At 62.1% G+C, this 57,213-nt stretch carries 54 protein-coding genes (1 of these 54 running past the window's edge); 25 read left to right on the top strand and 29 right to left on the bottom strand.

What is annotated here, in order from left to right; translation table 11 throughout:
- Positions 1–59: 59 nt before the first annotated feature.
- From AMK05_RS32035 to AMK05_RS32045, 3 genes are read right to left on the bottom strand one after another with little or no spacing between them, the layout of a single operon-like run.
- Positions 60–323, bottom strand: a complete 264-nt coding sequence (locus AMK05_RS32035) for a DUF6522 family protein (RefSeq protein ID WP_064844608.1) — start codon at positions 321–323, stop codon at positions 60–62.
- A 40-nt stretch (positions 324–363) separates the two neighbouring features.
- Positions 364–1,494, bottom strand: coding sequence for an HPP family protein (locus AMK05_RS32040; RefSeq protein WP_064844610.1), 1,131 nt, complete (start codon positions 1,492–1,494; stop codon positions 364–366).
- Positions 1,495–1,552: 58 nt separating this feature from the next.
- Positions 1,553–2,458 (bottom strand): LysR substrate-binding domain-containing protein, encoded by a 906-nt coding sequence (locus tag AMK05_RS32045; RefSeq protein ID WP_064844612.1) that lies wholly within the window; start codon positions 2,456–2,458, stop codon positions 1,553–1,555.
- Between the two features lie 256 nt (positions 2,459–2,714).
- Between AMK05_RS32045 and AMK05_RS32050 the strand changes: the two genes are divergently transcribed.
- A complete protein-coding gene (locus tag AMK05_RS32050; RefSeq protein ID WP_064844615.1) occupies positions 2,715–3,026 on the top strand; it encodes a hypothetical protein in 312 nt (103 codons plus the stop codon).
- A 37-nt stretch (positions 3,027–3,063) separates the two neighbouring features.
- Here AMK05_RS32050 and AMK05_RS35910 read toward each other — a convergent pair whose 3' ends face one another.
- The gene (locus AMK05_RS35910; protein ID WP_237352280.1) at positions 3,064–3,483 is read right to left on the bottom strand and encodes a hypothetical protein; all 420 of its coding nucleotides are present in this window, start codon (positions 3,481–3,483) and stop codon (positions 3,064–3,066) included.
- Positions 3,484–3,634: 151 nt separating this feature from the next.
- On the opposite strand from AMK05_RS35910, the gene AMK05_RS32060 reads away from it, so the two are divergent.
- Positions 3,635–3,835, top strand: a complete 201-nt coding sequence (locus AMK05_RS32060) for a hypothetical protein (RefSeq protein WP_064845019.1) — start codon at positions 3,635–3,637, stop codon at positions 3,833–3,835.
- A 207-nt stretch (positions 3,836–4,042) separates the two neighbouring features.
- Positions 4,043–5,086, top strand: coding sequence for a tartrate dehydrogenase (locus tag AMK05_RS32065; RefSeq protein ID WP_064844620.1), 1,044 nt, complete (start codon positions 4,043–4,045; stop codon positions 5,084–5,086).
- 60 nt (positions 5,087–5,146) lie between these two features.
- Here the strand turns inward: AMK05_RS32065 and otnC are convergent, their stop codons facing one another.
- Positions 5,147–5,815: a 3-oxo-tetronate 4-phosphate decarboxylase gene (gene otnC, locus AMK05_RS32070; RefSeq protein ID WP_064844623.1), complete on the bottom strand. Its 669-nt coding sequence runs from the start codon at positions 5,813–5,815 to the stop codon at positions 5,147–5,149.
- Between the two features lie 16 nt (positions 5,816–5,831).
- Positions 5,832–6,830: a LacI family DNA-binding transcriptional regulator gene (locus AMK05_RS32075; protein ID WP_064845021.1), complete on the bottom strand. Its 999-nt coding sequence runs from the start codon at positions 6,828–6,830 to the stop codon at positions 5,832–5,834.
- 3 nt (positions 6,831–6,833) lie between these two features.
- Between AMK05_RS32075 and AMK05_RS35450 the strand changes: the two genes are divergently transcribed.
- From AMK05_RS35450 to AMK05_RS32135, 13 genes are all read left to right on the top strand, one after another.
- Positions 6,834–6,989 (top strand): hypothetical protein, encoded by a 156-nt coding sequence (locus AMK05_RS35450; RefSeq protein ID WP_172599296.1) that lies wholly within the window; start codon positions 6,834–6,836, stop codon positions 6,987–6,989.
- Between the two features lie 82 nt (positions 6,990–7,071).
- Positions 7,072–8,388, top strand: a complete 1,317-nt coding sequence (locus AMK05_RS32080; protein WP_064844625.1) for an MFS transporter — start codon at positions 7,072–7,074, stop codon at positions 8,386–8,388.
- Between the two features lie 170 nt (positions 8,389–8,558).
- A complete protein-coding gene (gene ltnD, locus AMK05_RS32085; RefSeq protein WP_064844627.1) occupies positions 8,559–9,497 on the top strand; it encodes an L-threonate dehydrogenase in 939 nt (312 codons plus the stop codon).
- A gap of 2 nt (positions 9,498–9,499) precedes the next feature.
- The gene (otnI, locus tag AMK05_RS32090; protein ID WP_064844629.1) at positions 9,500–10,276 is read left to right on the top strand and encodes a 2-oxo-tetronate isomerase; all 777 of its coding nucleotides are present in this window, start codon (positions 9,500–9,502) and stop codon (positions 10,274–10,276) included.
- A gap of 3 nt (positions 10,277–10,279) precedes the next feature.
- Entirely contained in the window at positions 10,280–11,560 is a 1,281-nt protein-coding gene (gene otnK / locus AMK05_RS32095) for a 3-oxo-tetronate kinase (protein WP_064844632.1), read from the top strand.
- A gap of 461 nt (positions 11,561–12,021) precedes the next feature.
- Positions 12,022–12,735: an HAD-IA family hydrolase gene (locus tag AMK05_RS32100; RefSeq protein ID WP_064844634.1), complete on the top strand. Its 714-nt coding sequence runs from the start codon at positions 12,022–12,024 to the stop codon at positions 12,733–12,735.
- A 34-nt stretch (positions 12,736–12,769) separates the two neighbouring features.
- Positions 12,770–14,380: an ABC transporter substrate-binding protein gene (locus AMK05_RS32105; RefSeq protein ID WP_064844637.1), complete on the top strand. Its 1,611-nt coding sequence runs from the start codon at positions 12,770–12,772 to the stop codon at positions 14,378–14,380.
- A gap of 88 nt (positions 14,381–14,468) precedes the next feature.
- Positions 14,469–15,419, top strand: a complete 951-nt coding sequence (locus tag AMK05_RS32110) for an ABC transporter permease (protein WP_064844640.1) — start codon at positions 14,469–14,471, stop codon at positions 15,417–15,419.
- Positions 15,416–16,282: an ABC transporter permease gene (locus AMK05_RS32115; RefSeq protein WP_064844643.1), complete on the top strand. Its 867-nt coding sequence runs from the start codon at positions 15,416–15,418 to the stop codon at positions 16,280–16,282. The genes AMK05_RS32110 and AMK05_RS32115 overlap by 4 nt, the downstream gene beginning before the upstream one ends.
- The gene (locus AMK05_RS32120) at positions 16,279–17,934 is read left to right on the top strand and encodes an ABC transporter ATP-binding protein (protein ID WP_064844648.1); all 1,656 of its coding nucleotides are present in this window, start codon (positions 16,279–16,281) and stop codon (positions 17,932–17,934) included. Before AMK05_RS32115 ends, AMK05_RS32120 begins: the two co-directional genes overlap by 4 nt.
- A gap of 125 nt (positions 17,935–18,059) precedes the next feature.
- Complete coding sequence (locus tag AMK05_RS32125; RefSeq protein ID WP_064844649.1) at positions 18,060–19,385, top strand: NAD(P)/FAD-dependent oxidoreductase; 1,326 nt, start codon at positions 18,060–18,062, stop codon at positions 19,383–19,385.
- A 244-nt stretch (positions 19,386–19,629) separates the two neighbouring features.
- The gene (locus AMK05_RS32130; protein WP_064845023.1) at positions 19,630–20,955 is read left to right on the top strand and encodes an NAD(P)/FAD-dependent oxidoreductase; all 1,326 of its coding nucleotides are present in this window, start codon (positions 19,630–19,632) and stop codon (positions 20,953–20,955) included.
- Positions 20,956–21,130: 175 nt separating this feature from the next.
- Entirely contained in the window at positions 21,131–21,829 is a 699-nt protein-coding gene (locus AMK05_RS32135) for an aspartate/glutamate racemase family protein (protein ID WP_064844650.1), read from the top strand.
- A gap of 93 nt (positions 21,830–21,922) precedes the next feature.
- On the opposite strand, the gene AMK05_RS32140 is transcribed toward AMK05_RS32135, so the two are convergent.
- The 3 genes from AMK05_RS32140 to AMK05_RS32150 form a co-directional block, all read right to left on the bottom strand.
- Complete coding sequence (locus tag AMK05_RS32140; RefSeq protein WP_064844652.1) at positions 21,923–24,460, bottom strand: methyl-accepting chemotaxis protein; 2,538 nt, start codon at positions 24,458–24,460, stop codon at positions 21,923–21,925.
- Positions 24,461–24,681: 221 nt separating this feature from the next.
- Positions 24,682–28,389 (bottom strand): trifunctional transcriptional regulator/proline dehydrogenase/L-glutamate gamma-semialdehyde dehydrogenase, encoded by a 3,708-nt coding sequence (gene putA / locus AMK05_RS32145; RefSeq protein ID WP_064844653.1) that lies wholly within the window; start codon positions 28,387–28,389, stop codon positions 24,682–24,684.
- A gap of 28 nt (positions 28,390–28,417) precedes the next feature.
- Positions 28,418–28,624 (bottom strand): hypothetical protein, encoded by a 207-nt coding sequence (locus AMK05_RS32150; protein WP_064844657.1) that lies wholly within the window; start codon positions 28,622–28,624, stop codon positions 28,418–28,420.
- Positions 28,625–28,798: 174 nt separating this feature from the next.
- Between AMK05_RS32150 and AMK05_RS32155 the strand changes: the two genes are divergently transcribed.
- The gene (locus tag AMK05_RS32155) at positions 28,799–29,293 is read left to right on the top strand and encodes an Lrp/AsnC family transcriptional regulator (RefSeq protein WP_064844659.1); all 495 of its coding nucleotides are present in this window, start codon (positions 28,799–28,801) and stop codon (positions 29,291–29,293) included.
- 12 nt (positions 29,294–29,305) lie between these two features.
- On the opposite strand, the gene AMK05_RS32160 is transcribed toward AMK05_RS32155, so the two are convergent.
- Positions 29,306–29,686, bottom strand: coding sequence for a winged helix-turn-helix transcriptional regulator (locus tag AMK05_RS32160; protein ID WP_064844661.1), 381 nt, complete (start codon positions 29,684–29,686; stop codon positions 29,306–29,308).
- Between the two features lie 154 nt (positions 29,687–29,840).
- Between AMK05_RS32160 and AMK05_RS32165 the strand changes: the two genes are divergently transcribed.
- From AMK05_RS32165 to AMK05_RS32175, 3 genes are all read left to right on the top strand, one after another.
- On the top strand, positions 29,841–30,233 hold the full coding sequence (locus AMK05_RS32165; protein ID WP_064845025.1) for a DoxX family protein: 393 nt from the start codon (positions 29,841–29,843) through the stop codon (positions 30,231–30,233).
- A gap of 36 nt (positions 30,234–30,269) precedes the next feature.
- Positions 30,270–31,016: an SDR family NAD(P)-dependent oxidoreductase gene (locus AMK05_RS32170; protein WP_064844663.1), complete on the top strand. Its 747-nt coding sequence runs from the start codon at positions 30,270–30,272 to the stop codon at positions 31,014–31,016.
- A 160-nt stretch (positions 31,017–31,176) separates the two neighbouring features.
- A complete protein-coding gene (locus AMK05_RS32175) occupies positions 31,177–32,829 on the top strand; it encodes an acyltransferase (RefSeq protein WP_064845027.1) in 1,653 nt (550 codons plus the stop codon).
- 15 nt (positions 32,830–32,844) lie between these two features.
- Here the strand turns inward: AMK05_RS32175 and AMK05_RS32180 are convergent, their stop codons facing one another.
- Complete coding sequence (locus AMK05_RS32180) at positions 32,845–33,732, bottom strand: LysR substrate-binding domain-containing protein (RefSeq protein WP_064844665.1); 888 nt, start codon at positions 33,730–33,732, stop codon at positions 32,845–32,847.
- A 110-nt stretch (positions 33,733–33,842) separates the two neighbouring features.
- Between AMK05_RS32180 and AMK05_RS32185 the strand changes: the two genes are divergently transcribed.
- Genes AMK05_RS32185 through AMK05_RS32195 form a run of 3 tightly spaced genes read left to right on the top strand, consistent with a single transcriptional unit; the run spans position 33,843 to position 37,497 of the window.
- The gene (locus AMK05_RS32185; RefSeq protein ID WP_064844667.1) at positions 33,843–35,096 is read left to right on the top strand and encodes an aromatic ring-hydroxylating oxygenase subunit alpha; all 1,254 of its coding nucleotides are present in this window, start codon (positions 33,843–33,845) and stop codon (positions 35,094–35,096) included.
- Complete coding sequence (locus AMK05_RS32190; protein ID WP_064844669.1) at positions 35,086–36,177, top strand: FAD-binding oxidoreductase; 1,092 nt, start codon at positions 35,086–35,088, stop codon at positions 36,175–36,177. Before AMK05_RS32185 ends, AMK05_RS32190 begins: the two co-directional genes overlap by 11 nt.
- A 39-nt stretch (positions 36,178–36,216) precedes the next feature.
- Positions 36,217–37,497, top strand: a complete 1,281-nt coding sequence (locus AMK05_RS32195) for a M24 family metallopeptidase (RefSeq protein WP_064844670.1) — start codon at positions 36,217–36,219, stop codon at positions 37,495–37,497.
- Positions 37,498–37,633: 136 nt separating this feature from the next.
- Here the strand turns inward: AMK05_RS32195 and AMK05_RS32200 are convergent, their stop codons facing one another.
- The 18 genes from AMK05_RS32200 to AMK05_RS32285 form a co-directional block, all read right to left on the bottom strand.
- Positions 37,634–38,647: a GlxA family transcriptional regulator gene (locus AMK05_RS32200; RefSeq protein ID WP_064844672.1), complete on the bottom strand. Its 1,014-nt coding sequence runs from the start codon at positions 38,645–38,647 to the stop codon at positions 37,634–37,636.
- Between the two features lie 40 nt (positions 38,648–38,687).
- A complete protein-coding gene (locus AMK05_RS32205; RefSeq protein WP_064845029.1) occupies positions 38,688–39,686 on the bottom strand; it encodes a 4-hydroxyproline epimerase in 999 nt (332 codons plus the stop codon).
- Between the two features lie 14 nt (positions 39,687–39,700).
- Positions 39,701–40,552 (bottom strand): ABC transporter permease, encoded by an 852-nt coding sequence (locus AMK05_RS32210; protein ID WP_064844674.1) that lies wholly within the window; start codon positions 40,550–40,552, stop codon positions 39,701–39,703.
- Positions 40,549–41,397 carry an ABC transporter permease gene (locus AMK05_RS32215; protein WP_064844676.1) on the bottom strand — a complete coding sequence of 283 codons (849 nt, stop codon included), beginning with the start codon at positions 41,395–41,397 and terminating at the stop codon, positions 40,549–40,551. Before AMK05_RS32215 ends, AMK05_RS32210 begins: the two co-directional genes overlap by 4 nt.
- 21 nt (positions 41,398–41,418) lie before the next feature.
- Positions 41,419–42,510: a quaternary amine ABC transporter ATP-binding protein gene (locus AMK05_RS32220; RefSeq protein WP_064844677.1), complete on the bottom strand. Its 1,092-nt coding sequence runs from the start codon at positions 42,508–42,510 to the stop codon at positions 41,419–41,421.
- Positions 42,511–42,594: 84 nt separating this feature from the next.
- Positions 42,595–43,446: a glycine betaine ABC transporter substrate-binding protein gene (locus AMK05_RS32225; RefSeq protein WP_064844684.1), complete on the bottom strand. Its 852-nt coding sequence runs from the start codon at positions 43,444–43,446 to the stop codon at positions 42,595–42,597.
- 77 nt (positions 43,447–43,523) lie between these two features.
- On the bottom strand, positions 43,524–44,870 hold the full coding sequence (locus AMK05_RS32230; RefSeq protein WP_064844686.1) for an NAD(P)/FAD-dependent oxidoreductase: 1,347 nt from the start codon (positions 44,868–44,870) through the stop codon (positions 43,524–43,526).
- Positions 44,867–46,384, bottom strand: coding sequence for an aldehyde dehydrogenase (locus tag AMK05_RS32235; RefSeq protein ID WP_064844688.1), 1,518 nt, complete (start codon positions 46,382–46,384; stop codon positions 44,867–44,869). The genes AMK05_RS32230 and AMK05_RS32235 overlap by 4 nt, the downstream gene beginning before the upstream one ends.
- Positions 46,377–47,288, bottom strand: coding sequence for a dihydrodipicolinate synthase family protein (locus tag AMK05_RS32240; RefSeq protein ID WP_064844689.1), 912 nt, complete (start codon positions 47,286–47,288; stop codon positions 46,377–46,379). Before AMK05_RS32240 ends, AMK05_RS32235 begins: the two co-directional genes overlap by 8 nt.
- On the bottom strand, positions 47,285–48,001 hold the full coding sequence (locus tag AMK05_RS32245) for a GntR family transcriptional regulator (protein ID WP_064844690.1): 717 nt from the start codon (positions 47,999–48,001) through the stop codon (positions 47,285–47,287). Before AMK05_RS32245 ends, AMK05_RS32240 begins: the two co-directional genes overlap by 4 nt.
- A gap of 411 nt (positions 48,002–48,412) precedes the next feature.
- The gene (gfa, locus tag AMK05_RS32250; protein ID WP_064844691.1) at positions 48,413–48,982 is read right to left on the bottom strand and encodes an S-(hydroxymethyl)glutathione synthase; all 570 of its coding nucleotides are present in this window, start codon (positions 48,980–48,982) and stop codon (positions 48,413–48,415) included.
- A gap of 55 nt (positions 48,983–49,037) precedes the next feature.
- Positions 49,038–49,874, bottom strand: coding sequence for an S-formylglutathione hydrolase (gene fghA / locus AMK05_RS32255; RefSeq protein WP_064844693.1), 837 nt, complete (start codon positions 49,872–49,874; stop codon positions 49,038–49,040).
- A 3-nt stretch (positions 49,875–49,877) separates the two neighbouring features.
- Positions 49,878–51,005: an S-(hydroxymethyl)glutathione dehydrogenase/class III alcohol dehydrogenase gene (locus tag AMK05_RS32260; protein WP_064844694.1), complete on the bottom strand. Its 1,128-nt coding sequence runs from the start codon at positions 51,003–51,005 to the stop codon at positions 49,878–49,880.
- 88 nt (positions 51,006–51,093) lie between these two features.
- The gene (locus AMK05_RS32265; protein WP_064844695.1) at positions 51,094–51,792 is read right to left on the bottom strand and encodes a dimethylsulfonioproprionate lyase family protein; all 699 of its coding nucleotides are present in this window, start codon (positions 51,790–51,792) and stop codon (positions 51,094–51,096) included.
- A 15-nt stretch (positions 51,793–51,807) separates the two neighbouring features.
- Positions 51,808–52,737, bottom strand: coding sequence for an electron transfer flavoprotein subunit alpha/FixB family protein (locus tag AMK05_RS32270; protein ID WP_064844696.1), 930 nt, complete (start codon positions 52,735–52,737; stop codon positions 51,808–51,810).
- A 23-nt stretch (positions 52,738–52,760) separates the two neighbouring features.
- The gene (locus AMK05_RS32275) at positions 52,761–53,510 is read right to left on the bottom strand and encodes an electron transfer flavoprotein subunit beta/FixA family protein (protein ID WP_064844697.1); all 750 of its coding nucleotides are present in this window, start codon (positions 53,508–53,510) and stop codon (positions 52,761–52,763) included.
- A gap of 34 nt (positions 53,511–53,544) precedes the next feature.
- The gene (locus AMK05_RS32280; RefSeq protein WP_064845031.1) at positions 53,545–54,150 is read right to left on the bottom strand and encodes a dimethylsulfoniopropionate lyase; all 606 of its coding nucleotides are present in this window, start codon (positions 54,148–54,150) and stop codon (positions 53,545–53,547) included.
- Positions 54,151–54,194: 44 nt separating this feature from the next.
- Positions 54,195–56,231, bottom strand: a complete 2,037-nt coding sequence (locus AMK05_RS32285; RefSeq protein WP_064844698.1) for an NADH:flavin oxidoreductase — start codon at positions 56,229–56,231, stop codon at positions 54,195–54,197.
- Between the two features lie 146 nt (positions 56,232–56,377).
- Between AMK05_RS32285 and AMK05_RS32290 the strand changes: the two genes are divergently transcribed.
- Together AMK05_RS32290 and AMK05_RS32295 are read left to right on the top strand one after the other, a co-directional pair.
- Positions 56,378–57,007 carry a TetR/AcrR family transcriptional regulator gene (locus tag AMK05_RS32290; RefSeq protein WP_064844700.1) on the top strand — a complete coding sequence of 210 codons (630 nt, stop codon included), beginning with the start codon at positions 56,378–56,380 and terminating at the stop codon, positions 57,005–57,007.
- 11 nt (positions 57,008–57,018) lie between these two features.
- Positions 57,019–57,213 carry the start of a pyrroline-5-carboxylate reductase family protein gene (locus AMK05_RS32295; RefSeq protein WP_064844702.1) on the top strand. Its footprint extends 600 nt past the window's final position, so the window shows 195 of its 795 coding nt (coding positions 1–195); it begins with the start codon at positions 57,019–57,021; its stop codon lies beyond the right edge, outside the window.

Genomic DNA, 57,213 nt, shown 5'->3' on the forward strand with positions numbered 1-57,213 from the left:
AACGGAAAACTCCAGCATGCAATCGGCGGCGAAGCATCAATGATGTCGGCCATGCATCATCAGGCCGACTTCCCCCGAAGCACGGTCATTTGCTCGTGCTGAACCTCATTCGCATCATTCAGCACCGCGCGCCAAAGCCTGTTGCCGAGCCGAAGCGACACCCGCTTGGTGCCCTCGTGTTCAGCGGTGCCGATTTCCACGGTGCTGACGAGGGAGCCATGTCGCACATGACGACGGAGATCGGTCAGCGACAGGCCGAACCGTTCCGCAAGTTCGGATGAATCCAGGATAAAATCCCCATTCGGATCGCACTCGATCAACACTGGCTCATTTCCTCGCTGCTTGACAATCCACGACTACCGCTCAGGCCACGGCCGAGATCGGGGCGCTGTCGTTCGGCAGCAGCCGCGCCACCGCGCTTAAGAGATCGGTCTGCGATATCAGCCCGAGAATGCGGTAGTCGTCATCGACAATGATGACGGCATGCGTACGACCATCGGTCAGAACGGGCAATAGCGATAGGGCCGCATCAGAAGATCTCGCTACCGCCGGTTTTGAGATCGCGTGCGCGATGGTCTCCGCGCCTTCGGACAATTCCCGCAAGCCGACGGTGCCGATGAGACGCCCCTCCGGATCCTTCACCGGCAGCGTTCGGATATTGTGCTTCAGGAGAAGATGCCGCGCCGCAGCCGGTTCCGCAGCTTCGCCGATGGCGATCACGTCACGCGACATGATATCGGCACAGCTGATCTTGTCGTTTGAGCGGATGGCGGCTTGCAGCTCGACCTGCTGCAGCAGTCGGGCGAGATCGCCCCGGTCGATATCGAAGGTTTCATCGAGCGCTGCCAGGGCCGCATCGACATCCTCTTCGCGAAAACCCACCCGCACGGCCGACGGCATGTCGATCGTCTGATGGGTATTCTCAGCCGGCCTTGGAACCACGTGCGGATAATTCCGCTTGGAAAGCTTGTGGAACAGCAGACCAAGGCCGACGAGGATGCAGGAGTTCAAAGCGACGGGCACGAAGGGAAAAAGAAACCCCCAGCCGGCAACGACCGGACCGCCGAGCACGGCGGTGAGCGCTGCAGCTCCGCCAGGCGGATGAAGGCACCGCGTAAAGGACATCGCGCCGATGGCAAGCGAGACGCCGACGCCGGTCGCGATGATCGGGTCGCGGATGAAATAGGCGGCAATGATACCCATCAGAGCGGAAATCGTATTGCCGCCGATGATTGACCAAGGCTGCGCAAGCGGGCTCGCCGGCACCGCAAAAAGCAGCACCGCAGACGCGCCCATCGGCGCGACGATCAGGGGAAGATGCGGCCCCTGCCCGAACAGATAGCCGCTGAGGACGCCGGTGAGGCCAATGGCCAGCAAAGCGCCGAGACATGCGATCAGCCGCTCTCGTAAGGTCGCGCCGGCCAGGATCGGTGAAAACAGCCGAAAGCGGCGGAAGCGGCTCGGTCCCAACTTCGGGGAAACGGGAGATTGCATGACAAGACCAATTTGAAGCGAGGATTATCCGGCGGGATGAGGGAAGACGAGGGGCGGGCTAGTTCATTGCCAGTCTGGCATCCCTGCCTTTTGTCGCGCTGAGGACTTCGTGGAATGCGTTGAAAGCGCTGGGGCGATCGTTCTTGCGGTAGACCAGCAGCGTCTCCACGAGCCCCAGCTGATGGGTCTGGACGGATGTCGGCCAGTGCATGAGGTCGAGAACGGATCTCGGCATGACGCCGGCAGTATTGCCGGTCGCCACGCTCGCCAGGATCGCATGGTAGGAGCCATGCTCGCTCGTCCGCAGGGCGGTCGATTTGCGCGCCCAGTTTTCGGCGATCCGGCGATAGGTGCAGCCAGGCTCCAAAGCGGCAATCGACCCGACACGCAGGTCGGCAGCGGATTTGACCGCGGGATGCCCGGATGGCAGCACGATCAACAGGTCTTCGACAAAGACCGGCTCCATCTCCAGCGCCTTGAGCTCGGCCTCGAAACCCGCGTCTTCCCCGCGCATCGTCTTCGGCGGGCGGGCAATCAGCGCGCAGTCCAGTGCATCGGCCACAACGGCGCGGGCGAGGTCGCGGGATGCGCCCATCGTCAGATGAAGCGACACATCAGGCCACATCCGGTTGAATTGCGTCAGCGCCGCCGGCAGCCGGCTCGCCGCCGTGCTTTCCATTGTGCCGACGCGCAATGTTCCCGACGGGGCGAGAGGCCGCACGGCCTGGCGCGCTTCGAGCGCAAGCGCCATCAGCCGGTTGGCGTAGGCCAGGAACGTCTCCCCCTCCCGCGTCAACGTCATCTTCTTGCCGTCACGGCTGAACAGGAAAACACCGAGATCGTCCTCCAACTGCCGGATGCGCGTCGTCACATTCGACGGCACCCGACCGACCGCCTTGGCAGCCTTGGTAACGCTGCGATCGCCGGCGACAGCGAGGAATATTTCGAGCGACGAAAGGTCCAATGAAAGATCTCGTTTCCGGAATTATGGAGAAAGATAATTCTCCATACAAAAATCATCGCCACCACTCAAGTCGTATTGCGATATAATTTGCCGGCGTTAGCGAAGAGGAAACAGTTGCCGAAAAAAGCAACGCGGCGCCGAGGAAATAGCCACGGGCGGCCGATATTGCCGCCACTCAGGGGGAAATTACACCGTTTGCAGCTGGCACGGCGTTTGCAACGGCAATTCCATCCGTAGATCAATCGGCGACGACCCCATGGCGCATCTTGTCTTGACCTGTCTTCTTCTCAGCATCGCTTCCGGCCTGAGCATGCGACGCTTTCTCCTGCCCTATCTCCCGGGCGGCGATCTCGCCGAGAAGTCCGCGCCCGTGACGATCGTCGCAAGCGCCATTTTTCTGGGGGCGCTGGCCTTTACCGTCTCCGATCAGAACCTCTGGGCGACATCCGCTATCCTGGCGCTCGGCCTGCTGCTGGCGGTCATGTTCGACGATGCCCGACCCAAACTGACGATCGCCCTCTCCGCCATCAGCCTGGCGGTCTATCTCGGCTTTCGTTCGATCAACTGAGCCATTCGGCTTTTCCAGGCGACGATCGAACACTCGCCTATTTGGCGATATCGAAGCCTCTGTCGAGATGTTGCATCCAAAGACGAAAATCATTCGTGAGCAGCGCCACATCATACCGCCACTCCGCCCGCAAAAGCTCCCAGCGGCCTGCGTCTCCACTATCAAGCAAGGCATGAACCCTCTGCCTGAGATTTTCAAACGCCTCATCGGCGGGATAAGGCACGGGGCGGTGCAATGCGGGATGCAATCGGCGTTCCATCAAGCTACTCCTCAACGATCGACGCCCTTTTGAATATATCGTATTACGATATAATTTCAAGAGACGCTGTGAGAGCCCTTTTGGGAGCCGGCGAGGTGCTTCCTGATCTGATGGGACAGCCGTGAACGCGCCGCGATACAGCCCAGGAATTTTCACGCGGCGCGGGAAAACAATCTCTGCTGAAGAATGATTTTTCATTGTTATTCTTCATTGAGGAATAAATCCACTGAGGGAATCAGGGGGCCATCAAACGAGAAGAAGCGTTCCGTGAGCGGCGACAGCAGCAACTTTCACCGCCTGCTTTTCGATCTCATAAACGCCTCCAAGCATGCGGAGTTAAACGATGACCATGGAGAGCAAACAGGCCGGCAAGATCTGGTCTGAATGGTATGCCTGGCATCCGGTCTTGCCGATCGACGACACCGTGTTCTGGCTTGAGACCGTCTACCGGCGGCAATCCCCGGACGGTCTTTGGCAATACCGATCGTTCCGCCCCGAATCCGAGCGCCGGCAGGCCCTGGCCTCCACGCCCGTCTGTCCCGGCGCTTGAATCCGGCAGCCGAGGATCCCGCCCAATCGATCTCCGTCGATCCAGATCGTTCGAGAGAATGCACTGGCGATGCCGGCGCAAACCCAACAATCGACCAAATCCCGGCCGCTTTCGGCAAATAAAGTCGGAGCCGTCCTCTACAGTCATTCCCGCACGGCGCAACCCGCAGAGCCAGAATGTGCTGATCAGCCGGTGAGAGGACCTGCCATGAAGACCTACAAGATCGCCCTTCTGCCAGGAGACGGCATCGGTCGCGATGTAACGGAGGCAGCCAAGGCCGTGCTCGAAAAGGCAGCGGCGCGAAACGGATTTTCGCTTGCGACGACAAGCTATCCCTGGTCCTGCGACTACTATCTGGAGAACGGCAGCATGATGCCCAGTGATGGCATCGAAACGCTGCGCTCCTTCGATGCCATTCTTCTCGGCGCTGTCGGGTGGCCTCGCAAAGTGCCCGATTCCGTGTCGCTGCACGGGCTTCTGCTGCCGATCCGCAAGGCTTTCGTGCAATATGCCAATATCCGCCCGCACCGGCTGCTGCCGGGTGTGCAGGGCCCGTTGCGGTCGGAGAACTTCGACATCCTTTGTATCCGTGAGAATACCGAAGGCGAATATTCGGGCGCCGGCGGCCGCGTCCACCAGGGGACCGACAGCGAGGTGGCCGTGGAAACCTCGATCTTCACCCGCAAGGGCGTCGAGCGCATCCTGCGTTTCGGCTTCGAACAAGCGCGGGCGCGGCGCGGCAAGCTTGCCTCGGTGACAAAGTCCAACGCGCAGAAATATTCGATGGTTTTCTGGGACGAGATCACCGAGAGGCTGTCCGCCGACTATCCCGATGTCGAGGTGACCAGCTATCATATCGACGCCATGGCCGCCCGCATGGTCATGGCGCCGGAGAGCCTCGATGTGGTCGTCGCTTCCAACCTGTTCGGCGACATCCTGACGGACCTTGGCGCCGCCATTCAGGGCGGGCTCGGCTTTGCAGCCTCCGCCAACATCAATCCCGATCGCTCGGCGCCGTCGATGTTCGAGCCCGTCCACGGTTCCGCGCCGGATATCGCCCATCTCGGCATCGCCAATCCGATCGCCGCCATCTGGTCGGGCGCAATGATGCTGGAGCACCTGGGAGAAACGGCTACCGCCGGAAAAGTGATGGCCGCGATCGAGGCGACGACGGCAGGCGGCATCGGCGCGAGTCCCGGCAGGGACAAGACGGACGCGATCACGGCATCGGTGTTGTCGGCGCTCGATTAGGACATGACGCCGACAAAGTGTGCGGGTTTGGCCGCCCGACCTGAATCCTGTTTTGGCCGTTCAATGGTCGTCGTGGTCGTGATGCGATGGAAGGTCGAGGCCGAACGTGTCGGCCAGATCGGCCACCTGTCCTGGGCTGAGGTAACGGGGATTGAGGTTGCGCAGCAGCAGATAGAGCTTTGCCGTTTCCTCCAGTTCCTCGGTCGCAAAGACCGCCGCTTCCAGGCTGTCGCCGGCGACGACGGGTCCGTGATTGGCCAGAAGCACCGACGAATACTTGCCCGCCAGCCCGCGGATGGCATCGGCCACATCAGGATCGCCGGGACGATAATAGGGCACCAGAGCGGTTTCGCCGGCGCGCATCAGATAATAGGGCGTCATCGGCGGCAGGACGGCGCGCGGATCGATCTCCGGCAGCATCGTCAGCGCCACCGCGTGGGTGGAGTGAAGATGGACGATGGCGCGGGCGCTGCCGCGCGTGTCGTAAAGGGCGGTGTGCAGCGGAATTTCCTTGGTCGGCTTGTCGCCGGAGAGCAGCCGGCCGTCCGCATCGAGCCTGGAGATCCGGGCCGGATCGAGAAAACCCAGCGAGGCGTTGGTCGGCGTCACCAGCCAGCCGCCGTCTTCGAGCCGCAACGATATATTGCCCGACGAACCGGGTGTGAGCCCGCGCTCGAACAGCGAGCGGCCGTATCGACAGATTTCTTCACGCTGGCGCGCGTCGGACATGACATTTCCTCCAAGATTACGCGGTTGCGCCGTCGATCAGTTCGAAACCGAGATCGACGGCCTGGGGCGGCGCGTTGGCGACGACCAGCTGCGCGGCGATCTGTCCGGTCGCCACACGCGGCGTGCGGATGGTCGACAAGGGCTGCGGCATTGCCCGGCCGATATCGAGGCCGTTATAGCCAAAAATGGCGAGCTTCGAGGGGATAGCGATGCCCTCGGCCAGACAGTGGAAGTAACCGCCCAGCGCCATATCGTCGTTGGAAAAGTAAACCGCATCGAGATCCGCCGTCCGGGCAAGCAGACGCTCCAGCCCCAGCCTGCCGTTTTCCACGGATGAAGCGCCGGCGAGAATTTCGCGATCGACGAGAGGCGCGCCGCCGGCCTCCAGCGTTTCGCAGAAACTGGAAAACCGTTTGCCGGCGCGGGTATCACGGTTGAGATCGTGACCGACATAGCCGATCCGGCGATAGCCCCGCTTCAGCAGGAATGCAGCGCTCTCCCGCCCGGCCGCGCGGTTCGAGAAACCGACCGCGATGTCGAGCGCATCTCCGTCGAGATCGAGCAGTTCCACGACTCGGCATCCGCTGGCACGCAGCATTTTCATTGTCCCCTCGGTGTGCTCGTATCCCGCCAGCATGACCGCCGCCGGCCGCCAGGCGAGCATCGCAGCAGCGAGCGCCTCCTCCTTGCCCGGATCATAGTCGGTGACCGAGAACACCGCCTGGTACCGGTTTTCCTCCAGGACGGCGCTGGCGCCGCGCAGCACATCGGGGAAGACGATATTGGACAGCGAGGGAATGACGAAGGCAACAAGACGCGAACCGGTGGAGGCCAGCGTTCCGGCGATCCGGTTCGGCACATAGCCCAACCGCTCGACGGCAGCCATCACCCGCTCCCGCGTCTTGCCGGAAAACGAGCCGTGATTGCGCAGCACGCGTGACACCGTGCTCTCGCCGACACCGGCCGCGTCCGCGACCTCGGCAAGCGTTACCGTCACCTGCTGTTTGAATTCCATCTTATGTTTGAACCCGAGCTCTTTTTTGGAATGGCTGCCGGCATATCCGCCAGCAACCGCCGCGCTGCCACCATTTTTCACCGCTCTCGCGAAGAAGCAAGGATTTTTTGGCAGCGCTACCAATTTGCCATTGGCAGCGCTGCCAAAATAGATTATTGACAATGGCAGCGCTGCCAAAAATGGACTGGCGTGCTGCGGGAGGATCGACTGGAGACCGCGGCAACAATTGGAGGAGAAAATCATGACTCTACAGACGCAGGCGCCACCCATTGGCGCACATCCCGCCCGGACGGCGGAAGACCGCGCCTATGCCAAGGTGTTCTGGCGCATCGTGCCATTCCTGATGCTGTGTTACGTGGTCGCCTATCTCGATCGCGTCAATGTCGGCTTCGCCAAGCTGCAGATGTCGAGCGAACTCGGTCTGTCCGAAGCCGCCTATGGCATCGGCGCAGGAATTTTCTTCATCGGCTATTTTCTGTTCGAGGTGCCGAGCAACGTCATCATGAACAAGGTTGGCGCGCGGATGTGGATCGCCCGCATTATGGTCACCTGGGGCATCATTTCCGCCGCCTTTATGTTCACCTCGTCGGAAACCGTCTTCTATCTGCTGCGTTTCCTGCTGGGCGTTGCCGAAGCCGGTTTTTTTCCCGGCATCATTCTCTATCTGACGGCGTGGTATCCGGCCGATCGCCGCGCCAGGATCATCACCACCTTCATGTCCGCGATCCCGATATCGGCGATTTTCGGCAACCCGCTTTCGGGCCTCCTGATGGACAGTTTCCACGGTACGCACGGCCTTTCCGGCTGGCAGTGGATGTTCCTGATCGAAGCCATTCCGGCCATTCTTTTCGGGATCGCCACCTTCTTCTATCTTGATGATACGATCCGAGACGCGAAATGGCTGAACGATGAGGAAAAGCGCGTGCTGACCGCCAATATCGAGGCGGAGAACCGGGTCAAGACGACAAGCCCGCACAGCATTGCGGCGACGCTGACCGACCGCCGCGTCTGGCTGATGTGCCTGATCTATTTCTGCTTCGTGCTCGGGCAATACGGCCTGAATTTCTGGATGCCTTCAATCGTGAAAGCCTCAGGCGTCAGCGGAAACTTCAATATCGGCCTGATTTCCGCTATTCCCTATATCTGCACATTCGTCGTCATGCTGGCGCTCGGGCGCTCTGCCGACAGGCTGCGCGAACGCCGCTGGCACCTCGTCATCCCGGCCGTCATCGCTGCGGGTGGTTTTGTCGCGGCGACGATGGCGACCAGCACGGCGGTCTCGATCGCCTGCCTCTCGCTGGCGGCCGCAGGCGCCATCAGTTGCGCGCCGCTCTTCTGGTCGCTTCCGACAGCCTTTCTTGCCGGCACGGGTGCGGCGGCCGGCATTGCCTGGATCAATTCGGTCGGCAATCTTGCCGGGTTCCTCGGGCCGTTTCTGGTAGGCTATCTGAAGGACTTCACCGGCACCAACAGCGCCGGCATGTATCTGCTGGCGGCTGCCTTGATCATTGGTTCGCTGGCCGTGCTGACGGTTCCTGCGAAAACCGTCAATCGCTGAACTCGCGCATAACCCCGAAAATCGGAATCGATTTTCGGAAAGGATTATGCGCAAATTCAAAATGTTAGAGCGTCCTCAGCGCGTCTTGTAGACGCACGGCGCTCTAAAGTCCCTCCGGGATTGCACCCGGAGGGCACAGAGTTTTTCTCACAAGACTGGAGAACCTCCTCATGTCGCCATTTGCTGAAAACTCGGGGCCTGCCGTCGTTGCTGCCGTCATCGGTCTTGGTTCCATGGGGCTCGGAATGGCCCGGTCGATGAAGCACGCCGGGCTCGATGTCGTTGGATATGACATCACGCCGGCAGCCGTGGACCGGTTCATCGCCGATGGCGGACGTGGGGCGGCGACCCCGGCCGGCGCGGCGAAGGAGGCCGACATCGTCGTCTCCGTCGTCGTCAACGGCGCGCAGACCGAGGCCGTGTTGTTCGGGCCTGACGGCGTCGCGCAGGCGATGAAACCCGGAGCGGTGTTCATCTCGTCGGCAACCATGGATCCCGCCGTCGCCCGCGATCTGGCACAAAGGGTGGAGGCTCTCGGCCTGCACTATCTCGACGCGCCGATTTCGGGCGGCGCGGCCAAGGCGGCGCGCGGCGAACTGACGATCATGGCGTCCGGCTCCAGACAGGCTTTCGCCACCGCCCGGCCGGGTCTCAACGCCATGGCCGGCAAGGTCTACGAACTCGGCGACGCCGCCGGAGCAGGCGCGGCCTTCAAGATGATCAACCAGCTTCTCGCCGGCGTGCACATCGCAGCCGCCTGCGAAGCCATAACCTTTGCCGCCAAGCAAGGCCTCGACCTCGACAAGGTCTATGAGGTGATCACGGCCTCGGCCGGCAATTCGTGGATGTTCGAAAACCGCGTGCCGCATGTGCTGGCCGGAGACTATACGCCGCTCAGCAGCATCGAGATTTTCGTCAAGGATCTCGGCATCGTCCAGGACATGGCCCGCTCCGAGCGTTATCCGGTGCCGCTCGCGGCAGCGGCGCTGCAAATGTATCTGGCCGCCGCCGGCGCCGGCATGGGCCGTGATGACGATTCCTCGCTCGCACGGCTCTATGCCCAGCTTTCCGGCGCCGAATTGCCCGGTTCCAACAAAGGGGAACGCTAGCCATGCCGGTTTTCGCCGCCAATCTGACGATGATGTTCAACGAATGGACATTCCTCGACCGCTTCGACGCCGCAGCCGATGCCGGCTTTGCCGCCGTCGAATATCTTTTTCCCTATGAAGCCGCGCCGGAGGCAATCGCCGAACGGCTTGCCCGCAACAATCTGCAGCAGGCCTTGTTCAACCTGCCGCCGGGCGACTGGGCGGCAGGCGAGCGCGGCATCGCAGCCCTTCCCGGACGGTTCGATGCGCTAAAGGCGGATGTCGAGCGGGCACTCGACTATGCGGCGGCGACCGGCGTCAGGCGGCTCCACCTGATGGCGGGCATCGCCGACCCTCATGACGAAACCGCCGCCGCCTCTTATCGGCGCTCCGTTACCTATGCTGCCGGGCGGCTTGCGGACAAAGGCATCGATCTCGTGCTCGAGCCGATCAACGGCCGGAACATGCCGGGATATTTCCTCAACGACTTCGGCGCCGCCGAAAAGCTGATTGCCGAATGCGGCCTGCCCAACCTGAAACTCCAGTTCGACATCTATCATCGCCAGATCATCCATGGCGACGTCACGATGGCGTTGCGGCGCCTGCTGCCGATCACCGGCCACATCCAGATCGCCAGCGTGCCGTCCCGCAACGAGCCGGACGGGGAAGAACTGAACTATCCCTATCTGTTCGGCGAAATCGACCGCCTGGGTTACGACGGGTTCATCGGCTGCGAATACGTCCCGCGCGGCCACACACTGGACGGCCTCGGCTGGTTCAGACCTTTTGCACGGAGCTAGACAATGGCTATTTTGCTCGGATCAATCGCTGACGACTATACAGGCGCGTCGGACCTCGCCAACACGCTGACGAAGAACGGTCTGCGCACGGTGCAGACGGTCGGCATCCCCGATCCGTCGCTGGCGCTGCCCGACGTCGACGCCGTCGTCGTTTCCCTGAAGATCCGTTCCGTTCCGGCGACAGACGCCGTAACGGCTGCAACCAGCGCCGAACGATGGCTGCGTCGGCGGGGCGCGAGCCACGTGCTCTACAAGATCTGTTCGACCTTCGATTCCACGGATGCCGGCAATATCGGACCGGTCACCGAAGCATTGAGCCACGCTGCGGGCAGCGGCATTGTGCTGGTGACACCGGCCTTCCCCGAAACGGGTCGCACCGTCTATCTCGGCCATCTCTTCGTCGGCGGACAGCCGTTGAACGAAAGCCCGCTCAAGGACCACCCGCTCAATCCGATGCACGATGCCAATCTCGTGCGGGTTCTCGCCCGGCAATCGCATGGCGCCGTCGGGCTGATCGATCTCACGGCCATCGCGGCCGGCCCCGGCGCCGTCAAAACGAGGCTCGAGGCGCTGCGCGCGGCAGGCGTCAGCGCTGCCGTCGCCGATGCGATTTTCGAGCGGGATTTGGAAACGCTCGGCGAGATCGCATTGGAAACACCGGTCTCCACCGGCGCGTCCGGGCTCGGCCTCGGCCTTGCCCGCGCGCTCGTCCGCTCCGGTCGGATATCGCCCGACGGTACAGCGCCGGCCGATGCCATTCGGCCGGTCGGTGGGCTCTCCGCGATCGTTGCCGGCAGCTGCTCCAAGGCAACGCTGCACCAGCTCGACGTCGTCGAACGGTCGATGCCCGTGCTGCGGCTCGATCCGGAACGGCTGCTTGCCGGTCCGGATGAGATCGCCGCCGCGATTTCCTGGGCCGGAGACCGCATCGCCGCCGGCCCCGTCGTGGTCGCCGCAAGTGCTGTCCCCGAAACCGTGACCCGGCTGCAATCCCTTTATGGACGGGAGGCCTCCGGCCACGCGATCGAGACCGCAACGTCGATCATCGCAGCCGAACTGGTGGCAAGAGGCGTGCGGCGCCTCGTGGTCGCAGGCGGCGAAACGTCGGGAGCGGCAGTCGACAGGCTCGCCATTCCGGCCTTTTTGATCGGACCGGAGATTGCGGCCGGCGTGCCGGTGCTGCGCACGGTCGGCAATGCCCAGGGCGACATGCTTCTGGCGTTGAAATCAGGCAACTTCGGAGGCGAAGATTTCTTTGCGGCAGCGCTGGCGATGATGCACTGACCTATCTCCAGCTTGGCGGAAGTGCCGGCGGAAACGGACCCCGCCGCCACCGCCGATCTCAGCACGGCGCTTGAATGCGCGGCCTTTGACCTCGTCATCCCCCGCATTCAGCCATGGCGTCTTTGTCATGGGCTGCCGTGTACTGCGCCGAAACGATAGGCAAGATCGTCGAGCGCGCTCCAAGTTACGTGAACAAAACACGAACGGTGCGGGCGGGCGCGTGGGCGAAGCAGGCCTCAGAATATCGCGAAACGGTCAGATTCGGTATTTTGTGCCGCCATATGGCGCCTTTCAGGAGAATCCGGCGCGGTGCCGGTGACAAACTACGGTCACTGAAGGGCTCGGATCCCGGCAAATGCGAGGCCTTCTATAGAAGAGCGGGACAACGATCTCGCCTGCGGAACAGAATATTCTTCTTCGAGAACCGTGCTCCCACTGGGGCCGAACACTGGGGAATTCACGTGAGCAAGAGCCTTCCGGAATTCAAATACATGACATTCGATGTCGTCGGCACGCTCATCGACTTCGAGAGCGGTCTGAAGACCTGCCTCGCCGAGATCGCGGCGGAGGCGGGAGGCACCGTCGACGGCGAGCAGGCGCTGCGCCTCTATCGCGCAGCCCGCTATGCCGAGGATGCCGGCCTCTTTCCCGACGACCTCGTGCGCGTCTACCTCGCGATCGCGCCGACGCTTGGTCTGCCCGCCGATCCAAAATATGGCGAACGGCTGCGGGACTCGGCCAAGAGCTGGAAGGGTTTCGCCGACAGCGCCGCAGCGCTGGCCACACTTGCGAAGGATTACCGCCTCGTTGCGATGACCAATGCCCGCCGCTGGGCCTTCGATTTGTTCGAGAAGGAACTCGGCAACCCCTTTCATGCCGCCTTCACCGCCGACGATACCGGCACCGAAAAACCCGATCCCGCATTCTTCGAGAGGGTTTTCGCCTACGTTGCCGCGGAAGGCCATTCGAAGGCCGACATCCTGCATGTTGCCCAGAGCCAGTACCACGACATCGGCATTTCCAGGGAACTCGGGCTGGCCAATTGCTGGATCGAGCGGCGTCATGCCCAGAAGGGTTACGGCGGCACGATCGAGCCGCTCGAGTTCACCAAACCCGATTTCCATTTCACGTCCATGGCAGGCCTTACGGATGCCGTGGCTGCTGCACGCGCCTGACTTTAAAACCGCCACAGAAGAAAAGGGGAATGAGATGAACAGCAAGATTACCAATTGGACCAGCTCTGACGACGCCATGATCGAAACCGCCATCCGTCGTGGCGCGACCCGCCGCGAGCTGCTGCATATGCTGCTCGCGGGCGGCGTGGCCATGTCGGCCGGCGGGCTCGTGCTCGGCCGCGCCGGCAAGGCGCTTGCGGCGACGCCGGTTTCCGGCGGATCGCTCAAGGCAGCCGGCTGGTCGTCCTCGACGGCCGATACGCTCGACCCCGCCAAGGCCTCGCTCTCCACCGACTATGTCCGGTGCTGCTCCTTCTATAACCGCCTCACTATCCTCGACCAGACCGGCAAGCCGCAGATGGAGCTTGCCGAGGCGATCGAATCCAAGGATGCCAAGACCTGGACGGTGAAGCTGAAAAGCGGAGTCACATTTCACGACGGCAAGCCGCTGACATCAGACGACGTGGTCTTCTCTCTGAAGCGCCACCTCGATCCCGCCGTCGGCTCGAAGGTCGCCAAGATCGCCGCCCAGATGACCGGCATCAAGGCGATCGACAAACAGACCGCCGAGATCACGCTCGCCAACGCAAACGCGGACTTACCGACCATCCTGTCTCTGCATCATTTTATGATCGTTGCCGACGGCACGACCGACTTTTCAAAGGCGAACGGCACCGGCGCTTTCGTCAAGGAGGTGTTCGAGCCCGGCGTGCGCTCGGTCGGCATCAAGAACAAGAACTACTGGAAATCGGGCCCGAACGTCGATTCCTTCGAATATTTCGCGATCAGCGACGACAACGCCCGCGTCAATGCCCTGCTTGCCGGCGACATCCACCTCGCAGCCACGATCAATCCGCGCTCCATGCGCCTCGTCGAGGCTCAGGGCGATGGATTTACATTGTCGAAGACGACTTCCGGCAGCTATACCAACCTCAATATGCGGCTGGATATGGAGCCCGGCAACAAGCGGGACTTCATCGAAGGCATGAAGTCCCTCGTCAACCGCGAGCAGATTGTCAAGTCGGCGCTACGCGGACTTGGAGAGGTTGGCAACGACCAACCCATTTCACCGGCGAACTTCTTTCATGACCCGAACCTGAAGCCGCGGGACTTCGATCCCGAGAAGGCGAAGTTCCACTTCGAAAAAGCCGGTGTTCTTGGCCAATCGATTCCCATCATTGCCTCTGATGCGGCGAACTCGTCGATCGACATGGCCATGATCATTCAGGCCGCCGGCGCTGAAATCGGCATGAAGCTCGACGTCCAGAGGGTACCTTCCGATGGATACTGGGACAACTACTGGCTCAAAGCTCCGATCCACTTCGGCAATATCAACCCGCGGCCGACCCCTGACATCCTGTTTTCCCTGCTCTACAGCTCGGACGCCCCGTGGAACGAAAGCCACTACAAGTCGGAGAAGTTCGACAAGATGCTGATCGACGCGCGCGGTTCACTCGACCAGGAGAAGCGCAAGTCGATCTACAACGAGATGCAGGCTATGGTCGCTCAGGAAGCCGGCACCATCATTCCGGCCTATATTTCGAATGTCGATGCCACCACCGCCAAGCTCAAGGGTTTGCTACCCAGCCCGCTTGGCGGCCAGATGGGATATGCGTTCGCCGAATATGTCTGGCTCGAAGCCTGATAAGCGCGGGAGCCGGGGCTGCAGACGCGCCCCCGGCTCCGCCATTTGATCGCCGAACCTCAACTCGAACGCCAAAAGGGAGCCGCGCGTGAACAACCAGGTCTTATCCCTTGTGCTGGGCAGATTGCTCATCGCCCTGATCACCCTGGTGATCGTCTCCTTCGCCGTGTTCTTCGCGACAACGCTGTTGCCGGGAGACACGGCGGCGATCCTGCTTGGCCAGGCGGCCACGCCGGAAGCCGTCGAAGGTCTTCGCAAGGCGATGCATCTCGACGAGCCGGCGCTCTTTCGTTTCCTGCGCTGGTCCGTCGGACTGCTGCAGGGCGACCTTGGCACCTCCTACGCCAACCAGATGCCGATCGCCGATCTTATTGCCGGCCGCTTCGTCAATACGCTGAAACTCGCCGGGGTCACCGCGCTCTTCTCCGTGCCGATTGCGCTGACGCTCGGGATCACCGCGGCGATGCTGCGCGGCACGCTTTACGACCGGATCGTCACCGTGATCACCATCGGCGTCATCTCCGTGCCGGAGTTCATGGTCGCGACCTCTGCCGCGCTGATCTTCGCCGTTTATCTGAAATGGCTGCCGGCGCTGTCTTTCGCCAATGAAATCCACAGCCTGGCCGACATGTTGCGCGTCTATGCCATGCCGGTGATCACCCTCACCTTCGTCGTCTCGGCGCAGATGATCCGCATGACGCGCGCGGCCGTCATCGAGACTCTCAACACACCCTATGTCGAAATGGCGTTGCTGAAGGGAGCCTCCCGGCCGCGCATCGTCTTTCGCCATGCGCTGCCCAATGCGCTAGGCCCCATCGTCAATGCCGTCGCACTGTCCCTGTCCTATCTGCTCGGAGGCGTCATCATCGTCGAGACGATTTTCAATTATCCCGGTATCGCCAAGCTGATGCTGGATGCCGTCGCCACCCGCGACCTGCCGCTGATCCAGAGCTGCGCGATGATCTTCTGCCTGGGCTATCTGCTCTTGATCACCATCGCCGATATCATCGCCATCCTTTCCAATCCGAGGCTCCGATGACCATGAGCACATCCGAAACCACCTCCGGCCGGCTGTCCGGAACCTCGTTCGGCTATCGCTTCAACATCGTCGGCGCGATCGGGCTTGCCGTCATCCTCTCCTGGGCGCTCGTCGCGATCTTCGCGCCGTTGATCATCCCCTATCCCGTCGGCGAGATTGTCGATCTCGACTATTTCGGCCCGATGAGCCGGCAACTCTGGCTCGGCTCCGACTATCTCGGCCGCGACATGCTCTCGCGGATTCTGATGGGCGCGCGATACACGGTCGGCATCTCGCTGGCGGCGGTGACGATCGCCTGCTTCAGCGGCGTCGTGCTCGGCATGATCGCCGCGGTCGCCGGCGGCTGGCCGGACACGATTCTCAGCCGCTTCCTCGATGCCCTCAATTCCATTCCGAGCAAGCTGTTCGGCCTGGTGGTGGTCGCCGCCGTCGGTTCCTCGGTCCCGGTCCTGGTCCTGACGCTGTCGGTGATCTACATTCCCGGCGCCTATCGCTTCGCCCGGGCGCTCGCCGTTAACATCAATGCGATGGATTTCATCACGGTCGCGCGCATCCGCGGCGAAAGCACCCTCTATCTCATTCGCTCGGAAATCCTGCCCAACATCGTCGGGCCGGTGCTAGCCGACCTCGGAATTCGCTTCGTCTTCATCGTTCTGCTCCTTTCCGGGCTTTCCTTCCTGGGCCTCGGCGTACAGCCGCCCTATGCCGATTGGGGAGCGCTGGTGCGCGAGAATATCGGCGGGCTGCCGTTCGGTGCGCCGGCGGTGATGTTTCCCTCACTTGCGATCGCCAGCCTGACGATCAGCGTCAACCTGCTGATAGACAACCTGCCGCAGAAAATTCGCGACCGGAGCACGTCATGAGCAATTTCATTGAAATCCGCGACCTGAAGATCGAGGCCACCACCGATTCCGGCCGGCGTGTCGAGATCATCAAGGGCGTCAGCCTCGACGTTGCCGAGGGCGAGATCGTCGCGCTGATCGGCGAGAGCGGCTCGGGCAAGACAACCATCGCCCTGACCCTCATGGGCCACACCCGTGCGGGCTGCCGCATCACCGGCGGCAGCGTTTCGGTCGGCGGCAAGGACATGGTCACGCTCAGCGAGAAGCAGCGCGCCAAGGTCCGCGGCACCAAAGTCGCCTATGTCCCGCAATCCGCCGCCGCCGCCTTCAACCCGGCGACAACGATCATGGACCAGGTGATCGAAGTCACGCGGATTCATCGGCTGATGTCGCCGGACGATGCGCGCGCCCGGGCAGTCGAGCTTTTCCGGGCGCTGTCGCTGCCGGAACCCGAGACGATCGGCAGCCGCTATCCGCATCAGGTGTCCGGCGGCCAGCTGCAGCGCCTGGCCGCCGCCATGGCGCTGATCGGCGACCCCACCCTCGTCATCTTCGACGAGCCGACGACGGCGCTCGATGTGACGACCCAGATCGAAGTGCTGCGCGCTTTCAAGTCGGTGATGAAGAAGGGCGGCATAGCGGGCGTCTATGTCTCGCACGACCTTGCCGTCGTCGCGCAGATCGCCGATCGCATCATCGTATTGAAAGGCGGGGAAGCTCAGGAAACCGGCACCACCAACGAGATTCTCAACAACGCGAAGCATCCCTACACCAGAGAGCTGCTCGCAGCCTTTGAGCCGAAATCGCGCGGCGCAGCCGAACTGGCCGCCAATGTGACGGCGCCGCTTCTGAAAATCGAAGATCTCGTCGCCGGCTATGGACAGCGCCAGGCCGACGGCCTGCCTCTCGTTCGCGCCGTCGAGCATGTCAGCCTGAAGGTGGAGAAAGGTCGAAACCTCGGCATTATCGGCGAATCCGGTTGCGGCAAGTCGACGCTTGCCCGCACCATCGCCGGCATCCTGCCGGCCGCAATCGGTAAGATCGTCTTCGACGGCACCGAACTGCGCCGCAGCGCCCGCGAGCGCTCGCGCGACCAGTTGCGCGAGATGCAGATCGTTTTCCAATATGCCGATACCGCTCTCAACCCGGCAAAATCGGTGGAGGACATCCTCGCTAGGCCCCTGGTTTTCTACCACCGCATGGACAGGCAGGCGAGAAGTGCCCGGATCGATCAGTTGCTCGACATGGTGCGCCTGCCCCGCAGCCTGCGCCATCGCCGGCCGGGAGAACTCTCGGGCGGCCAGAAGCAGCGCGTCAACTTCGCTCGCGCACTCGCCGCCGATCCGAAGCTGATCCTCTGCGACGAGATCACCTCGGCGCTCGACACGGTGGTCGCGGCCGCGGTCATCGACCTGCTCAAGGAATTGCAGCGCGAGCTCGGCCTCTCCTACATTTTCATCAGCCATGACCTCTCGGTCGTGGAGGCAATTTGCGACGAGATCGTCGTGATGTATGGCGGCCGGAAGGTCGAGGAAATCACGCCCTCGACGGTGAAGGCGCCGACGCACCCCTATTCGCAGCTGCTCTTCTCCTCGGTGCCGACGCTCGATCCGGCTTGGCTCGACGGGCTCCAGCAGGATCCTGAACTGGTGCGGGCCTATTGTCGGCAATGAGGGTCACCGGATCGTTTGTCCGACAACGTTCCGCCCGGGAATCATGTAAAAACAAAATGTTAGAGAGGTTCTGCGCTTCGGTGAAAGGCTGAACCCGCTCCAGAGTATGAAACGGAGACACCGCCATGCCTGCACCGCTCGATCGCGTCGATACCACGCCGGAGCTGCCCGCTGCCGCCGATGCTGTGGTGATCGGCGGCGGCATCGTCGGCATTTTCGCGGCCTATTATCTTGCCGGGCGCGGATTGAAGGTTGCCCTCGTCGAGAAAGGCCTTGTCGGGGCGGAGCAATCGAGCCGCAACTGGGGCTGGTGCCGGCAGCAGAACCGCGACGCCCGTGAGCTGCCGATGTCGACGAAGAGCCTCGATCTGTGGGAGCGCTTCGCTGCCGAGACTGGTGAGGATACCGGTTTTCGCCGCTGCGGCCTCTTCTATCTGAGCAATAGCGACGAGGAACTGGCAGGCTGGGCGCGCTGGCGGGATTTCGCGCGGTCGGTCGGCGTCACGACGCATATGCTGAGCGGCGCAGAGGCAACCGAACGCGGGCGCGCCACCGGCGCCTCGTGGAAAGGCGGGGTGTTTTCGCCGACCGACGGCACCGCCGATCCGGCCCGTGCAGCACCGGCCGTCGCGCGGGCCATCCTGAAGCTCGGCGGCACGGTGCATCAATCCTGTGCGGCCCGTGGCATCGACATCGAAGGCGGCCGGATCGCCGGCGTCGTCACCGAACACGGCACGATCCGGACAAAATTTGCGATCCTGGCAGGCGGTGCCTGGGCTTCCTCCTTCTGCCGCCAGCTCGACATTCGATTTCCGCAGGCATCGATCCGTTCGTCGATCCTTTCCGTTTCGCCGGGTGCCGCCGGCCTGCCGGATGCGCTGCACACATCCGCGGTCTCCGTCACACGCCGCAGCAATGGCGGCTATACGCTGGCGATCAGCGGCCGCGGCCGTGTCGATCCCACCGCGCAGCAGTTCCGCTTCGCACGACAGTTCCTGCCGATGTTCGCCCGGCGGTGGCGCAGTCTTGCACCTGGCGGCTTGGAGGGATTTCGTTCCGGTCACGAGTCTCTTGCGCGCTGGCGCCTCGACAGGCCGACGCCGATGGAGCGTATGCGCATCCTCGACCCGGCAATCAACCAGGCCACCATCCGCCTGACGCATGCGCGAGCGCTCGAGCTTCTACCCGCCTTGAAGAAAACCAGTATCAACGCGACTTGGGCTGGCTATATCGACAGCACGCCCGATGGTGTGCCGGGGATCGGCGAGATCGCCACGCTTCCGGGTTTCATCCTCGCCGCGGGTTTCAGCGGCCATGGCTTCGGCATCGGACCGGGCGCCGGTCATCTGATTGCCGATATCGTCACGGGCGATGAGCCGATCGTCGACCCCCGGCCCTATCACCCGGACCGCTTCGAGACATCCGCCTGGGGCAAAGTGGCCGACTTTTGATCTCTCGGCGGCTATAAGCAGCCAACGGCCGCTACGGGAAGTTCGGATTGCAGGAATTCACCGAGATCAAGGGCATTGTCGGGCACGTAGATTTGGGATGCTGCGAAGCGCCTGCCGGCTCAAAGTCGCCGTCACTTTCCGACCGACGATATTCGATGCAAAATACGGCGAATCCGCTGCAACCAGTGCATTCTGCCGCACCCTTTCCCTGATACTGCCGGCTATCATTCACCTTGAGGCCGCCATGTCCCCTTTAATCCACCACATCAGCAGCGATGAAACTCTGCCCACGTCATCAGATGTCGTCATCATCGGGGGCGGGATTGTTGGCGCCAGCGCAGCCTATTTCTTGGCACGGCGCGGTCTATCGGTAGCGCTTGTCGAAAAGGGATATGTCGGCTGCGAACAGTCGAGTCGGAACTGGGGCTGGTGCCGTCGACAGAACCGGGATGAACGTGAATTGCCGCTTGCCGATCTGGCGTTGCGCCTATGGGAAGAGCTGACCGTAGAGATCGGGCATGACCTTGGCTTTCGCCGTTGCGGGCTCCTCTATGCAACCGCTGATCCAAAGCAGCTCGGTGAATGGGAACGTTGGCGCGAGGTTGCCCGAAGGTTTGACGTCAATACCCGAATGCTGACCGCCAGCGAGGCCGCCGCCGCTGTTCCAGCGGCCGGCGGCCGCAAATGGCTGGGCGGTGTCCACGCAGTGGACGACGGCAAGGCTGAGCCTTGGCTCGCCGCTCCTCGGATAGCCGAGGGCGCGCGCAAACATGGCGCAACCATTCATCAGAACTGCGCGGCGCGCGGCCTGGATATCACCAATGGCCAAGTAAGCGGCGTCGTCACCGAGAAAGGCGTTATCCGCACCAATAGGGTGCTATGTGCCGCCGGCGCCTGGGCTTCTGCTTTTCTGCGCATGCATGCGGTTTCCCTGCCGCAGGCTAGTGTCCGTCAGACCGCCTTGCGGACCGGTCCCGCACCCGACTTTGGAGGCGCAATATATACTTCTGATTGCGCCTTGACGCGCCGCATCGATGGCAGCTACACGATAGCCGTCAGCGGCAGAGCGACGCTCGAGCTCACACCGCAGAGCATCCGCTATGCTCGCCCGTTTCTGCCGATGTTCCTGAAACGACGGAGGGCCGTCGAGATTTGCATAGGCCGCTCGTTTTTCCAGGGTCCGGAAACACTCGGGCGCTGGCGCCTCGATAGGCCGACTCCCTTCGAACGCATTCGCGTGCTCGATCCTGCTCCGGACATTCGGATGACGGCTACCATAATGGCGCGGATAAGAGCCTTGCTCCCCGCCGTGGCCGATGCCGGCGTCACGTCTGCTTGGGGTGGATATGTCGACTCCACCCCGGACGCCATACCCGCGATTTCACCGGTGGACAGTATCGGCGGAGTGTTTGTCGCCGCAGGTTGTTCCGGACACGGCTTCGGGGCCGGCCCTGGCATTGGCCACCTGGCGGCGGATCTGGTCGCGGGCGACACGGCAATCGTCGATCCGACACCATTCCGCCTGTCGCGTTTCAGGGACAGATCGAAAATTGAGGTTGGCGCCATCTGACGCAATTCATTCGCGTGGAAGTACAGGCGCCGAGCGATCGCGAGTTGGCCATTTCCCTTGGGTCCAAACGCGATCTTGCCCGCAGGGGAGCATTCGCACACCGGATCAGCTTGGCGAACTGATGCAAGTATCTCGTTCCGCCAACTCAGCTTCCAACACTTGGATGGAAAACCATATGTCAATTCAAACTGCGAGTGCCTCTGTCAGAAAGCTGGCTTTCATCCACACGGTGTCCGACCTTGTTTCCGAGTTCCGGGCCCTTGCTAAAGAACTTTTACCCGACTGGAAGCCGTTCGCGATCCTCGACGAGAGCCTGTTGAGAAATACCATTGAGCGCCGGTCGTTATCCCATCTGACGAAACGGAGGCTGGCCACCTACGTATGGTCCGCAGTCGACGCCGGGGCAGATGCGATTGTCGTCACATGCTCAACGCTTGGACCGGCGGTCGATGCCATTGCGCCGCTTTGTCCTAAGCCGCTGTTCCGTATTGACGAAGGCATGGCCAAAGCCGCTGTCGAGCACGGAAACCGCATAGGCGTCCTGGCGACATTATCCACAACGCTGGTGCCGACAGTAGATTTGCTCAGGCGCCAGGCATGCGAGCTGGGCAAAAATGTCGTGATCGATGATGTGCTTGTTCAGGAAGCGTTTCAATTCCTTACCGACGGGAACGTCGAAGCGCATGACGCGCAAATCCGTCGAGCGCTGGAAGAACTGTCGCAGAAGGTCGATGTGATCGTTTTTGCCCAAGCCTCAATGGCTCGTGCGGTGCAGGGCATCGACCACGGTCTTCCAGTTCTGACAAGCCCGGTACTTGGGATCGAGAACGTGAAACGGCGTTTGCTGCAGCCAAAGGACCAGTACGGAACCTAACGGCGGCGGGGTGCGGTAGAGGGGAAAATGGCACCTCGACCGGTCAGTGTCGACGACGCTTGATCACCATGGGGAGGTCTCCGAGGGCTTCCGTCAGGAGGCCACGGCCATCCGCACGATGCTGGCAGGCGAGACCCTGCGGCCGTCAGCAGTTTGAAAGTGGGAAATTCTTTCGTTCAATAGTTCCACCTGCTGCCGAAGCCGGTGAATTTCCGCGGTGTTTTCCTCGACCATGGCGGCGTTGTGCTGGGTGATGTGCTCGACGTCGCGAACGGCGTTGTTCACCTCGTCGATGCCCTTGTACTGCGTGGTCGTCGAGGCCGAGATGACCTGCACCAGGCCGTTGATCGAGGTGAAGTGCTCCATGATGGCAGAAAGCGCGTGGCCGGTTTCCTCGACGAGCGTGACGCCGGCGCCAACCTGCGATGCGCTGTTGGAGATGAGATCTTTGATCTCGCGGGCCGCCTTGGCGCAGCGCTGGGCAAGCTCGCGCACCTCCTGGGCGACGACGGCAAAACCTCTGCCGGCCTCTCCTGCGCGCGCCGCTTCCACGCCCGCATTCAGCGCCAGAAGATTGGTCTGGAAGGCGATTTCGTCGATCACGCCGATGATGCTGGTGACTTTCTCGGATGACCGGTTGATGGCGCCCATGGCGTCGACGGCTTTGGCGACGACGGCCGCGGAATGCTCCGCCTGGCGGTGGGCTTCCGCGACCGAAAGCGATGTCTGGCGGGCGTTTTCGGCGGTCGTCCGCACGCTGTCGGTCAGTTCGCCGAGCACCCGCGAGCTCTCCTCGAGTGCTGCGGCCTGCTGTTCCGTGCGCCGCGCCAGATCGTCGGCAGCGCCTGAAAGATTGGTGCTGCCCTCGGCGATCTCATAGGTGGTGTTGCGAACCTCGGCGAGCGTCAACCGCAGCGCATCGATGGCGTGATTGTAGGTTTGCGCCATGGCGACATAATCCGCGGCCAGATCCTCGCTCATCTCGGCGGCGAGGTTGCCGCTGGCAAGCTTGCCGAGCATGTCGGAGAGCGCGTTCAGGGCCTCACTCTGCTCCGCCTCGATGCGCGCCTGCTCGGCGGCGCGGCGGGACTGCTCCCGTTCGTCGCGCGCCCTGTTCGTCTCGGCGACCTCTTCCAGCCGGGTCTTCTCAAGCGCCTGGTCGCGGAAGACAGTCACCGAGCGGATCATGTCGCCGATCTCGTCGCCGCGCTTGCCGTCGCCGATCGGAACATTCAGATCGCCGTCGGCAAGCCGCATCATCGTCTGGGTAATCCGCTTCAGCGGCCCGCGCAGAGTTTCGATCAGCATGAGGCCGCCGATGATCGCAAGCACAGTGCCGGCGATCATCGCCGCGAGCGACATCGTCGCCGAGCGCTGGCTGATTTCCCTGCCGCTCTCCTGCGCCGTGCTGACAAACTGTTCCAGCGTGTGGCTTGCGTCGGCCACAAGCGCTGTCGCCGTCTCCTTGTCCGCGCGCCACCGGTCGGCAATCGATATCAGCAGCGACGTGTCCTTCTCGATCGTCGCAAGAGACGGTTCGATCTTCTTCGCAAGATCCTGCAGTGCGGCATTCTTCCCGCTCAGGGGGACAAGCTTTGCAGCGCTCTCGCGCAATGCCTTGAGATCGGCGAGAACCGCATCCCGCGACGCGGCATCCACCCGCCTGTTCAGTTCGCTGAGGTGCAGGCGCAGATCGTCGATCGATTTGAAGGCGGCATTGACGATCGCCACCATCGAACGAAGTGTCGATATGCTCGCGTCCATGCCGGTAAAACGCTCGATCGCCGTGTCCGCATTGCCGGAAGCGAGTTTTGCAAATTGCTCCTGAAGGCCCTGCAGATCCTGATCGACGGCAGCGTAAGCTTCGAGCGTCAGGTTGCTGTCCTTGGCCATGGGGGCGAGCTTGTCCAGGACGGGCTTCAGCGCAGCGATCTGGCTCTGGGCCTTGTCGGAGGCAAGCGCCCCGCTGTCGGCGACCTCTTTGACAAGCGGCGGCAGAAGGCTGCCGATAGCCTGGCCGAGCTTCTGAGGGTCGGCTGCCGCTGCGGTCGCCTTGCGCAGTTTCGCAATGCGTCCCGCGAGATTCTTATAGGCCGAGGCATCGAGAAGAAGCGCTCGGACGAAGGCCTCCTTGCCATTCGCCTGATCCTGGAGAACGTCGAGCTGTTTGCGCGCCGTCTGGCTTTCCTTAAACAGCCCGGCCACTGCGTCGTCGACCGCCTGTTCGGTATTGACGCGCTCCTGCGACACGGCCCAAAGCGCGTCGGCGCCGCCCTGCATCTTAGCCCCGAGTTCGCGCACCGCGGCGATCTGCTGCTTTTGCGCAGGATCGATCAGCATGGCATCGAGCGTTGCCGCGCCCTTCTGCTGATCGGAGATGCTGGCGATCAATCGATCGCGCGTGGCCGCACTGGGAAGATCGGTAAAGGCAGTCAGCGCAGATCGCAGCTGCTGAAAACTGGAAAGCGTATCGATCGTCTGCCGGGTCAGGGTCATCTGCCCGTTCAGCGTGCCGGCGGTGAAATAGCCGAAAAGACCGATGCCAGCGATCAGCACGATCAGCGGCACCACGAAGATGAGCACCTTCGTCACGATCCGCATACGCTGCAACAGTCGGTCAATCAACGCCATAAGGAAGCCCCCACCTCAGGAAATTGCCTGCTTCTCCGGCGCAACCACTCACATCGACATACAGCCACGGCGGTCATGTCGGAGTGACCACAATTGGCAGTCGTCGCGCCAGATCGTGACGATAGCCAGAACTCTTAAAAAAATGGTCAATAGTGTCGAGTTTTTCGGGACATGCGAAACGGCGACCGAGGGCGCATTTGCGCGCCCTCGTCTCGCTTTTCTCAGCCGATCGCCATCAGGCTGGCATTGCCGCCGGCAGCGGCGGTGTTGATCGACGTGGACACCTCCTCCAACAGCCAGTTGAGGCAATAGGCCTCGGGATCGCCGGCCAATTCCTCGCACGTCGCGGCCTGGACCAGGAGAAGCGGACCGGGCAGAGCAGCGATCTTCCGATTGACGGCCAGAACCCTGTCGCGATCGCCTTCGACGAGTGCGCCGGAGAACGGCCCGTCCTTTTCCCAATCCGACGTCCAGGAAACCCGGCCGGCGACAGACGCCGGCAATTCCGCCAGGACTGATTTCGCCAGCGAGCCGGCATCCACGACGACGTGGTTGCCGGTCGACAGGGCTGCGGCGATCTGGCGATGGAGCCCGCTTTCGGTCTGCGGCACGGCAAGAATGCGGCCGCGGGGATGGAGCGCGTAGAGATTGCGCTCGCCGACCGGACCGGTGAGTTCGCGTTCGAGCCCGAGCGCCGAGCGGCTCGCATAGCCGCGCGCCGCTTCGCCCTCGCCCGGCAAGCCCTTCTTGTCGAGCCAGACGATGTAGTCGCGAAGGGCAAGGTCCGTATGAACCGAATCCTGCTGCGGCGGCACCGGAGCACGCTGCACCAGCCGGCCGATATAGAGCGGACCGCCTGCCTTCGGACCGGTGCCCGAAAGGCCGCGGCCACCGAACGGCTGCACACCGACGACAGCGCCGATGATATTGCGGTTGACGTAGAGGTTGCCGGCCTTGATGCGGCTGGTCACATGCGCGATCGTTTCGTCAAGCCGGGTGTGAAGCCCGAAGGTCAGGCCGTAGCCCGATGCGTTGATGTCGTCGATCAGACGGTCGAGGCCGTTTCGCTTGAAGCGGACGACATGCAGGACCGGTCCGAAGATCTCCCTGGTCAGGTCCGACAGGGCCTTGATCTCGATGATCGTCGGCGGAACGAAGGTCCCCGCCGCGGCACTTTCGGGCAGCGGCAGTTGATCCACCTTGCGGCCGGCGCCGCGCATCTGCTCGATATGCTGGTCGATCTCGGCCTTTGCGCCATCATTGATGACAGGCCCGACATCGATGCTCAGCCGATCGGTGCGGCCGATCGTCAGCTCGCGGAAGGCGCCCTTCAGCATGTTGAGGGTCCGGTCGGCCACATCGTCCTGCAGGCAGAGAACGCGGAGCGCCGAGCAGCGCTGGCCGGCGCTGTCGAAGGCCGAGGCGATGACATCGGCCACCACCTGCTCGGCGAGAGCCGAGGAATCGACGATCATGCCGTTCTGTCCGCCGGTTTCGGCAATCAGCGGGATCGGCTTGCCTGATGAAGACAGCCGTTCGGCCAGTTGCGCCTGGATCATCCGAGCGACTTCGGTCGATCCGGTAAACATGACGCCTGCCGTTTCCGCAGCACCCACCATCCCGGCGCCGAGGCGGCCGCTGCCGGGCACGAACTGCAGGGCGGCCACTGGCACGCCCGCCTCATGGAGGATCTTGACGCTCTCCGAGGCGATGATCGGCGTGACGCCGGCGGGTTTGGCAAGAACGGGGTTGCCGGCCACCAGTGCGGCGGCCACCTGCCCGGTGAAAATCGCCAGCGGGAAATTCCACGGGCTGATGCAGACGATCGGGCCGAGGGGCGCATGGGACGGACCAAGCGTCTTGCGCGCCTGTTCGGCGTAATAGCGCAGGAAGTCGATCGCCTCACGCACCTCGCCGACGGCATTGGCGGCGGATTTGCCGGCCTCGCGCATGATGATGCCCATCAGCGTCCTGATGCGGGCCTGCATGATGTCGGCCGCCCGCTCCAGGCAAGCGGCACGCTCGGCTGGCGGCACCGCGGCCCATTGCGGCGCATGCTCGGCCGCCATCGCAACGATCCGGGCCGCCTCTTCGACCTTCAGCTCGGTGACCGTGCCGACAACGTCGCGGTTATCGGCAGGATTGAGGACGTCACGCGTCACCCCATCCGTCGAACCATCGGCAAGGATCGGAAGCGCGTGCCATGGGCTGGTAGCCGAGGCGGCGAGCGTCTCAGCCAGATCGGAAAGCGTCGTTTCGTTCGAGAGATCGAGACCGTCGGAATTGGCGCGGGCACTGCCGTAAAGCGCCTTCGGCAAGGCGATCTGCGCGTGGGGCGCGCCGACGACCGGCATGGCCGCGACGGTTTCGGCGGGATCAGCGATCAGCGCCTCGACCGAGACATTCGGATCGGAGATGCGGTGCACGAAGGAGGAATTGGCGCCGTTTTCCAGAAGGCGCCGCACCAGATAGGCGAGCAGCGTCTCATGCGTTCCGACAGGCGCATAGATGCGGCAGGGCCGATCGAGCTTTTCCTTGCCGACGACTTCGTCATAGAGTGGTTCGCCCATGCCATGCAGGCACTGGAACTCGTATTTGCCGACGGCGAAATCGGGACCGGCGAGATGATAGATCGTCGCCAGCGTCTGCGCATTGTGGCTGGCAAACTGCGGGAAGACGGCGTCGGGTGCGTTGAGCAGCTTGCGCGCGCAGGCGATATAGGCGACATCGGTATAAATCTTGCGGGTATAGACCGGATAATCGTCGAGACCGTCGAGCTGGGCGCGCTTGATCTCCGCATCCCAATAGGCGCCCTTGACAAGGCGCACCATGACCCGGCGCCCGGAACGGCGGGCGAGATCGATGACATAGTCGAGCACGAAGGGGCAGCGCTTGCCATAGGCCTGGACGACGAATCCAAGGCCGTTCCAGCCTGCGAGATCAGCGGCAAAGCAAAGCTCCTCCAGCAGATCGAGCGACAGCTCCAGCCGGTCGGCCTCTTCCGCATCGATATTGAGGCCGATATCGTAGGACTTGGCGAGAACGGCGAGCGCCTTGACCTTCGGCAGCAGCTCACCCATCACCCGGCCGGCCTGCGCCCTGACGTAACGGGGATGCAAGGCCGAAAGCTTGATCGAAATGCCAGGGCCGTCATAGATGCCGCGTCCGTCCGACGCCTTGCCGATGGCATGGATCGCCTTTTCGTAGTCCTTGAAATAACGTTCAGCGTCGGCAGCGGTCGTCGCAGCCTCGCCCAGCATGTCATAGGAATAGCGGAAGCCCCGCGCTTCGAGCGGCCGGGCGCGCTTCAGCGCCTCCTCGATCGTTTCGCCGGTGACGAACTGCTCGCCCATCATGCGCATCGCCATATCGACGCCGCGGCGGATGACCGGCTCGCCGGCGCGCGCAATCAGCCGCGTCAGCGCCGCCGACAGGCTGCGGTCGTTGACCGTCGAGGTCAGCTTGCCGGTGACGACGAGGCCCCAGGTGGCAGCGTTGACGAACATCGATTTGCCGCCGCCGATATGGGAGGTCCAGTTGCCCTCGGCGATCTTGTCGCGGATCAGCGCGTCGCGGGTGTCGGTATCGGGAATGCGCAGCAGCGCTTCGGCAAGGCACATCAGCGCCACGCCTTCCTGGCTGGACAGCGAATATTCCTGCACCAGCCCTTCGACGCCGGTGCCCTTATGCTTGGCGCGCAGCGCCTCGATCAGAGTGCGGGCGGTGCTGCGGATGTCATAACGTTTCGCCTCGGAAACGCGCGCGGCCGCAACGAGCGGCGGCAGGCATTCGGTTTCCGGACGGCGATAGGCTGCCGTGATCGCCTGGCGAAGGTCCGATTGCGGCCGGATCGGCGGGGCAAAGGCGGCGAAGGGCGCGCCGCCAGCGGGTTCTTGGGAGGAAGCGGGGTCGATCGCTGCGTTCAACATGGGAGTCCCTGATTAGTGAATGTTGCGTCTAACGGATAAATGGAACACCGGGCTCGTCGTCCCAGGTGTCACTATCCGTAAAAATCGGGCCGGAATATTCCGTCTCGTGAAGCGGACGCGCATGGGGCTTGTCGCGCTTGAGGGTGAATGCGGCTGCGACCGCTCTTATCGCCACCGGCCGGTAGTGAGCGAGCAGATCCGGTTTTTGATCGCCATCCGCTTTTCTTTCATGCATCTATGATCCCCCTTTTTTGCGCGTCGCGGCGACCGATTTCGGCAATGCGCCGAGCGGCCGCGCCCTTCCTCCGATTGCCGATGCATAATCTACCACAGCCGAAAATCGCGATCTCACTTGATTTCAACAGTTTTCAAGCTGTATGAACTTATAAATCGAGCACCGAGAGTTCAAATGGCCACAGAAACCGACATCTTTAGTGAATTGGACCAGTTCGACAGAAAGATCCTCGCCGCGCTCGCCGAGGACGGCAGACTGTCGATCACCGATCTCGCCGCGCGCGTCGGATTGTCGAAGACGCCGTGCCAGATCCGCTTCAAGCGGCTGATCAGTGACGGCTACATCGAAGGCTTCAAAGCCGTCCTCAACCCGTCGAAAATGCAGCTCGACCACATCGCCTTCGTCGAGGTGAAGCTTTCCGATACCCGCGAGGATGCGCTGAAAAGCTTCAACGACGCCATCAAGAAGATCCGGGAAGTCGAGGAGTGCCACATGATCGCCGGCCGGTTCGACTATCTCCTGAAGATCCGCACCCGCGACATCGGCCGCTACCGCCGCGTGCTGGGCGAACGCATCTCGACGCTGCCCCATGTTGCCAACACCTCGACCAATGTCGCGATGGAGACGATCAAGGAAGGCTGGGACAAATTCGGTTCGAGCCTTTCGTGAATGTGAAGCAGTTCAGCGATCTCTCGCTTTCCGGCCGCGTGCGCTCGGCTTTACCGGCACGCTTTTGCCGTACTCGTTCCACCATGCCGTCAAAGCATCCATCGTGGGGCCGAGGCCCCGCGCTTTTTGCGTGATCTCATATTCGACGCGCGGAGGAACCTCCGCGAATATGGTGCGGGATACCAAACCGTCCGCTTCGAGTTCGCGAAGTTGCGCCGTCAGCATGTGTTGGGTGATGCCGGGGATAGCCTTTCTCAATGCGCCGAACCGATAGATCCGCTGATTGAGCAGCCACATGATTTCCAGCTTCCATTTGCCGGAAAGCAGCGCGAAGGCTCGCCGCATCTCTTCATGCATATTGACTTCTTCTTCGCCCATAGTCTGCTTTTCCATACTAACAGCAAGTAAATCATCCTACTTGCAAATATAAATATTAGACGACATTTCTCTGCATGCACAGAGGAGCGCAGGAAAAGCGCCTCTCAAAACAAACCGACAGACTCGACGAGAGGAATGTTGCTGCGTGGGCAGCGGCAGGGATGAATTCATGCCTGAATATTACGTCTACTGGATCAGCACGGCACTTCTGTCCGCGCTCTACCTCGCCTCAGCCACCATCTATGTCGCCAAGCGAGACTGGGTTCGCCAGGTTCTGGCGGAACTCGGATACAAGGCTTCCTATCTCATTCCATTCATGATCGTCATCAAGGTTCTCGGCCCGGTCGCGATCCTTTCACGCGTCAGCATGCCGCTCAGCGATCTCGCCTATGCCGGCATCTTCTTCCACCTGCTGCTCTCGGGCCTCGCGCATATCGGCGTTCGAAAACCCGCTGGCGCCTTGCCCGCGGCGATCGGCTTGGCGCTGCTCGTCACCTCGTTCATGACGCAGAACGACGCCCGCATGGTCCCCTCCCCCTACGTTCACGCCGCTATGCGCTGACGTCCAATAACCCCAACCCCAATCAAGGAGATAGAGATGGGTCGACTCAATGGAAAAGTTGCCATCGTCACAGGCGCAAGCCGCGGCATTGGCCGCGCCACTGCAAAGCTCTTTGCCTCCGAAGGCGCAAAGGTCGCAATTCTCTCGCGAACATCAGAAGGCGTCGAACGTGTCGTCGCAGAGATCGTCGAAGCGGGCGGCGCGGCACTCGGCGTCATCTGCGACGTCGGAGAGACCGACCGGATCACGGCCGCGGTGGACAAGGTTGTCGCCGCATATGGCCGCATCGACATTCTCGTGAACAACGCTTTCGATGGTTCCGCGGTCTTGTCTTCGGTTGTCGACCTCTCGGTCGAGCAGTTGCAACGGAACTTCCACACCGGGCCGATCGCCTATCTGCGCTTCATGCAGGCTTGCTATCCTCACCTGAGGGAAAGCGGAGAAGGCCGTATCATCAACTTCGGCTCGATGGCGGCCACCAGCGGACTGGCCGGTTATGGCCCTTACAACATGGCCAAGGAGGCAGTGCGCGCGCTGACCCGCACGGCGGCACGCGAATGGGGGGCCGACAAGATCACGGTGAATAACGTCCTGCCGATCGCGGACACCTGGGGCGCTGCCGAAAAGGAGGTTCCTCCGCCAGCAAATGCCCTCGCTCGTTTCGGCTCGCCGGAAGAGGACATTGCGCCGGTCGTCCTGTTCCTTGCCAGCAAAGATTCGCAGTTCATCACCGGTTACAGCCTTACTCCGGACGGCGGCGCCATCATCGACAGCGCTCGGTAATGGCCGGTGATCTAGGGGCGCAACAGGTTGCGCCCCTTTGTCCAATCGACCGCTCGATCCGGTCTTGCTTTCGCACGAATCACACCATCTGATGCACTGCAAGGCAGGGTCGCTGACGCCAGACGGACGGTCGGCGGTCGACATCGATAGTGAGGAACAGATGGATCACGCCAACAGCCCGCAAGCATCGGCGAACGAGCAACGGGAAGCGCGGAGGCTTCAATTTCTTCCCTGGGAGCGCATCGCGGCAGATCTCGATCACCCCGCTCACCTCGCCCGCAAGGCAGAACTCAGGCGCTCATGCGGCGCCGAATTGGCCGACACGTCCTATATAGCCGAACAGGCCGCGATCTTCACCGAAAGCCTGACGGTGGGCGAGCGGTCCTGGATTGCGGGGCACGCGCTGGTTCGGGGTGATGTGATCCTCGGCGACGATTGCTCGATCAACCCCTATGCCTGCGTTTCCGGCAAGGTGACCTGCGGCAATGGGGTCCGGATCGCCTCGCATGCGTCGATCGTCGGCTTCAATCATGGCTTCGATGATCCTGATCGTCCCATCCATCGCCAGGGCGTCGTCAGCCTCGGCATTGTGATTGGCAATGATGTCTGGATCGGCGCCAATTGCGTGATCCTCGATGGCGTCACCATTGGAAGCGGCGCGGTGATCGCCGCCGGGGCTGTGGTCACGCAGGACATCCCCGCCTTGTCTATTGCCGGCGGCGTGCCGGCAAAGGTGCTGCGGCGCCGCGGTGCGGCGGCCAGGAAATCCGGCGCTGCGGATATCGAAGATCAGTTGCTCAGGCTTGGCCAGCAAGCGAAAGAGCAATGGCCGGACATTCTCGCACGCTGGAAAACACCTGAGGCCTATGAATCACTGGAAGCGGACGGCATCAGGCGACCGGCGATCCGGCATCTCTGCGATGCAATCGAGATCGCAGCCGGCTTCGGCCATATGCCGCCCGGGCTCGATCGGTCGGAGACCATCGACCTTCTCCAAGGTCTCCAGGACGAGGAGACGGGCCTTTTCCCGGAAGAGCATTCGCACGTGCATGGCCGGACGTTGAGGGAGGATCCGAAAGCGCTCTACAATGTGCTTTCGGTCGGCTATGCGCTTGAACTGCTCGGCTCCGGGCCACGGCATCCCTTCCCAGCGGCGCAACTCGATGCTGACGAGTTGGAGCACTGGTTAGGCGCCCTACCCTGGTCGAGCCGGGCATGGCACGCCGGCAGCGTGGTCGACGCCATCGGAACCGCCATCTATTTCAATGCCAAGTCTTTCGGCATCAGAGATTCGCGCCGGCTGCTCTTCGAGTGGCTGAGCCGCCATGCCAACAGAGTCTCGGGCCTATGGGGCGAACCGACGGCGCTCGAAGGGTGGCTCCAGCCGGTGAACGGCTTTTACCGTCTGACACGCGGCACCTACGCGCAGTTCGGCATGCCGCTCCCGCACCCGCACGCCGCGCTCGAAACGGTTCACCTCAATTACCGCAATCACAAGGGCTTCGCGGCTCAGAAATACAATGCCTGCAACCTACTCGACACGATCCATCCGTTGCTGTTGATTGCCCGGCAGACCGATTACCGGCGGGCCGATGGCGAGGCGATTGCCCGCAATCTCATTTCACGAGCCCCGGATAGATGGCGGGATGGCGAAGGATTCCCTTTCGCCGACGGTGGCGAACCGAGCTTGCAGGGCACGGAAATGTGGCTTTCGGTCATTCACCTGGCGGCCGATTTCCTCGGCCTGTCGGATCGCTTCGCCTTCGTGCCGAAGGGCGTGCACCGGACGGCAACTCCGGGGTTGGGCTTGTAGCTTTGGCCTTCTCCATCAACCGTGCAGCGATGCCGTCAGCCAGGCGGCGGCGAGATCGCGGGCGTTGCTGCGCTTGGCTTTGACGGGCACGATGACATTGTAACGGCCTTCGGCGGCAAGCTCGCTGCTGTCGACCTGCACCAGGGTTCCATCCTCCAGAAACGTGCCGACCAGCATGCGCCATCCCAGCGCGATCCCCTGCCCGGCACGGGCGGCGGCGATGGTTTCGGTATAGTGGTTGAACCGAAGCGATGGCTTGACTTCGATATTGGCGCCAATCAGCGAAACCCATTGCGACCAGTTGTACCAGGACCGATCGACAACGTCCGTTTCGATGAATTCCTCGGCCGAACCCAGCGGCCCATCTCCTCGGCGCCTGAGATAATCCGGAGAGCAGACGGGGGAAATGACGTCGCCGCGCGAGGCGATGACGGTGCCGTCGCTGAAGGGCGGCAGGCCGTAGCGGATCGCCACATCGACCTCTCCGCCGTCGAGCGCAATCGGGCTGTCCTGCGATATCACCCGCACCAGAATGCCGGGATTGGCCCGGCGGAATTCGGCAAGCCGCGGCAGCAGCCAGAACGAAGAGAAGGCGACGGTCGCGCCGATCGTCACCACGTCCTGGCTGCGCGACTGCATCGCCTCAACGCTTTCGGCGATATCGGCAAAGCTCTTTGCGAGCGTCGCTCCAAGGCTGATGCACGCCGCCGTCGGCTCGATCGCCCGGTGTTTGCGCACAAACAGCGCCTGGCCGAACTCCTCTTCCAGTAGCGCAATCTGCCTGCTGACCGCGGCCTGGGTGACGCCGAGCTCGGTTGCGGCCGTGGTGAAGCTTTTCCTGCGCAGCACCGCCTCCAGGGTCACCAGCGCCGTCAGCGACGGAAGCCGTCTTCGAAATTGCATCGTGATGGCCTTTTCACATGAGAAAAGATTATGCGAACGTGATTTTTTATGCCGTTGAAAGCCCGATGCTGCAAGAGCAATCTAGGGAAACTCTCACATAAGAGGTTATCATGCTAAACAGGCTTCCTTCTTCCATTTCGGCCCTGCTCGACTCCCGCGCGGAAGGCCATTCGCTGCCGGCCGGTCTTTATGTCAGAGAGGACGTGTTCGAAGCGGATATCGATGTCTTCTTCCACAAGCACTGGATCTGCGTCGGCCTCGACTGTGATGTTCCCGAACCCGGCGACGCCACGGTGATCGATATCGGCAAGACGAGCCTGATCCTGCTGCGCGACGACGACGGCGAAATCCGCGTGCTGCACAATGTCTGCCGCCATCGCGGCTCCCGTCTTCTCAACCCGGGCAAGACGATCGTTTCGAAGCTCGTCTGTCCCTATCACACCTGGACCTACGAGCCGACGGGCGAGCTCAGCTACGCCCCCCATATGGGCAAGGATTTCGACAAGGATTGTCACGGTCTGAAGCCCGTTACCTTCAAATCGATCGGCGGCCTGATTTACGTCTGCCTGTCCGACAATCCACCCGAGGACATTGCCGGCCTCGAACAGGCAATGGTCGAGCGCCTCGCGCCCTACGATATCCGCAATGCCAAGATCGCCCACCAGACCGACGTCATCGAGGACGGCAACTGGAAGCTGACGATGGAGAACAATCGCGAGTGCTATCACTGCTCCGCCAACCATCCGGAGCTTTGCGTCTCCTTCGTCGATCTCGACTTCGGCTTCGATCCCGAAACGCTGAGCCCGGAAGATCGCGAACAGGCCGAGGAGCATTTCCGGCTTTACGAGGCGCGCACGCAGGCATGGGAAGCCGATGGCTTCCCGTCGGCTGCCGTCGAGCAGCTTTCCGACTGCGCCACGAATTTCCGCACGCAACGGCTGATCATATCGGGCGCAGGCGAATCCCAGACCCACGACGCCACCGCCGCTTCGTCGAAGCTCCTCGGGCAGATGATCCGTAAGGATCTCGGCGACACGCATCTCTGGGGTCATAACAGCTGGAACCACTTCATGGGCGACCATGCCGTCGTGGCAACCGTCATCCCGCTCTCGGCCGGCAAGACGCTGGTGAGAACCAAGTGGCTGGTGCACAAGGACGCCGTCGAAGGGGTCGATTACGATCTCGACAAGCTGACGGATGTCTGGGTTGCAACGACGGACCAGGACGCCGATCTCGTCGCCCGTTCCCATGCCGGGGCTCTCGATCCCGCCTATCGGCCAGGCCCCTATTCCCGCTTTTCCGAGACGAACCTCGACAAGTTCGCCACCTGGTACATCGACCGGATGCGCGCTCATGGATACTAGGACCCCGCAAGTGCTGCTCGCAAAGGCCGCCCGTCACGACGTCTGGAATCCTGAGGAAGACGATGCGCTCGTCTGCCTCGACGTCCAGCAGGAGACCCACGACGTCAAGACCTTCACCTTCGCCTCCCCTAACGGCAAGCGCTTCGCCTTCAAGGCCGGCCAGTATTTTCTCTTCGACCTCGAGCACAATGGAGAGGCGGAAAGCCGGTGCTACAGCATCTCCTCTTCGCCGCATCGCACGAACGCCTTCTCCGTCACGGTGAAGCGCGTTCCGGGCGGCAAGATCTCCAACTGGCTGCACGATACGCTGGTTCCGGGCGCCTCCGTCAAGGCGAACGGCCCGCTCGGCCATTTCGTCCGGTCGGAGGCGTCGAAGCCAAAACTTCTGCTGCTCTCGGGTGGCTCCGGCATCACCCCGGTCATGTCCATTCTGCGGGAACTTGCCGACAGCTGCGAACCCGCCGACGTTGTCTTCATGCATGCGGCGCGCACGCCGCAGGATCTGATCTTCCGCGACGAACTCGCCTGCATCGCCCGTAGATTGAAGGGCCTTCGGCTCCACCTCCTGCCGGAGACCGTTGCGGGCGAGGCGTCCTGGCCGGGTCTCACCGGGCGTATTTCGGCAGACTATGTCAGGCTTGCGGTTTCCGATATCGCCGAGCGGACGGTGATGTGCTGCGGCCCCGCCCCGTTCATGGCGGCCGCACGCAGCATTTCTGCCGAACTCGGCGTTCCCGCCGCGCATTATCTGGAGGAAAGCTTCGACGCCGCCGTCATCGACGAACCGGAAATACCTGCCGTTCAGGAGGCGGCCGCCAAGGTCTTTCAGGTCACCTTCTCCAAGCAGGCCCGCAGCATCGAGGTAACAGGCGATCAAAGCGTGCTCTCTTGCGCGAAGAAGTCGGGTGTCAGGATTCCATCCTCCTGCGCCAACGGCGTCTGCGGCACCTGCAAGTCGAAGCTCACGTCAGGCACGGTCGACATGAACCATAATGGCGGCATCCGCCAGAGGGAAATCGACGCCGGCTTTTTCCTGCCCTGCTGCTCGAAGCCGCTCAGCGATCTCGTCATCGAACGCTGAGCGACACCGCGTCAATCACCAACAACAGGAATCACGCGGATGCTGCGAGACGACAACGATTCCGTCGAGCTGAGCGGCTCGACCGTCTTCAAGGATGAGCGAAAGCAGGCCTACCTCAATCCCGATGGCGCGGACCGGCCGCTCATCAGTCCGGTGCCGGCGGCCACACTCGACCGGGCACGCCGCTACCGGCTGGCGCGGCTGCGCATGAAGATGCGCGAATGGGATTGCGGCGCCCTGCTGCTCTACGATCCCGTCAACATCCGCTATGCCTTCGACTCGTCGAATATGAGCATCTGGACGATGCATAATCCGTCGCGTTACGCGCTGATCCTGGCCGACGGCCCAGCCATCATGTTCGAATTCGAAGGCGCCGAACATGTCGATGACGGGCTGCCCGGCATCGACGAGATCCGGCCGTCGAAATCCTGGATCTTCTTCACCGCCGGCAACCTCATCGAACCCCGCCTGAAAGCCTGGGCAGACGAGGTCGCGGACCTGGTGACCGGGAATGGTGACAACAGGCGCATCGCCGTGGACAGGCTCGAACCATCAGGCGCCTTCGAACTCACCGAACGCGGCTTTACCCTTCTCGACGGCCAGGAGCTCGCCGAACGGGCGCGGTCGATCAAAAGCGCCGACGAAATCGAGCTGATGCGCTGGACGATCCGCGTCTGCGAAGCCGGCATGGCGCGGATGTACGAGGTTTCCGAGCCCGGCCGCACCGAGCGGGAGATCTGGGCCGAACTGCACTTCGAAAATGCCCGCAGCGGCGGCGAGTGGCTGGAGACCAAGCTGCTGACCGGGGGCGCGAGAACCAATCCCTGGTATCAGGAATGTTCCGATTACGTCGTCAAGCGCGGCGAGATGATCTCCTTCGACACCGACATGATCGGCCCCTACGGCTATTGCGCCGACCTCTCGCGCTCATGGACCTGTGGCCATGTCGCGATGAATGCCAAACAGAAGGAGCTTTACGCGGCAGCCAGAGATCAGATCGAACACAATCTGTCGGTCATCCGGCCCGGCATGACGTTCCGCGAATTCAACGAATTGTCGTGGCAGATCCCGGAGAAATATCAGCCCTATCGCTACACGCTCGCCTTGCACGGCACCGGCATGGCGGACGAATGGCCGGGCGTGCTCTTGCATCCGGATTTCGATCCCGATTTCAGCGGCATCATCGAGGAGAACATGGTGCTCAACGTCGAAAGCCTGATCGCCGAAGCCGGATCGGAGAGCATCAAGCTGGAGACCCAGGCCCTGATCACATCAAAGGGCGCGGAGCGGCTGGACACCTTTCCGTGGGAAGAGATCTGAGGTGCGGTTAAAGCATGTCGCGCAAAAGTGTGCTGCGGTTTTGCCAGGCAAAGCGCGAAGCGCTTTTGCGGCAACGACATGCGAAAAAACAAAGACCTAAAGCGCAAGGAGCGAATCTGAAAGATCGCGAAGCGCTTTAGTGCGCTCTCAAAGCGGCTGCGCGATGCTGTGACGGCGTCTGCCCGAAAGTCCGCTTGAAGGTTCGCGTGAACTGCGAGGCATTCTCGAAGCCGACATCAAGCGCGATCTCGATCAGCGGCGCCTTCGACTGGACCAGAATGGATTTTGCCCGCTCCATGCGAACCCGATTATAGGCCTTGGCAGGAGACATTCCCGTCTTGTCGATGAAAATTCTCTCCAACTGCCGCCTCGACAGGCCAACCATGCCGGCGAGCTTCTGGATCGATATGCTGCCGTCGACGAACTGTTCCATCGTAATCATCGCCGCCTTGACGCGGGCGTCGTCATAGTCGTCATACAGCGGACGGCGGGGCTGGATATCCGCCGGCGCCCGGGCCTTCTCGATCTGAAGCACCTCAAGCGCATTTCGCTCGGCATCCCGGCTGATATATTTCCTGACCAGCAACGCCGCCATGTCGGCCGCACTGCTGCCGCCGGCGCAGGATCCGCGTTGACGGTCGAGATTGAAAAGCCGGTCGGAGCGAACGCCATGATCGGGAAACCGCTCGCGAAACTCCTTGTAATGCAGCCAGCTCACGCAGGACTCGTGCCGCTTCATCAGGCCAGCGGCCGCAAGAATGAACGAGCCCGTGCAAACGCCGATCAGCGGCACCTTCTTGGCATCCGCTTGCCTCAGGAAGGTGATGGTCTGTTGGTCGACAGGGTTCTCCACCGTCAGAAGCCCGCCGACGACCACGATGTAATCGAACTTCAACGGATCGACGAAATCGGAGGTCGGGGCAACCTGAACGCCGCAGCTCGAGGTGATCAGATGCCGCGTGCTGCCGATCACCTGCCAATCTGCAAGCACCCTCCCGGAGCGATCCTGCTCGTCGCTGGCAAGCCGCAGCGTGTCGATGAAGAGTGCGAAGGCCGACAGCGTAAATGACCGCGACAGCACGAATCCCACTTTAAGCCGAGCACCGGGTTTCGCGGCGCCGTCTCCCTGCCGATGCTGCTCCGGTCGCATAGTCATCTCCTTGCCGCCTCCCAAAACTCGGAAAATGCGCTCATCGAATTTGAAAACCGTGTGCCAGCGGATCACGGTCGTCAACAAAAATGGTGTTGTGGCCGATGACCCGTGCCCAGCCGCCAATGCTTGGAAGAATGCCGCGATAAGGTCCGACCCTCGCCTCGGCTTCGACCCGGCCCTCGAAAATGGTTCCGATCATGCTTTCGTGACGGTATTTCGACCCGACATCGAGCCGCCCCTTGCCATGGAGCTGAGCCATGCGCGCCGAAGTGCCGGTGCCGCCCGGCGACCGATCGATGGCCTTGTCGCCGTAGAAGACCGCACAGCGTCCGTCCGAGACGTCGTTGACGGGACGGTCGCACCAGATCGCATGATGCACGCCGCGGATCCTGGCATCGTCGGGATGGACGGGATCGCAGACATCGGCAAGCGCTGATCTCAGCTTCTGGCTGCAGCCGACGATATCGGATGCTGACATGCCGTCGAGCCCGCTCCAGTTCTCTTGCGGCTCGACGACTGCATAGTAGTTGCCGCCATAGGAGATATCGACACGCAGCCGGCCCATACCGGGCACATCGACCTCGACATCGGCCTCATGGAGATAGCTCGCCACATTGTGGAGACGAACGGAATCGACATAGCCGCCCTTCTCCTCATAGGTCACATCAACTCTGCCGGCCGGCGTTTCGATGGCGACCCTGCCGGGCTCGCGCGGCCTGACCAGCCCCTCCTCGATCGCAGCGGTCACGGTGCCGATCGTGCCGGCGCCGCACATCGGCAGGCAGCCGCTGACCTCGATGAACAGAACGGCGAAATCGCAGTCTTCCCGGTAGGGAGGGTAGATGATCGAGCCCGACATAATGTCATGCCCCCTCGGCTCGAACATCAGCGCCCTGCGGACCCAATCGTGGTCGCGGACGAAGATCTCCCGGCGCTCGCCCATCGGCAGGTGCGGAAGCAGCGGGCCGCCGCCGGCAACGAGGCGGACGGGGTTGCCGCATGTATGCGCATCGATGCAGAAGAAGCTGTTTCTCATCCTCGTATCCTTGCTCATCTCGCCTTCGGCAGCCTGTCGCGGTCGAGCAGGCCGCGGGACAACCGGTCGAGCAGAAGGGCGACCGCGACGATCGCCAGGCCTGCTCTCAGGCCAAGTCCCATCTCCATGCGCGTCAGGCCGCGCGTCACCTCGGCGCCGAGCCCGCCTGCGCCGACGAGGCCGGCCAGCACGACCATCGCCAGCGACAGAAGAATGCACTGGTTGAGCCCGACCAGCAGCGTCTGCTTGGCCAGAGGGATTTCGATCTTCCAGAGGATCGAGCGCGGCGGCGCGCCGATGGCGCTGCCGAGTTCGATGAAAACCTTCGGTACCTGGTTGAAGGCCAGCGTCGTCAGGCGCAGCATCGGCGGAATGCCGTAGACGATGGTGGCGATAATCGCGGGCACGCGCCCAAGGCTGAAGATCATCACCGCAGGAATGAGATAGACCCATGGCGGCACGGTCTGCATCACGTCGAGGATCGGGCGAACCACCGCCTCCAGCGTCTTGTGCCGCGAGCACAGGACGCCGATCGGAAAGGCGATGAGCACCGAGATCATGACGGCGACGCTGACCAGCGCAAGGGTCTGCATCGATGCCGTCCACAGCCCGACAAGCAGGCAGAAACCGAGGCAGAGCCCCGCAAGGATCGCGGCGCGCAGGCTGACGGCAAAGAACGCCAGGACGACGACAATCGCGATCAAAGCATAGGGCGGCACGATGAGCAGCGCCGCCTCGATTGCCGAAAGCACCGTTTCCACCAGATAGCTGATGGCCGCAAACAGCGGGTGAAGATTGGTGTTGAGCCAATCGACCGATGGAGCCAGGAAGGCGCCCGGCGAAAACTGCAAGGTCGAAAGATTCATGCTTTCCTCCCTGTTCCCAAGCGAGCGGCACTCTGGGTTATCCGGTCAATCACCATGGTCAATACCACGATAGCGATCGCTCCATTGATTGAGGTGGCGATGTCGAGTGTCCTGATCGCGCCGTAGATCGTTTCTCCGAGCCCGCCGGAACCGACGATGCCGGCGATGACCACCATGCCGAAGGCCATCATCAGACTCTGATTGATGCCTGCCATGATGCTCGGCAGCGCGAAGGGAAGACGGATCTTGAAGAACATTCTCGCCGGCGTCATGCCGAGCGCCTCTCCAAGTTCGATGAATTCCTTGGGAGTCATGCGGATGCCGAGCGAGGTCAGGCGGATGGCCGGCGGCACTGCGACGATCACGGTCGCAATCAGCGCCGTCGCCGGTCCGTAGCCGAGCAGGGCGATCGCCGGCAGCAGGTAGATATAGGGTGGAAGCGTCTGGATCAGATCGAGACCCGGCTCCATGAAGCGATCGAGGGCGGTGAAGAAGCCGGCGGCGATGCCGATCGGGATACCGATCGCCAAGGCGATCACAGTCGCGGTCAGGACCAGAGCGAGCGTGCTCATCGTCTCCGGCCAGAGCCCCATCGAAAAACAAAGCGCCAGGGCGACGCCGCTCAAGAGGGCGAACCAGACATTGACCAGCCGCCAGCCGATCAGCGCCACGACCAGAGCGATCACGTAGAATGGCGGAAGCTGCAGCAGCCAGAGGATGCCGTCATAAAGCCCTTCGAGAACCTGTCTGATATAGTCGAAGAGGAACTCTCCATTGTCGCTCACCCATTCGAGTGCTGCGTCCGTCCATTCGTCGAAAACATCGGTGAAGGCTGAACTATCCATGTCAATCACCTCCAGTTGGGGTCACGCCGCGGTGAGATCGTGGGCGGAGGTTCCCTTGACGCCCATCAGCAGGCTGCGCGGCGTGACCACGCCGACGACCTGATCATTGTCGACGACGGCGATAGCGTCGCGCTCCGACTGCATCGTCAAAGAGATGAGCTCGTCGATATCGGCGTCCGGCGTCGTGCGGGCCAGCGAGGCGATGTCGAAGTTCGGCGCACCCTGCTGGAATTCGGCAACGCTGCGCATGACGGAATGCGCCTTGATCAAATGAAGGCGAGAGATACCCGCGACGAATTCGGCGACATAGGCGTCCGCCGGGTTGAGGATGATTTCTTCGGCCGTGCCGGTCTGGATGATGACGCCGTCCTTCATGATCGCGATGCGGTCGCCGATGCGGATCGCCTCGTCGAGATCATGGGTGATGAAGACGGCGGATTTGCCGAGAGCTTTGGTCAGCTGGCGGAATTCATCCTGGAGCTGGCGCCGGATCAGCGGGTCGAGCGCGCTGAAGGGCTCGTCCATCAGGATGATCTCGGGATCGGAGGCGAGCGCGCGGGCAAGCCCAACGCGTTGCTGCATGCCGCCGGAAAGCTCACTGGGATAGCGGCTCAGCCAGTCGGCGAGGCCGACCTTCTCAAGGGCGGCAGCGGCGGTCTTGTTCCGCTCCGCCTTTGCAATGCCCTGGACCTCGAGGCCGAAGGCCGCGTTTTCGAGCACCGTCCGGTGCGGCAGCAGCGCGACGCTCTGAAACACCATGCCGATGTTCTTGGCGCGCATCTGCCTGAGATCGACCGGCGACAGGCTGGCGAGGTCGCGTCCCTTGACGAGGACCTTGCCGGAGCTCGGCGTGATCAGCTTGTTGAGAAGGCGGATGAGCGTCGATTTTCCGCTTCCCGACAGTCCCATGATGCAGAAGATTTCGCCGCGCCGGACTTCGATGCTCGCATCGGAGACGCCGACGACGCAGTTGAATTCCTTGAGGACCTCTGTCTTGCCGAGGCCGCGCTCCTTGATCGATTTCATCGCGGCGGCGGACTTGCCTCCGAAGACCTTCCAGAGGGATTGGCAGTCGATCAGGACATCCTTGGCATCGATATTGGCGGCTTTCATAGCGATCCCCTTTGAGCCAATGGCGCTGGCTTCTTCATTCGGCTTGAAGATGGCCGCCCGACGGATCGGGCGGCCACGATGCGATTACTTCTTCTTGATGTTTTCCCAGCGCTTGATCAGGTCGGCGTGACTGCCGATCCAATCCTGCACGGCCTGGTCCATGGTCTTGCCATCCTTGACTTCGCCGTTGATGGTGGTGATGTCGGCGATCGGCATGTAGACGCTGGCCATGACTTCGCGGGCATGCGGATATTCTTCCGAGAAGCCCTTATGGCCGATCCAGTAGTAGCTCTGCGGCGGCGGGAAGACGCCCTTCGGATCCTTGAGGTACTTGACCTCGTACTTCTGGACCATCCACGACGGCTCCCAGATCGTGACCGCGATCCATTCCTGGCGGTCGTAGGCAGACTTCAGCGCCGCCGTCATCGCGGCGGTGCTGCCTTCGACGAGCTGGAGCTTGAGGCCGTAATCCTTGACCGCATTCGCCGTATCGCGCATCAGGCCCGCACCCGGTTCGATGCCGATGATCTTGCCGCCGAACTTGTCGGCGTTTTCATTGAGCTGTTCGAGCGAGTCGATCGGAACGTATTTCGGAACGGCGACGCCCTGATAGAGGCCGTGCGAAACCGGCGAAATCTTTTCGAGACGGTTCTTGTTCTTGTCCCAGTAGTCTTGCGCGACGTAATCGGTCTGCGAGGTGAGAGCCTGGATATCGCCCTTGGCAAGAGCAGCATAGGCAATGCCCCATTCGGAGAACTCGGTCACCTTGACGGTGTAGCCGGCATCTTCGAGAACCTTCTTGGTAATGCCGGTGATGGGCGTCAGATCTTCCCACGACATCGTGCCGAGAGTGATCGTCTTTTCCTCAGCGCGAGCAGGAAGAATGCTCATCCCGATCACCGCAGCGGCGCAAAGCGCCTTCCACAAAATCTTCATTGTTCTTACTCCTGGTTTTCGTTCCCGTACTCATCGAAGTCTGCAGGCGGCAGTCTTCACATTGCGCGGCCGAGGGATCATCCCTCGCGGCCTGCCCGCAATTCCTGGAAGCGGATGACCGAGTTGACGCCGAGCCATGCAATGGGTTCGGGCGGCAGCCTGGTCGGCTCCGGCTGGTTTTTGTATTTCTCAAGCTCAGGGCTGGCGGCGCCGGTCGCGAGATCGGCGGCCATCATGCCGGCAAAGGTGCTCTTGACGGTGCCGAGACCATTCTCGCAGCAGGCGGAAAAGAGCCCCTCTTCGACCTCGCCGAATGCCGGCACATGGTTTCTGGAGAGGCAGAGCGCGCCCGCCCAGCTATATTCCATCGGCAGGCGCTCCATCCCCGGAAAACGGGCATCGAACGACCGCCGCTGTTCGGCAGCGATTCCGGCGACGCGCTTCTCCGACACTTTCAGGCTCGGGTCATAGGTGAACCTCGTCCTGACGACGATCCTCGAAAGCCCGTCCTTGGTGATCTTGCGCACCGTCGCACCCATCGGATCGGCCGGCAGCAGCGCCCAGCGATCCACACCGGTGACATCGCCTGCGAATTCGTTCTGGGAAAAGGCCGAGGTCATCGACGCATAGGTGAAGATATGCATCAGCCTTCCGCGGAAATGGCCGAAGCTTTGGATATGGCCGTTCACACCGAGAATGACCTTCGGCGCCGAAACGGAGCCGCGGGCGGTCTTCGCTTTCCAACTCCTGCCTTCGCGCGAAAGCTCCAGCACCGGCGAGTGCTCGTGGATCGCAACCTTCGAATGGAGTCCACGCGCCAGGCCTCTGATATAATCGGCCGGCTGGATCATCACCGCGCCCGGCGTGTAGAGGCCGCCGCGATAATAGTGCGAGCCGGTCATCTCCCGCATCTGCTCGGCATCGAGAACGCGATGCTCCTCGCCGATCTTCTCAAGCGACTTCCTGTAATTGTCGTTGAAGCCCATCCCTCGCTCGGAGGCCGCGGCGTTCACCTTGCCGGAGGGATCGAAAGTTTCCCGGGACAGGCCGTATTCGGCCGCGACGTCGGCAGCAAAGGAAATCGCCAGACGGTTCTGCCGGATCTCGTCCTTGGTCGAATCTTCGTCGGCGACCGAATACTCGCCGGAGGACAGGTTGTGCGGCACGTCGATCATGAAGCCGGAATTCCTTCCGGCCGGGCCCTTGGCGAGTTCGCGCGCCTCCAGCACGACGATCTTGTCCTCGGGCCGCGACTGCGAGAGGCGGCGGGCCGCCGACAGGCCGGCAAATCCGCCGCCGATGATCAGCCAGTCGGCGGTAATGTCGTGTTCAAGCGCCGTTACGGGAAAGGCGCGTTCGCTGGTCGCCTCCCATCCCGAAACGCCGGTGTCAGTCGGCAGGTGCTTGATCACATGGCGGGTCATCGGATCGTCTCGTCGACGGAGCGCTCCGAAATGTCGATCCAGATGGTCTTGAGCTCGCAGTAATTGTCATGGGCAAAGACCGACTTGTCGCGGCCGCCGAAGCCGGACTCCTTGTAGCCGCCGAACGGCGTGGTGGCGTCGCCTTCCCCGAAGCAGTTGACGGTGATCAGGCCGGCCCTGATGTCGCGGGTCAGCCGGATCGCATTGCGCAGGCTGCCGGTATAGACGGAGGCCGTCAGGCCGTAATTGGTGTCGTTGGCCAAAGCGGTCGCCTCGGCGAGCGTGTTGAACGTCGTGACCGACAGGATCGGCCCGAAGATCTCCTCCTGGAACAGGCGGCTGGCCGGCGGCACACCCTCGACCAGCGTCGGCTCGATGAAGATGCCGTTATAGGTTTCGCCGCCTTGGGTGACGGACAGCTTTTCCGTCTTGGCGTCGTCGAGGAAGGATTTCACCTTTTCGAAATGCGACTTGCTGACGAGCGCGCCGATGCGGTTTTCAGGATCGAGCGGGTCGCCCGTCTTCCATTCGCGCATATAGGCGCCGATGCGCTTCATCAGCTCGTCCTTGACCTTGGCATGGACGATGAGACGCGAGGTGGCCGAGCAATTCTCGCCCATGTTCCAGAAAGCGCCGTTGACGACCTGCTCGGCAACGAGATCCAGGTCTTCGGCATCGTCGAGAACGACCGCGGGGTTCTTGCCGCCGCATTCGAGCACGACCTTCTTGAGGTTCGAGTCCGCCGCATACCGCAGGAAGCGGCGGCCGGTCGGCGTCGAGCCGGTGAAGGCCACCATGTCGACATTATTGTGCAGGCCGATCGGTTCGCCGACCTCCCGGCCGGAGCCGGTGACGACGTTGAACACACCAGCCGGAATACCGGCTTCATGGGCGAGTTCGGCGACGCGCAGCGTGGTCAGCGTCGTTTCCTGCGCCGGCTTGACGATGACCGAGCAGCCGGCGGCAAGCGCCGGGCCGATCTTCCAGGCCAGCATCAGCAGCGGGAAATTCCACGGCAGCACGCATCCGACGACGCCGATCGGCTCGCGCACGATCATCGTCAGCGCATTGGCGCCGACCGGGGCGGTGTTGTCATAAAGCTTGTCGATCAGCTCGGCATGCCAGCGCAGCGTATGAATGGTATCGGGAACGTCGACCGTCTGGCATTCGCGCACCGGCTTGCCGCTGTCGATGCTTTCCAGGACGGCGAGCTCGTGTCTGTTCCGCTCCAGGAGCTTGGCAAGTTTCAGAAGCACTTCCTTGCGCTCGCCCGGCGAGCGGAGCCGCCAACGTCCGTCGTCGAACGCTTGCCTCGCCTTCTCAACGGCGAAGTCGACATCGCTGGAATCGCAGGCGGCGATTTCGGCCAGAACCTCGCCCGTCGCAGGGTTCGTCGAGGTGAAAGTCTTGCCGGAATTTGCCGGACGAAATGCGCCGTCGATGAAGGCATTCGTCGGAAACTGCAGTTCGGCGGCGATCGCCTTATATTCGGCGGCGGTCAAGGGTTCATGCATGATTGGCTCCCGACGTGATCTGGGCGACTGTGCGCTTCAATGTGGCGACGACGGTCTCAAGGGTTCTTTTCTCTTCGGAGTTCAGTCCGCGCAGCGGCGCCCGCACCGGGCCGGCTTTGAGGCCGATGATCTCGCAGCCGTGCTTGATCGACTGAACGAATTTGCCGCATTCGAGGAAGTCCATCAGCGGCAGCATCGCGCTCATGATCGCGCGGCCCTTGTCGAAATTCTTTTCGAGGACGCAGGCCTCGTAGAGGGCGACATGCTCGCGCGGCAGGAAGTTGGAGCCGGCGCAGACCCAGCTCTTCGCGCCCCAGGCGAAGAATTCGAGCGCCTGGTCATCCCAGCCGCAGGACAGCGCAATGTGCGGAAACTTGCGGGCGAGCCGGTGAAGATTGCCCATGTCGCCGGAGCTTTCCTTGATGGCGATCACGTTCTTCGACTTGCCGACGCGGGAGAAATACTCCTCGCCCATCACCACGCCCATGCGGGCGGGATAGTTGTAGAGCATGATCGGCAGGTTGGCGGCGCGATCGACCGTCAGCGCATGGACCGCATTCTCGCGTTCGGTCGGCAATGCATAGGGCGGCGACGACACCAGGATCGCATCCGCGCCGACTTCCTTCGCCGCCTTGGCGTATTCGACCGAATCTTCGGTGCGCGTGGCGCCGGTGCCGATAATCAGCGGCAGCCGCGTGCCGATGACGTCCTTCGCATAGGCCGCGAGTTCGTGACGTTCCTGGCTGCTCTGGGCGTAGTATTCGCCCGTCGAGCCGCCGACGATGATGCCGTGGACGCCCGCCTCGATCAGCGACTCGAGCACGGCGGCAAATCCGGCCCGGTCGATCTGACCATTCTTGTCGAGCGGCGTCACCGCCGGCGTATAGATCCCCTCAAACTTCACGACGACTTCTCCAATACTTGCGTGGCCGGACCGCCGAGGAAGGCGTCCGCTTTCAGGCCTTGCGGAGCGATGAACATCTCCATGTTCTCGCGGGACAATTCCCAGTGTTCGAAAACGAGATCGACGACGGCATTCTCGTCGTGAGCGCCAAGCGCTGCGATGAAGCCGTCATGGTGGTCGACCGCCACCTGCAGCCGCCGCTTCATGTCCTCGTTCCTCGGCCGGAAGAACGTGTGGCCGATGCGCGCGTGATCGATCAGCAGCCGGCCGAGGCTCGGCTGCAGATAGACGTTGCCCGACATCTCTCCGAAGATCTCGTGAAAGCGATTGTTCTCAAGAACCATCGCCAAGGCGTCCATGTTCTCGCTGGCAGCGCGGAACCGTTCCTGCGTCTGCTTCAGATCCGCCAGTTGAGCCGGCTTGAAGTTCTGCACCGCGAGACGGCCGATCGCCGCATAGATCATCGGTGCGACGAGAAAGAAATTGCGAAGCGTGGAGTGGTTCATCGGGATGACCCGCGCACCCCTGTTCTCGCGGATGTCGATATAACCCTCGCCAGCAAGGCGACGGAAGATATCGCGCACCGGCGTCCGGGAGAGCCCATACCGCTCGCTCAAACTGGCCTCATCCAGATCGGCGTCCGGATCGAGTTCCATCGTCAAAATCTGGCGTTTCAGGTCGTCGTAGAGATTGCTCTTCGGTGTCTTCGCCATCGTCGATCTCCGGCCATTTGTTGCTCTACGCCCTGAAGATGGCATGCCTTTTGGGAGGAGTCAATAATTGTGTACTTTGCGTACACAATTATTATTCCCAAGATACACAATAGCGCGGACGTGAGAGGAAAGCAGCTCTCTCGAAGGCGGGAGACTGGCGGGGCTGACGGGTGAGCAGACATCCACAGCGAAAAGCTCCGCGGCGGCACCCCGGATTTCTCGTCAGGCGGTTTATCGTGGGGTGAGAATTCTCTGCAGTCGACATCGATGCGCTTTTGCATCCAAGTCGATCATCAGGCGTCCGAAGCCTGGGCGCCGGCAAGTCGGCGGTGCGCGGCCACCGCGGAATATGTCGACATCCGGACAGCGGCGGGTGGCCGGGGGGCGCCGAAGCCGGCGCTCCCCGGTGGATTACGAGGCGAGCACGCCGCTCTTCTTGGCGGTCCAGGTTGCGATAGCGTCCATCAAGCCGGGGTTGAGACAATCGTACGGCTCGATACCGGATGCCTTCAACTGCGCTCTGACCGCGTCCATCTTGCCAGGATCGAAGCCGCTTTCGATGATCGACGAGACGAAGGCCGCAAAGCCGGGCTTTGCCCAGCCGCTTTCCTGGAAGCGCTCCGGATGGACGAACGACAATCCCTGGAAGGGATGTTCGCGCTCGACCGGCCCATACATATGCACGCCGCATTCCTTGCAAGCGTGCCGCTGGATCAGGGCAGCAGGATCGACGACGGCGAGCTTGTCGCCGTTCTCCAGGACTTCGACGTTTTTGGTCGGCGCAACCGCCACGACCGAAAAGGTAGCACCCGCAGGCTTCCAGCACTTGGTGCAGCCGCAGGCGTGATTATGGGCGATATCGCCCTTGATCCTGACCTTGACGGGGTTGCTCGTGCATTTGCACACCAGCGTCCCGCCTGAAAAGGCGGCGTCAGTCGCTCGAAAACCTGAATCCACTGCCGGATGAATGGCTATGCTCATTGATGTTCTCCTTCCCTCCCTGGCCGTTTGCGTTATGCCCGGCCAAGCTCTGCAATCAATTTCCCAGCCTCTGCGCGTGCCAGCGCAGATGGTCCTCCATGAAAGTCGAAATGAAAAAGTAGGAGTGGCCGTAGCCTTGCTGCATGCGCAGCTTGAGCGGAATGCCCGCCGCTTCGCAGGCCTGCCGGAGCTCGTCGGGACGCAAGCCATCCTCCAGGAAGCTGTCCGCCGTTCCCTGATCGACGAACAGTTCGGGGAACCGATGCCCGTCCTCGATCAGCGAGCAGGCGTCATAGGCCCGCCAGGTCGCCTCGTCCGCGCCGAGATATTTCCGCAAGGCCGGCTTCGACCAGCCGGAGACCGAGGGATGGCTGATCGGCGCGAAGGCTGAGCAGCTCCGGAAGCGGTCAGGATTCTTGAGCGCGATGGTGATCGCACCATGGCCGCCCATCGAGTGACCGAAGATCCCCTGGCGGTCCATGTCGACGGGGAAATGTTCGGCGATGAGCCGCGGCAACTCGTCGACGATGTAGCTGTACATGCGATAATTCGCCGAATAGGGCGGCTCTGTAGCGTCGACGTAAAAGCCGGCGCCCTTGCCGAACTGCCAGTTGTCGGGCTCGTCGGCAACATGGTCGCCGCGAGGGCTGGTATCCGCGCAGACGATGATCAGTCCGAGTTCGGCGGCAAGCCGCCGATACTCGCCCTTGTCCATGACATTGGCATGCGTGCAGGTCAGGCCGGAGAGGTACCACAGAACCGGGCAATTGCCCTCGGCCGCCTGCGGCGGCACGTAGACCGCAAAGGTCATGTCACAGTCGCAGGCCTGCGAGCGATTGACGTAGACGCCTTGAGTGCCGCCGTAAGACTTCTCGGTCGAGATGGTTTTCATGGCTCAATAGACCACCACGCCGCGGATGCTTTCGCCCTTGTGCATCATGTCGAAGCCCTTGTTGATATCGTCGAGCGGCATCGTGTGGGTGATCATCGGGTCGATCTGGATCTTGCCCTGCATGTACCAGTCGACGATCTTCGGCACGTCGGTGCGGCCGCGCGCGCCGCCGAAGGCGGTTCCCATCCAGTTGCGGCCGGTGACCAGCTGGAACGGCCGGGTGGAGATCTCCTGGCCGGCGCCGGCAACGCCGATGATGATCGATTTGCCCCAGCCGCGGTGGGAGGCCTCAAGCGCCTGGCGCATCACCTTGGTGTTGCCGGTGCAGTCGAAGGTGTAGTCGGCGCCGCCGATCAGGTCGCCATTGCGCTTGGTCATATTGACCAGATGCGGCACGATGTCGTCGCCGACCTCCTTCGGATTGACGAAATGCGTCATGCCGAACTTTTCGCCCCAGGCCTTGCGGTCATTGTTGATGTCGACGCCGATGATCATGTCGGCGCCGGCAAGCCGCAGGCCCTGCAGCACGTTGAGGCCGATGCCGCCGAGACCGAAGACGATCGCCGTCGAACCGATCTCCACCTTGGCGGTGTTGATCACCGCGCCGATGCCTGTCGTCACCCCGCAGCCGATGTAGCAGATCTTGTCGAAGGGGGCGTCGGGATTGACCTTGGCAAGGGCGATCTCCGGCAGCACGGTGTAATTGGCGAAGGTCGAGCAGCCCATATAATGATGGATCTTGTCCTTGCCGATCGAGAAGCGCGAGGTACCGTCCGGCATCAGACCCTGGCCCTGGGTCGAGCGGATGGCGGTGCAGAGGTTGGTCTTGCGCGACAGGCAGGAATAGCATTCCCGGCATTCCGGCGTATAAAGCGGGATGACGTGGTCGCCCTTCTTGACCGAGGTGACGCCGGGGCCGACATCGACGACGATGCCGGCGCCCTCATGGCCGAGGATCGCCGGGAACAGGCCTTCCGGATCGGCGCCCGACAGGGTGAAATCGTCGGTGTGGCAAATGCCGGTCGCCTTCACCTCGACCAGCACTTCGCCGGCCCGCGGGCCTTCCAGCTGCACGGTCATCACTTCGAGCGGTTTTCCGGCGGCAACGGCTACGGCGGCGCGAACGTCCATATTGATATCCTTCCTCTGAAATTAAATTCTGACTGCTAGATAATTCGATAGGCTGGCCTCTCATCGGCCTTCGCCGATAGCTGCCCCCTCACGTCTCGGGCTCAACCTGGCACCAGACCGCAAGAAGCGGCCTGGCCGTGCATCTTATCGCGAATGATTGCCCGGCATCGTTTGCGAAAACAGTGCCGGTCGCAGCAGAAAACCACTGGGAATTGCCAAGGCAGATTTCTCCGGGCGACAGCAGAATAAAGGCCCGCGGCTGCGTCTGAACATGATCGGGAAACCGGGTGTAGCGGTCCATATAGATCACGCCGACCCTGAGATCGGCGCGCTCCTCCATGCCGCCGGGGCCGACCACGACGGCATGAGAATGCGTATTGCCGAAATTCAGGCTTGCAAACGGACCCGAGCGGCCGCGCCGCCAGAGCAGGCTGTCGGCAAGACTTCTGAATTGGCCGGCAATCGCCTCGTATTTCCGTCCTGATTTCGCAAGATGGCCGATGGCGTCATCAAGCCCTTCGGGCGCGCCGGGAAGAGGCGCGCCCTCCAGGGGGCGCACCTTGCCGGTTTTGAGCAGTTTCTGCAGAACCTTGCCCGCGACGAAACTGGCGACGGCAGGGGCGTCGGCCGACAACATCAGACCGCCGACATCGTTCAGGAATTCCTGCAGCGGCTGAGGACGCCTTTCCCTGCCGATGTCGTGCAGCCGTATATAGGCCGGCTTTTCCTCATCGTTCAGAAGAAGGTCTGCCCCCCGTTTGATTGGACGTCCTACCGCGCGCGCCACGTTCTGCCCCCTCGCTTAGAGCGCCTTTTCCAGTTCCGGCAGAGCCTCGAACAGATCGGCGACCAGGCCGTAGTCGGCAACCTGGAAGATCGGCGCCTCCTCGTCCTTGTTGATGGCGACGATCACCTTCGAATCCTTCATGCCGGCCAGATGCTGGATGGCGCCTGATATGCCGGCGGCGATATAAAGCTGCGGCGCGACGACCTTGCCGGTCTGGCCGACCTGCCAGTCGTTCGGCGCATAACCGGCATCGACGGCGGCTCTGGATGCGCCGACGGCAGCCCCGAGCTTGTCGGCAAGCGGCAGGATGACTTCCCGGAACTTCTCCGCCGAGCCGAGTGCCCGGCCGCCGGAAAGGATGATTTTCGCCGAGGTCAGTTCCGGACGGTCGGAAGCCGACAGCGCATCGCCGACGAAACGCGACAGGCCCGGATTGGAGATCGCCGCGATCGCTTCGACGGCAGCAGAGCCGCCTTCGGATGCCGAGGCAAACGAGGCGGTGCGCACGGTGATGACCTTCTTGGCATCACTTGCCTGCACCGTCTGGATGGCATTGCCGGCATAGATCGGCCGCTTGAAGGTATCGGCGGAGATCACTTCGATGATCTCGGAGACCTGGGCGACATCGAGCAGGGCTGCGACCCGCGGCAGCACGTTCTTGCCGACCGAGGTCGCCGCCGAGAGGATGGTGTCGTAGGCACCGGCGAGCGAGACGATCAGGTCGGCGAGCGGCTCGGCCAGATTGTTAGCCAGTTCGTCGCTTTCGGCCAGCAGCACCTTGGAGACACCGGCGAGTTTGGCCGCGGCATCGGCCGCAGCCCTGGCGCCCTTGCCGGCGACGAGAATATGAATATCGGAGCCGATCTGGCTTGCGGCCGTCAGCGCCTTGGCGGTCTGGTCGGAAAGGCTGACATTGTCGTGGTCGGCCAGAAGAAGAATGGTCATGATGGTGTTCTCTCTTTCCTGCCTTAAAGCACGCCGGCTTCGTTCTTCAGCTTGTCGACGAGTTCGGCGACCGACTTGACCTTGACGCCGGCCTTGCGGCCCGAGGGCTCCTCGGTCTTCAGCACCTTCAGCCGCGGCGTGGTGGAGACGCCGAAATCAGCCGGGCTCTTCTTGTCGAGCGGCTTCTTCTTCGCCTTCATGATGTTCGGCAGCGAGGCATAACGCGGTTCGTTGAGACGCAGATCCGAGGTGATCACCGCCGGCAGCTTGATCTCGATCGTCTGCAGGCCGCCATCGACCTCGCGGGTGACCGTTGCCTTGCCGTCACCGATCTCGATCTTCGAGGCGAAGGTCGCCTGCGCCGAACCGAGCAGGGCGGCCAGCATCTGGCCGGTCTGGTTGCTGTCGTCGTCGATCGCCTGCTTGCCGACGATGACCAATCCCGGCTGCTCGGCATCGGCCACGCCCTTGAGGATCTTGGCAACGGCAAGCGGCTCGACTTGATCGTCGGTCTCGACCAGGATCGCCCGGTCGGCACCCATGGCCAGCGCGGTGCGCAGCGTCTCCTCGGCCTTGGCCGGGCCGATCGAAACCACCACCACTTCCTCGGCCTTGCCGGCCTCCTTCAGCCGCAGCGCCTCTTCCACCGAGATCTCGTCGAACGGGTTCATCGACATCTTCACATTGACAAGCTCGACACCGGAACCATCCGGCTTCACCCGGATCTTCACGTTGTAGTCGACGACGCGCTTGACGGGCACGAGAATCTTCATTTGCAAAACCCCTTTATGTCTAGACTGCCGGCCATCAGTGCGGCCGTTCGGCAAGCAGCGCCCAGAGGGCGAAGAGCGGTGTGTCCACCGACCTCATGGCATGTTTGATCCCGGGGCTATTGTAGAACGATCCGCCGATACCAGGCGAAAACCAGTCCCCCTCCCCTTGCTGAAACTCTCCCTCGGAAAGCACGAGATAAACTTCCTCCGGCGGGTGGTCGTGATCGGGATAGCGCACGCGCGGCGCCAGCAATGTCACACCGAGCCACAGGTCGCTCCGCTCCTCCAATCCTCCCGGGCCGACGATCATGGCATTGGCATGCCCATCGACGAAATTGTCGCCGGCCGTGTGGTCATACTTGGTGCGCCGACGCCATTCAAGCATCGGCTCGATGCCTTTGAACGCCTCGATCAATCGTGCCAGTGAAGGATCATAGGAGGGATCGACCGCAAGCGCCACATCAAGCTGAGCGCAGACGGGCAACCGGCTTCCCTGCCCCGCACGTGCGACCCCCGGCCGCTCCAGCGCCGCAAAAAACTGACGGATCGAGCGCAGGGACTCCGGGGCTTTCGCGAACTGACCAAAAGCCAGAGACGCGGCGTCCACGAAAAGCTGGAGGCTTTCCTCCCGTAAACTCATATCACCCCCCGAAATGAGCGGCCGACGGGCGGCCGCTCCTGCGATCATATATCCTTGGCGATGCGCAGACCGTCATAGATGGCGGCATGCGTATTGCGCGCAGCGACAGCATCGCCGATCCGGAACAGCTGAAACTTGCCCTCGGGATTGCGCATGACGGACTGCGGTTCTCCCGACAGGAGCTGGTCGTGCGACATCTCGCCGAGATTGCTCGAGCTGGGCTTCAGCTCGAAATAGAGCTCGTCGAGCGGAATGGTCCCGTGATTGACGACGATCTGGTCGAAGCTGCTCTGCTTGGCAATCCCGCCGTAATCGCTGCCGACATGGGCGACGAGCTGGTTGCCGCTCTTCTCCACAGCCTCCAGGCGGTAGGTGACGGTGAAGGTCACGTCATGTTTCTGAAGAGAGCGCATATAGGGCACCAGGTTCATGGCCATGACCTCGGGCGCGAAGGAGCGGTCCGGCGTCATGATCTCCACCTTGGCGCCTGCCTTGGCGAGAAACTCCGCCGCCTGAAGACCGGCATGGTCGCCGGCATCGTCGAAAATCAGCACGTTGGTTCCAGGTTTCACGTCGCCGGAGATGATGTCCCAGGACGAGACCACCAGCTCGTTGCCACGCGAGAGAACCTCGGTATGCGGCAAGCCGCCGGTCGCGATGATGACGACATCGGGGTTCTCGGCTTCGATCGTGTCGGCTTCCGCCCAGGTATTGAAGTGGAAGGTCACGTCGTATTTCTCGCACTGACTCATGCGCCAGTCGACGATGCTGATCATCTCCCTGCGGCGCTCGCTTTGGGCGGTGAGCCGGATCTGGCCGCCGGCATTGTTCGCCGCTTCGAAGACGACGACCTGGTGGCCGCGCTCCCCGGCGACGCGCGCTGCCTCCAGACCGGCCGGGCCGGCGCCGACGATGACGACCTTTTTCCTTGCCTCGGCCTTCGCCACGATATGCGGCATGGTCAGTTCGCGGCCGGTGGCGGCATTGTGGATGCAGTAGGCGGCCCCGCCCTGATAGATGCGATCGAGACAGTAATTGGCGCCGACGCAGGGACGGATATCGTCTTCCCGCTTTTCGATGATTTTGCGGACGATGTGCGGATCGGTCATGTGGGCGCGGGTCATGCCGACCATGTCGACCTTGCCGGCCGCGATCGCGTGGCGGGCGGTGGCGACATCGGGGATCTTCGCCGCATGGAAGGTCGGGAAGTCGGTCGCGGCACGGATCTCGCCGGCGAAGTCGAGATGCGGCGAATTCGCCATCCCCTGGATCGGGATCACGTCGGTCAGACCGGCGTCGGTATCGATGTGGCCGCGGATCACGTTCAGATAATCAATGAGGCCGCTTTCTTTCAGGCGCTTGGAGATTTCGATGCCTTCGGCCTTGGCGGTGCCGCCGGGAAGACACTCGTCGGCAGTATAGCGCAGGCCGAGAATGAAGTCGTCACCCACCCGTTTCCGGATCGCCTTGAACACGTCGAAACAGAAGCGCAGACGATTGTCGAGCGAGCCGCCATAGGGGCCATCGAGCTCGTTGGTGAGCGGTGACACGAACTGGTCGATCAGATGACCGTAGGCCTCGAGTTCGACGCCGTCCATGCCGCCCGCTTTCATGCGCTCGGCCGCATCGGCGAAGTCCTTGATGATGCGCTCGATATCCCAATCTTCCAACTTCTTCGGGAAGGCGCGGTGCGAAGCCTCGCGATGATGAGACGGGGCGACGACCGGCAGCCAGTCACCTTTGTCCCAGCGCGTGCGCCGGCCGAGATGGGTGAGCTGGATCATGATTGCCGCACCCTCTTCATGCACGGCGTCGGTCATTTCCCTGATCCAGGGTACGATCTCGTCCTTATAGGCGAGCAGATTGTTGAAAACCGGCGGGCTGTCCTTGGAGACGGCCGCCGAGCCCGCCGTCATCGTCAAAGCCACCCCACCCTTGGCCCGCTCCACCGTATAGGCGCGATACTTCTCCTTCGGCATGCCGTCTTCCGGATAGGCCGGCTCGTGAGACGTCACGATGATGCGATTGCGCAACTTTAAATGCTTGAGCTGATAGGGCTGCAGAAGAGGATCATTCGACATGGGTCGCGGTTCCGGATTAAAACATCGAGGGAAACGCTAAGGGTAATGTACATATGTGTCAACGATGAAAACATCTAAGTCGTTATTTTTGACACATATGTACATTTTTCTTGTGCGCGGCCTCATAATTTGATAGGAGATAAGGCATGGATCAGGCTTTGAACGACACCGGCTGGCGCGGATCGCAGGAGGGATGGCTGGAAGCAGCTTACCACTCCTTGCTGGAATCCGGCGTGGATTCGGTGAAAATTCTGCCGCTGGCGAAGAAGCTCAATCTCTCGCGCACGAGCTTCTACTGGTTCTTCAAGGATCGGGAGGAGTTGTTGAGTGCACTCGTGGCGCTATGGCGCGATAAAAACACCGGCAACATCGTCAAGCGGTCCGAAGCCTATGCGGAATCGCTGGCCGAGGCGATGCTCAACGTCTTCGATTGCTGGCTCGACAACGATCTGTTCGACGCGAAGTTCGAGTTTGCCGTGCGCAGCTGGGCGCTGCAGTCCGACGAGCTTCTCGCCGAAGTCCAGCAGGCCGATCAGATCCGGCTGGAGGCGCTGAAGCGCATGTTCATGCGGTTCGGGTTACCAGAAACGACATCGGATGTCAGAGCGCGAACAACTTACCTCGTGCAGATCGGATATATTTCCATGCAATCAAAGGAGGAACTTGCCGTCCGCATGAAACGGATTCCGGAATATATCGCGATCTATACGGGCGTCGTGCCGCAGCAGAGGGAGCTCGACCGCTTCTTCTCCCGGCATGGCTACAGACCCGGCTAGAGGAGGCTCGGATGAGCGTTTCCTTGAGGATCGGCATAATTGGTGGCGGCGGCTGGCTGGGCGGAGCAATCGCCGGCTCGATTGTCGACGCCGGCCTGGTCGAGCCTCGGAATCTCACGCTCTCCTATCGCAGTCAGCAGCCGGACCGCTTCCCGAATTCCTTCTGGACGTCCGACAATCAGGCGCTTGCCGACCGCTCGGACGTG

The sequence above is a fragment of the Rhizobium sp. N324 genome, from assembly GCF_001664485.1.
Classification (GTDB): Bacteria; Pseudomonadota; Alphaproteobacteria; order Rhizobiales; family Rhizobiaceae; genus Rhizobium.

Coding starts and splice junctions, on each gene's coding strand:
- AMK05_RS32040 (WP_064844610.1), bottom strand. CDS start 1,494: ATGCAATCTCCCGTTTCCCCGAAGTTGGGACCGAGCCGCTTCCGCCGC.
- AMK05_RS32050 (WP_064844615.1), top strand. CDS start 2,715: ATGGCGCATCTTGTCTTGACCTGTCTTCTTCTCAGCATCGCTTCCGGC.
- AMK05_RS35910 (WP_237352280.1), bottom strand. CDS start 3,483: ATGAAAAATCATTCTTCAGCAGAGATTGTTTTCCCGCGCCGCGTGAAA.
- AMK05_RS32060 (WP_064845019.1), top strand. CDS start 3,635: ATGGAGAGCAAACAGGCCGGCAAGATCTGGTCTGAATGGTATGCCTGG.
- AMK05_RS32065 (WP_064844620.1), top strand. CDS start 4,043: ATGAAGACCTACAAGATCGCCCTTCTGCCAGGAGACGGCATCGGTCGC.
- otnC (WP_064844623.1), bottom strand. CDS start 5,815: ATGTCCGACGCGCGCCAGCGTGAAGAAATCTGTCGATACGGCCGCTCG.
- AMK05_RS32075 (WP_064845021.1), bottom strand. CDS start 6,830: ATGGAATTCAAACAGCAGGTGACGGTAACGCTTGCCGAGGTCGCGGAC.
- AMK05_RS35450 (WP_172599296.1), top strand. CDS start 6,834: ATGTTTGAACCCGAGCTCTTTTTTGGAATGGCTGCCGGCATATCCGCC.
- AMK05_RS32080 (WP_064844625.1), top strand. CDS start 7,072: ATGACTCTACAGACGCAGGCGCCACCCATTGGCGCACATCCCGCCCGG.
- ltnD (WP_064844627.1), top strand. CDS start 8,559: ATGTCGCCATTTGCTGAAAACTCGGGGCCTGCCGTCGTTGCTGCCGTC.
- otnI (WP_064844629.1), top strand. CDS start 9,500: ATGCCGGTTTTCGCCGCCAATCTGACGATGATGTTCAACGAATGGACA.
- otnK (WP_064844632.1), top strand. CDS start 10,280: ATGGCTATTTTGCTCGGATCAATCGCTGACGACTATACAGGCGCGTCG.
- AMK05_RS32105 (WP_064844637.1), top strand. CDS start 12,770: ATGAACAGCAAGATTACCAATTGGACCAGCTCTGACGACGCCATGATC.
- AMK05_RS32115 (WP_064844643.1), top strand. CDS start 15,416: ATGACCATGAGCACATCCGAAACCACCTCCGGCCGGCTGTCCGGAACC.
- AMK05_RS32120 (WP_064844648.1), top strand. CDS start 16,279: ATGAGCAATTTCATTGAAATCCGCGACCTGAAGATCGAGGCCACCACC.
- AMK05_RS32125 (WP_064844649.1), top strand. CDS start 18,060: ATGCCTGCACCGCTCGATCGCGTCGATACCACGCCGGAGCTGCCCGCT.
- AMK05_RS32130 (WP_064845023.1), top strand. CDS start 19,630: ATGTCCCCTTTAATCCACCACATCAGCAGCGATGAAACTCTGCCCACG.
- AMK05_RS32135 (WP_064844650.1), top strand. CDS start 21,131: ATGTCAATTCAAACTGCGAGTGCCTCTGTCAGAAAGCTGGCTTTCATC.
- AMK05_RS32140 (WP_064844652.1), bottom strand. CDS start 24,460: ATGGCGTTGATTGACCGACTGTTGCAGCGTATGCGGATCGTGACGAAG.
- putA (WP_064844653.1), bottom strand. CDS start 28,389: ATGTTGAACGCAGCGATCGACCCCGCTTCCTCCCAAGAACCCGCTGGC.
- AMK05_RS32150 (WP_064844657.1), bottom strand. CDS start 28,624: ATGCATGAAAGAAAAGCGGATGGCGATCAAAAACCGGATCTGCTCGCT.
- AMK05_RS32155 (WP_064844659.1), top strand. CDS start 28,799: ATGGCCACAGAAACCGACATCTTTAGTGAATTGGACCAGTTCGACAGA.
- AMK05_RS32160 (WP_064844661.1), bottom strand. CDS start 29,686: ATGGAAAAGCAGACTATGGGCGAAGAAGAAGTCAATATGCATGAAGAG.
- AMK05_RS32165 (WP_064845025.1), top strand. CDS start 29,841: ATGCCTGAATATTACGTCTACTGGATCAGCACGGCACTTCTGTCCGCG.
- AMK05_RS32170 (WP_064844663.1), top strand. CDS start 30,270: ATGGGTCGACTCAATGGAAAAGTTGCCATCGTCACAGGCGCAAGCCGC.
- AMK05_RS32175 (WP_064845027.1), top strand. CDS start 31,177: ATGGATCACGCCAACAGCCCGCAAGCATCGGCGAACGAGCAACGGGAA.
- AMK05_RS32180 (WP_064844665.1), bottom strand. CDS start 33,732: ATGCAATTTCGAAGACGGCTTCCGTCGCTGACGGCGCTGGTGACCCTG.
- AMK05_RS32185 (WP_064844667.1), top strand. CDS start 33,843: ATGCTAAACAGGCTTCCTTCTTCCATTTCGGCCCTGCTCGACTCCCGC.
- AMK05_RS32190 (WP_064844669.1), top strand. CDS start 35,086: ATGGATACTAGGACCCCGCAAGTGCTGCTCGCAAAGGCCGCCCGTCAC.
- AMK05_RS32195 (WP_064844670.1), top strand. CDS start 36,217: ATGCTGCGAGACGACAACGATTCCGTCGAGCTGAGCGGCTCGACCGTC.
- AMK05_RS32200 (WP_064844672.1), bottom strand. CDS start 38,647: ATGCGACCGGAGCAGCATCGGCAGGGAGACGGCGCCGCGAAACCCGGT.
- AMK05_RS32205 (WP_064845029.1), bottom strand. CDS start 39,686: ATGAGAAACAGCTTCTTCTGCATCGATGCGCATACATGCGGCAACCCC.
- AMK05_RS32210 (WP_064844674.1), bottom strand. CDS start 40,552: ATGAATCTTTCGACCTTGCAGTTTTCGCCGGGCGCCTTCCTGGCTCCA.
- AMK05_RS32215 (WP_064844676.1), bottom strand. CDS start 41,397: ATGGATAGTTCAGCCTTCACCGATGTTTTCGACGAATGGACGGACGCA.
- AMK05_RS32220 (WP_064844677.1), bottom strand. CDS start 42,510: ATGAAAGCCGCCAATATCGATGCCAAGGATGTCCTGATCGACTGCCAA.
- AMK05_RS32225 (WP_064844684.1), bottom strand. CDS start 43,446: ATGAAGATTTTGTGGAAGGCGCTTTGCGCCGCTGCGGTGATCGGGATG.
- AMK05_RS32230 (WP_064844686.1), bottom strand. CDS start 44,870: ATGACCCGCCATGTGATCAAGCACCTGCCGACTGACACCGGCGTTTCG.
- AMK05_RS32235 (WP_064844688.1), bottom strand. CDS start 46,384: ATGCATGAACCCTTGACCGCCGCCGAATATAAGGCGATCGCCGCCGAA.
- AMK05_RS32245 (WP_064844690.1), bottom strand. CDS start 48,001: ATGGCGAAGACACCGAAGAGCAATCTCTACGACGACCTGAAACGCCAG.
- gfa (WP_064844691.1), bottom strand. CDS start 48,982: ATGAGCATAGCCATTCATCCGGCAGTGGATTCAGGTTTTCGAGCGACT.
- fghA (WP_064844693.1), bottom strand. CDS start 49,874: ATGAAAACCATCTCGACCGAGAAGTCTTACGGCGGCACTCAAGGCGTC.
- AMK05_RS32260 (WP_064844694.1), bottom strand. CDS start 51,005: ATGGACGTTCGCGCCGCCGTAGCCGTTGCCGCCGGAAAACCGCTCGAA.
- AMK05_RS32270 (WP_064844696.1), bottom strand. CDS start 52,737: ATGACCATTCTTCTTCTGGCCGACCACGACAATGTCAGCCTTTCCGAC.
- AMK05_RS32275 (WP_064844697.1), bottom strand. CDS start 53,510: ATGAAGATTCTCGTGCCCGTCAAGCGCGTCGTCGACTACAACGTGAAG.
- AMK05_RS32280 (WP_064845031.1), bottom strand. CDS start 54,150: ATGAGTTTACGGGAGGAAAGCCTCCAGCTTTTCGTGGACGCCGCGTCT.
- AMK05_RS32285 (WP_064844698.1), bottom strand. CDS start 56,231: ATGTCGAATGATCCTCTTCTGCAGCCCTATCAGCTCAAGCATTTAAAG.
- AMK05_RS32290 (WP_064844700.1), top strand. CDS start 56,378: ATGGATCAGGCTTTGAACGACACCGGCTGGCGCGGATCGCAGGAGGGA.